The sequence below is a fragment of the Pseudooceanicola pacificus genome (genome assembly GCF_009789075.1).
Classification (GTDB): domain Bacteria; phylum Pseudomonadota; class Alphaproteobacteria; order Rhodobacterales; family Rhodobacteraceae; genus Pseudooceanicola; species Pseudooceanicola pacificus.
The window spans coordinates 1-57671 of record NZ_WNXQ01000012.1 but is presented as its reverse complement, the minus strand read 5'-3'; the positions used below and the strand labels follow the sequence as shown (position 1 = coordinate 57671).

Here is a 57671-nt window from a genome sequence, read left to right as displayed (position 1 = left end):
TAGCCGCCGGGAAGGAAGGTGAACCCGGCCTCGGGCACCGCCTCGTCGGCGAGCGGCGAGAAGAACCGCAGCTCGGCCCCGTGCGAGCGCCAGTCCGCCAGCATATGGGGATAGGCAAAGGCAAAGGCCTGATCCCGCGCCACGGCGATGACCTGCGCGGGGGGCTTCATGCGCAGCGCGCCGGGGGCCTCGGCCAGGGGGGCGGCGATGCGCTCCAGCGCGTCGCGCTCCAGCGCCGCGTCCAGCCAGTCGGCGGCCTTGTCGAGGAAGGCGTCGAGATCCGCGCGCTCCCCGGCCTGCACCAGCCCCAGGTGGCGCGAGGGCATCGCCAGACCTGCATCGCGGGGCAGGGCGGCCAGCACCGGCAGGCCCGAAGGTTCCAGCGCCCGGCGCAGCATGGCGGCGTGGTGCGGCGAGCCGACATTGTTCAGGATCACCCCGGCGACCCGCACGGCGGGGTCATGCCCGGCGAACCCTGCGACCAGCGGCGCGACCGATTGCGCCATGCGGCCCGCGTCGATCACCAGCACGACAGGCAGGGCCAGCAGGCGGGCGAGGTCGGCCACCGCGCCGCGCCCCTCTGGCGGGGCGCCGTCGAACAGGCCCATGGCCCCCTCGATCACCAGCAGCCCGTCGCCCGCCGCCAGCGCCGCCAGGCGGTCCGGCGGCATGGCCCAGGCATCGAGGTTCAGGCAGGCGCGACCCGTGGCGGCCTCGTGAAACCGCGGGTCGATGTAATCCGGCCCGGATTTCGCCCCGCGCACCGTCACGCCCTCGCGCGCGAGCAGGCGCAGCAGGGCCAGGGTCACGGTGGTCTTGCCCGCGCCCGAGGACGGGGCGGCGACGATCAGGCCGCGTGGGGGGGCGGTCACGATGCCTCGGCCGGGCGCCCGCGGTTGAGCGGGTCCAGGTTGCGCGGCGCCTCGCCCCGGGCCAGCGCCTGCCAGTCCAGCACCTGCCGCATCAGCACCGAGCGCCCGACGCAGAGGATCGCGGGCGGTTCCAGCCCGCTGTCGGCGATATCGGCGGCCATGCGGCCCAGCGTGGTCTCCAGCACCTTCTCGTCCGGCGTGGTGGCGGAACAGACGACGGCGCAGGGTTCATCCGCCGGGCGGCCCGCCTCCAGCAGCGCGGTGGCGATGCGTTCGGCATGTTTCATGCCCATGTAGATCACCAGCACCTGGCTGCCCTTGGCGATCGAGGCCCAGTCGAGCGACTGCGGCGTCTCGCCGGACTGGTCATGCCCGGTGACAAAGGTGACCGACTGGTTCACGTCGCGATGGGTGACCGGGATACCGGCATAGGCCAGCCCGCCGATGCCCGCGCTGATGCCGGGAATGATGCGGACGTTGACGCCGTGCTGGATCAGGGTCTGCGCCTCCTCGCCGCCCCGGCCAAAGACGAAGGGATCGCCGCCCTTGAGCCGCAGCACCCGCTTGCCCTCGCGCGCCAGATCCACCAGCCGCAGCGAGATGTCGCGCTGCTTGGCCGAGGGCTTGCCGCCGCGCTTGCCGGCATAGACATGCTCGGCCTGCGGCGCCCAGTCGAGGATCGCCTCCTGCACCAGCGCGTCATAGATCACCACATCGGCCTGCCTGAGCGCGTTGAGCGCATGCAGCGTCAGCAGCCCCGGGTCGCCGGGACCGGCACCGCAGAGCCAGACCCAGCCGGGCTTCAGCTCAGGCCAGGCGCCGGAGGGGAGGGGAAACGAGTCGGTCATACCCTCTATATGGACCTGTCGGGCGGCGTGGAAAAGACCGGGCTTGTCCGTGGGTTCCGCCATGCCCGCGCCGTCCGGCACAGCTTGGGGAGCGGCGCGCGCCCGCCCTGCGGCCCCGACATCGGCCAAGGCGCACAGCGGCGCGGGCCAGATGCGAGCCGGGGCGCAGGGCCGCTTGCCGCCTGACGCGGGCCGCTTCTGCCCGGCCCCGGAACGCGGATGAAGGCGGCGCCCTGCGGCTCAATCCCGGTGTCGCAACTTGTGCTCAGCCGGTGCCCGGCAGGCGCCAGGTGGATGGCACGGACCCCGGACTGTCGGTCAGGGTTTCGCCGGAAGCGTCGGTGACGGCATCGCCGCCCCCATGCGGGCCCTGGCGGCGGCTCTGTGCGCCGGGCACGGCCCGATTCGGCCAATGGCATCGGCGCAGGGGCGGCGCGGCGGTTGCGCGTGCCGGGGGGCACCGCCTTGCCTGACCCGCAGGCTCGCCGGATCAGGAGCAGCCCTTGCGGACCTCGCGGTCCAGCAGTTCGGTTTCGACCAGCATGCAGCGGTCGCGGGCCTCGTAGTAATAGCCCCGGGCGTACCAGCCGACGGCGGTGGCCTCGTCGTCATCCGCCAGCAGCCAGGCACCGCGCAGGTATTTCACCGCGTATTTCAGGTTGGTCTCGGCATCCAGCAGGTCGGTGGGGGAGCCCTGAAAGCCCATCCCGCGCGCGGTGGCGGGCAGGATCTGCATCAGCCCGTAATAGGGGCCGTTGCGGGCGCCGGGGCGATAGTCGCTTTCGCGCTGGATCACGCGGTGCACCAGCGTGCGCGGGACCTCGTAGAGATCGGCATACTGGTTCACCAGCGTCCGCAGTTCCGGCGTCTCACCGGGGAAGAGCGCCATGCGCGTCACCTCCGGTTCCGGTTTCTCGGCCGCGCAGGCCGACAGAAATAGCGCGGCCCCGGTCGCCAGACACCACATCGCCCTTGTTTTCATGGTTCACCCTGAGTCTCTGTCCTGATCCGATAGGCCATGACAGCCGGGTTTCCGGCAAGTCCCGGGTCTTGCGATGCGCGGATATCCGCGCGGGATCCCCGGCGCAGGCCGGGGTCCTCGGGGGCAGGGCGCTGGCAGTGACCGGAATTTCCGCACCTGGGGCCCGGCGGGGCCGGGGTTGCGGTCACCCGATGGCTGGTGCGCGCCCGGACCGGGACGCGGCCGCACGACCCGGCCCCCGGGCCTCGGGGGCTGCGCCTCGTGACTGTCGAGGCTGCGGAAGGCACCCGCCGCGCCACACGCGGCTGTCTGGTTTGTCCGGATGCGCGTCCCTGCCTCGGGGGGATGTCACCTCGGCCCTTCCGCGCGCCTCAGGTCGCCACCTCGACGGTCACATGCTCCATCCCGGTGGTCTCGCGCACGCGGTCCTTCACGGCGCGGCGCACCTCGTCCGCCACCGCGCCGGGCGCGAGGTCGATTTCCAGCGTGGCCATGGGACGCTCCTGCGTGATCGACCAGGCATGGACGTGGTGGGCACGGGCCACGCCGGGCAGCGAGGTTTCCAGATCGGCCGCGACGGCGCGGGGATCGAAGCCGGCGGGCGCGCCTTCCAGCAGGATATGCCCGCTCTCGCGCACCACGGACCAGGCCGAGCGCAGGATGATACAGGCGACCAGCACCGACAGGATCGGGTCGATCGGGGTCCAGCCGGTCCAGATGATGATGAGCGAGGCGGCAATCGCCGCGACCGATCCCAGCAGGTCGCCCATCACGTGCAGCGCGGCGGCGCGGACGTTGAGGTTGTCGCCCTCGGCGCGGCTGAGCACCCAGAAGGCCAGGACGTTCACCACGAGTCCCCCCAAGGCGACCCAGAGCATCAGCCCGCCCAGCACCTCTTGCGGGTCGCGCAGGCGCCGGACGGCCTCGAAGAGGATCCATGCCGCGATGACGAACAGCGTCAGCCCGTTCACGAAGGCGGCCAGAACCGAGAAGCGGTCGAACCCGTAGGTGCGTTTCCAGTCCGCCGGCCGCCGCGCCAGCCGGAAGGCGCACCAGGCCAGCAGCAGCGAGGCGAAGTCGGTCAGCATGTGGCCCGCATCGGCCAGGAGCGCGAGCGATCCCGAGATGAGCCCGCCGATGACCTCTGCCCCCATGAAGCCGCCCGTCAGGGCCGCGGCAATCAGGATGGCGCGTTCCTTGGACCGGCGCGTCTCGGGCGCGTCATGGGCCGATAGGGTTGGGCCATGCGAATGGCCTGCGTGCCCGTGCCCGTGCCCGTGTCCGTGTCCATGCCCATGTTCATGCCCGTGCCCGTGCGCATGCCCTTGCGCATGCTTGTGTCCTGTTCCCATCACCGCGCCTCCGCCCGAAGACCCGTGTCCGTCAGGGGCGCACTGCGCCCGCCGCCGGCGATGGGGGTCACGCGCCCATGGCGGATGCCGGCGATACGGGCGGTCATCCCGTGGCGGAGCGCGGGGGCGTCGAGGTGCGCCAGCTCAGCGCGGCGGAGGGGTCGGTCGGTCATGGCGGTGCTCTTGATTCGTTTCGTCCCCGTGGGATATACGATCTACAGCGACTGTAGCTTCAAGGGGTCAACGCCATGCAGGGCCATTCCATCGGCACGCTGTCCCGTCACACGGGCGTGAAGGTGACGACGATCCGCTACTACGAGGGGCGTGGTCTGCTGCCCGATCCCGGCCGCACGGGCGGGGGGCAACGCCGCTACGGCGATGCCGAGCTGAACCGGCTGTCCTTCATCGCCCATGCCCGGCAGCTCGGCTTTGACCTCGACGCGATCGCCGAACTGATCGCGTTGCAGGAGACGCCCCACGCCGCTCATGGTGATGCGCACCGCATCGCGAAGGATCGCATTGTCGAGGTCCGCGACCGGATCGAGCGGTTGCGGCGGCTGGAGGCGGAATTGGTGCGCGTCGTGAATGCCTGCGACGGCCGGTCCGACGGGCAACCCTGCCGGGTGCTGCACGCCCTGGCCGACCACCACGCCTGCGAGGGCGAGCACTGAGACGGCGCAGACGGCGCAGATGGCGGGACGGAAGGGGGCGCTGCCCCCGCCCGCGCTGCGCGCGGACTCCCCCGGGATATTTCGGGCCAGAGGAAGCGGGGGAACCGGCACCCGGCTTCATCTCGTCCAAAATACTCCCGCCGGAGGCGGACCTGCGGGAGGGCGACGCAGGCGCCCGGCCCGGCACTGCGTGGAGCGGGGAGGTGCCGGGCCCTTTTTGCCGGATGGCGCGGGCGGTCAGGCCTTGCCGGAGGCCTGGTCGGCGACCAGCTCGAATTCCTCGGGCAGGGGCGCGCGGTGCGGGTTGTCGAGCGTGGGCACCACCTCGCACCAGCCGGCATAGGGCTGGGACTGGGAGCGGTCGTAGAGCGCGCGCAGCGCGTCGAGCGGCGTGTCGGACATGTCCACCCGCAGGGTCAGCGGCGCGCGGTCGCGCCCCAGCACCAGCAGGGCCGCGGATTGCAACCCCCGGGAATCACTTCCCGCCGCCGCACCCGCGAAGAGCGCCGCGAGCAGGCGCTCGGCCAGCTCGCCCGGGTGGTCGAGAAAGGCAGACAGGGTCGACTCCAGCACCGCTTCGCCCGCCAGCAGGTTCCCGGCCACCACCACGCCGGGGGCGGATCGCGACCCCGCGGCGGGCACCGAATGCGCCCCGGTGAAGGCCGCCGTCCCGCCCTGCAGGTCAAGCGCCGAGAGCTGCCGGTAATCCCGCCCCTCGTCCGGGGAAACCATTGACGCCACGGCGCTTTCCGCCGTTTCACCCCCGCGCATCCGATCCAGTGCGCCGTCGCCCCAGAGGGTCGAGGGCGCCGTGCCCTGGCTGGCCGACAGACCCGCATCGGCCGCCCCGCGCAGCACCCATCCGCCGACGCAGAGCGATCCCGTGGCCGCCGCGCCGCCCAGGATGCCCGTTTTCGCATCGCGGGCCAGAATCGAAAAAGTCATGACAGCCTCCGGTTAACACGCCTCTTGAATTTATCATGAGAATTTGCCCTCATTCAATTTATCATGATCAATAATCCAAGGCCCGCTTAAGAGGAGAGGCTGAATGACACAGGGAATTCTCAACTGGACCCGGCGCGGGGTCCTGGCTGCCGGGGCCGCGATGTCGCTGTCGCTCGGCGCCGTTGCGCCCGCCGCGGCACAGACGCCCCCGGGCGTTCTGATCGTCGGCCAGATCGCCGAGCCCAAGGCCCTCGATCCGGCGGCTGTCACCGCCGTGAACGACTTCCGCATCCTGATGAACGTCTACGACGGGCTGGTGCGCTACAAGTCCGGCACGCTGGAGGTCGAACCGGCCCTGGCGACGGGCTGGGAGATCAGCGAGGACGGCACCGTCTATACCTTCAAGCTGCGCGAGGGCGTGAAATTCCACGACGGCAGCGATTTCGACGCCGAGGCGGTGAAGTTCAACTTCGACCGGATGCTCAACGAGGATCACCCCTACCACGACACCGGCCCCTTCCCGCTGGCCTTCTTCTTCTCGGCCGTGCGGGAGGTCGAGGTGGTCGATCCGCTGACCGTCACATTCACCCTGAACGCGCCCTATGCGCCGTTCCTGTCGAACCTGGCCTATCCGACCGGCCTGATCGTCTCGCCCGCCGCGGTGGAACAATACGGCGCCGATTTCGGCCGCAACCCCTCGGGCACCGGGCCGTTCAAATTTGTCGAGTGGCGCTCGAACGAGGCGGTGGTGGTCGAGGGCAACCCCGACTACTGGGACGGCCCGACCGACCTGCAGGCCGTGGTCTTCCGCCCGATCACCGATGCCAACACCCGCACCGCCGAGATGCTGGCGGGCGGAATCGACCTGATGGTCGAGGTGCCGCCGGTCTCGCTGTCGGAATTCCAGGGCGACAGTTTCACCGTCTTCGAACAGGCCGGACCCCATGTCTGGTTCCTGATCCTGAACGCCAAGGAAGGCCCCTTTGCCGAAAAGGCCGTGCGCCAGGCCGCCAATTACGCGATCAACAAGACCGCGCTGGTGGACAATGTGCTGGAGGGCACCGCCGATGTCGCCGCAGGGCCCACGCCGCCCGCCTTTGCCTGGGCCTATAACGAGAGCCTGGAGCCCTATCCCTACGATCCCGACAAGGCCAAGGCCCTGCTGGCCGAGGCCGGCATGGAGAACCCCGAAGTCACCTTTTACGTGACCGAAGGCGGCTCCGGCATGCTGGACCCGATTGCCATGGGCACCGCGATCCAGGCGGATCTGGAGGCCGTGGGCTTCGACGTGACAATCGAGACCTACGAGTGGAACACCTTCCTGGGCAATGTGAACCCGGGGCTGGAGGGCAAGGCGGACATGGCCGAAATGGCCTGGATGACCAACGACCCCGACACGCTGCCCTATCTGGCGCTGCGCACCGACGCATGGCCCGACAAGGGCGGGTTCAACTCGGGCTACTATTCCAACCCCGAGGTCGACAGCCTGCTGGAGGAAGCGCGCGTCGCCACCGATCAGGACAAGCGGGCCGAGCTCTACAAGAAGATGCAGACCATCGTGCAGGAAGATGCGCCCTGGGTCTTTGTCGCCAACTGGAAGCAGAACGCGGTGACCAGCGACCGGGTCGAGAACTTCGAGCTGCAGCCCTCGTTCTTCCTGCTGCTCAAGGACGTGGTCAAGAACTGACCATCCGGCCGGGCGGGTCGCCGGACCTTGCCCGGCCTGGCTTTCCGCCCCTGCCTGCGACGGGGCAGGCTAGGGCGAGACGCCGCGCGGCGGGCCGGATCCGGGCCGCCGCCATCCCGCAAAGCCACTTTCGGAACCACCACGGGACCACGAAAGGAGCCCAGCCATGACCGGCTACATCCTCAAGCGTCTGGTATCGGCGATTCCCGTCCTGCTGGGCATCACCGTCATCGTCTTCCTGATCATGGCGATGATCCCGGGCGATCCCGCCACGGCGATCCTGGGCAGCTACGCCACGCCCGAGAATGTCGAGAAGCTGAACCGCGACCTGGGGCTCGACCAGCCTCTGGTCGCCCGGTACTTCATCTGGCTGGGCAATATGCTGACCGGCGATTTCGGCCGCAGCTTTGCCCTGAACCGGCCGGTGATCGACGAGGTGCTCGACCGGTTCAGCGCCACGCTGGTGCTGGCGGGCACGGCCTTCATCCTTTGCGCCGTCTTCGGGATCATCGCGGGCGTCGTCTCGGCCGCGCGTCAGTACGGCTTTGCCGACAAGGCGATCACCTTTGCCGTGCTGCTGGGGATTTCGGTCCCGTCCTTCTTCCTCGGGATGATGATGATCCTGATCTTCGCGGTGAAACTGCGCTGGCTGCCGGTGTCGGGGATGTTCGCGATCTACGGCGGGGGCGACCTGCCGGACCTGCTGAACCACCTGATCATGCCGGCCCTCGCGCTGGCGGTGGTGGCGACCGGCGTGGTGGCGCGGCTGTCGCGATCCGCCATGCTGGAGGTGCTGCGCCAGGATTTCATCCGCACCGCCCGCGCCAAGGGGGTGGGCGAGCGTGACGTCGTCTGGCGCCATGCGCTGAAGGCCGCGATGGTCAGCATCATCCCGGTGCTGGGCATCCAGGCGGGATTCGTCCTGTCCGGCGCGGTCTATATCGAGATGGTGTTCCAGTGGCCCGGCGTGGGGCGGATGCTGGTCGATGCCATCCTGAAACGCGACATCCTGCTGGTGCAGGGCGGCGTGGTCTTCGTGGCCGCCTGCTACGTCCTGTTCAACATCGCGGTCGACGTGGCGCAATCGCTGCTCGATCCCCGGATCAAGACGTGAGGCCCCCCGAGATGGAGATCACGACATGAAGAAGTTCTTTCAGCTCCTCCTGCGCAATCGCCTGGCCGCCGCGGGCGGCGTCGCGATCTGCTTCGTCGTCATTCTGGCGCTGATCACCCCGCTGCTGCCGCTGCAGGCGCCCAACGTGACCAACACCGCGAACCGGTTCCAGCCGGTCTTCGCCGAGGGCCATCTGCTGGGCACCGACCACCTGGGGCGGGACATGCTGTCGCGGTTGCTCTGGGGCACGCGGCTGTCGCTGGCGGTCGGGTTCTCGGCCGCGATCTTTGCCGCCTTCTTCGGCGCGGCCATCGGGATCGTCGCGGGCTATTTCGGCGGGCGCACCGACAACGTGATCATGCGCGGCGTCGACATGCTGATGGCCTTTCCCTACATCCTGCTGGCGCTGGCCATTGTCGCGGCGCTCGGCCCCGGGCTGGTCAACGCGCTGATCGCGGTGGCGGCGGTGAACGTGCCGTTCTTTGCCCGCAACATCCGGGGCGTGACGGTGGGCATCGCGCACAAGGAATTTGTCGATGCCGCGCGGCTGGCGGGCCTGTCCGACACCCGCATCATCCTGACCGAGATCCTGCCCAACGTGGTGCCGGTGATCGTGATTGCCATGTCGACCACCATCGGCTGGATGATCCTGGAAACGGCGGGGCTGTCGTTCCTGGGCCTTGGTTCGCAGCCGCCGCAGGCCGATCTCGGCTCGATGCTGGGCGAGGCGCGCTCGGCGCTGATCACCAACCCGCATACCTCGGTCGTGCCGGGGGTGATGATCCTGATCATCGTGATGGGCATCAACCTGCTGGGCGACGGCGTGCGCGACGCGCTGGACCCGCGCCTGCGCTCGGGTGCGCTGACCCGGCCGATGGCGGCGACCGTGGTCCAGCGCAAGGGCGCGGTGCCCGCCCCCCATGCCGGGGGGGTGCTGACCATGACCGACCTGGAAACCCAGTTCCACGTCGGGCCGCGCATCTACAAGGCGGTGAACAAGGTCTCGCTGAATGTCGCGCCGGGCGAATGCCTGGGGGTGATCGGGGAAAGCGGCTCGGGCAAGTCGGTGACGGCGCTGTCGGTGATGGGGCTGGTGGCCTCGCCCCCGGGCGTGATCGTCGGCGGCTCGATCCGCTACAAGGACGAAGAGCTGATCGGGGCCCGGTACACCACCCTGCGCAGGTTCCGGGGCGACCGGGTGGCCTATATCTTCCAGGATCCGCTGGCCACGCTGCACCCGCTCTACAAGGTCGGCGACCAGCTGGTGGAGGCGATCCGCGTGCACCATCCGGTCAGCAGGGCCGAGGCCTGGAAACGCGCGGTCGAGCTGCTGAAGCAGGTGCGCATTCCCAATGCCGAAAACCGCGCCAGCACCTATCCGCACGAGATGTCGGGCGGCATGCGCCAGCGCGTGGGCATCGCCATGGCGCTGGCCAACGACCCCGATGTGATCATCGCGGACGAGCCGACAACGGCGCTGGACGTGACGGTGCAGGCGCAGATCCTCTCGCTGCTCGACGACCTCAGGCGCGAGCGCGGTCTGGCCATCGTCTTCATCACCCATGACTTCGGGGTGGTGGGGCAGCTCTGCGACCGGGTGGCGGTGATGTATGCCGGCCGGATCGTCGAGGAGGGGCCGACCGATGCGGTGCTGGCCGCGCCGGCGCATCCCTACACCAGGCGCCTGATCGCCTGCGTGCCCGAACTGGGCGAGGGGCGGCGGCGGCTGGAGGCGATCCCGGGCCTGCCCCCGGCGGTCGACCGGCTGGAGCCGGGCTGCGCCTTTGCCGCGCGCTGTACCAAGAAGGAGGCCGCCTGCGTCACCCGCGAGATCGAGCTGGCCCGCGCCGGCCCCCGCGCGGTGCGCTGCCTCTACCCCGAAACCGATCTGAGCCGGGAGGCCGCGGAATGACCGAGGTTCTGAAACTTCAAAACCTGTCCAAGGCGTTTCCGGTCGGCAAGCGGCTGTTCGGCGCGCCCAAGGGGACGGTGCATGCGGTGCAGCCGCTGGACCTGTCGGTGCAGCAGGGCGAGACCCTGGGCATCGTGGGGGAATCGGGCTGCGGCAAGTCCACCCTGGCGCGGATGCTGGTCGGGCTGATCCCGCCGACCACCGGCAGTATCGAGATCGACGGCAAGCCGCTGGACAATGCCGATCCGGCCGTCTTCGGCAGGCGGATCCAGTATGTGTTCCAGGACCCGATCTCCTCGCTGAACCCGCGCAAGACCATCCGCCAGGTGATGGAGGCGCCGCTGAAGCGCCTGCACGGGATGGACAAGGCGCAGCGCGACCGGCGGATTTCCGAAATCTTCGACAGCGTGAACCTGCGCGAGGAATTCATGGAGCGCTACCCGCATGAATTCTCGGGCGGGCAGGCGCAACGGATCGGCATCGCCCGGGCGCTGGCGGCCGAGGCGAAGATCCTGATCCTGGACGAGCCGGTCTCGGCGCTGGATGTCTCGGTGCAGGCGCAGGTGCTGAACCTGCTCGCGGATCTGAAGGCCAAGCTGGGGCTGACCTATCTCTTCATCTCGCATGACCTCGCGGTGGTGGAGGCGGTCTCGGACCGGGTGGCGGTGCTCTACTTCGGCTCGGTGGTGGAGGTCGGCAAGGCCGAGGACATCTTTCGCGCGCCGCGCCACCCCTATACCAGGCTGCTGGCAGAATCCGCGCCCGTGGTCGGCCGCCCCCTCGCGGCCCCGGAGGGCAGGGAGACCGAGCTTCCCGATCCGCTGAACCCGCCCCAGGGCTGCGCCTTCAGGGCGCGCTGCCCCTTTGCGCAGGGCGATTGCGCCGCCGCCCCGCCGCCGCTGGCCCCGCCAGAGGGTCACCGGGTCGCCTGCTACCATCCGTTGAACTGATCCAAAGGAGCGCCTGCGGCGCACGCGATGCTTGGGCGGGCTGCGCCCGCCTGGGGGGCGCTGCCCCCGTCGGCCCGTGCCGGGTCGACTCCCCCGGAGTATTTACGACGAGATGAAGCAGGGGCGCTCCACCCGGCTTCATCTCGTCAAAAATACTCCCGCCGGAGGCGTCGGGCGCGTCAGCGTCCGAAATCCACCCCCGCCGCCTGCACAACAATTGGGCAGGGCTGCCCCGGTGCCGCCGTCTCGGGCCGGGCCTGGCGCGGCTGACACGGATCGCTCCCTTGACCCGGAGGCGGGGGCGTGCCGATAGTCGTGTAACATTTTCTTCGGCATCCGAGCCCCGCTGTCCATTGCGTTACGCTGTCCGCGTCGCGCGGGGGACAGGCGGGGTTCTGTCGTTTCTGGAGGTGGCATGAAGCGCCGTATCGACCTTGGCCTGCTCTATTCGCGCTCCGGCAGCTATTCGCTGATTTCCGAGGCCTGCCGCACCGGCGCGATGACCGCCATTGCCGAGATCAACGCCGATCCGGCGATGGATGTCGCCTTTGTCGCGGTGGAGCGCGATCCGCAGGGCAATATCGACCTTTACGCGCCGCTCTGCGAGGAGATCCTGCGTGACAGCTCTGCCCGCCATGTGGTGGGCTGCGTGACCTCGTGGAGCCGCAAGGAGGTGATTCCGGCGCTGGAACGCTGCGGCGGGTCGCTGTGGTATTCGGTGCCCTACGAGGGGTTCGAGGCCTCGGACCGCGTGGTCTATACCCATGCCTGTCCGAACCAGCACCTGCTGCCGCTGCTGAGCTGGACCTTCGGCGCCTATGGGCGACGGGGCTATCTGACCGGGTCGAACTATATCTGGGGCTGGGAGATGAACCGCCTGGCCCGCGAGGTAATGGCGGCGGCGGGCGGCGAGGTTCTGGGCGAGCGCTACCTGCCGCTCGGCTCGACCGAGGTGGGCCGGATGATCGAGGAGATCGAGGTGACGCGCCCCGATTTCGTGCTGAACCAGCTGATCGGGCCGTCGCAATATGCCTTCCTTGCCGCCTTCCGCGAGCTGGGCCGGCGCGATCCGCATTTCCGGCCCGGGACCTGCCCGATCCTGTCCTGCAACCTGACGGAATGCGAATTGCCGGCCATCGGGGCCGAGGCCGCCGAGGGGCTGGTCGCCGCGGGCCCCTGGTTCCGCGGCGCGGGCGGCTGGCCGCATCCCGGCAGCTTCGGCTCGTCCCACGAGGCGGCGAGCCATGCCACCGTCTGGCGGCTGGCGCGGCTGTTGCACGGGCGCGCGGGCGCCGAGACGCTGCCGCTGGCGCAGCTGCTGGACACGCCGGTGAATGCCGAGCTGGGCATCGACACCCGCACGCATCACGTGAGCCTGCCGGTGCTGATCGCCCAGGTGCAGGACGGCGCCTTTCGCGTGGTGAAGCGCGAGGGGCCGCTGGCCGGCGATCCCTATCTGGCGCGCGGGCGCGAGATCCCGGCGGCGCCGCATCTGAGGGCGGTGACATGAAACGCCGGTTGCGGATACCCAACCTCGGCGGGGCGCGGGCGATGATCCTGCACCGGCCGCACCCGGTGGTGCAGGCCCTCAGCCGTCAGCTGGAGGCGATCGGGCTGGAGGTGGAATGCCACTGGCCCGACCTGCCCGGCGCGGCGATCGGGGCGGATTACATCTTTTTCGATGCGGATCTGGGCCATGACGAGCAGTTCCCCTGGCAGCCCGGCACCGCGCCGATGCCGCTGGTGGCGCTGGTGGGATCCGAGGCGCCGGGGCGGATCGAGTGGCTGATCAACATCGGGGCCGATGCGCAGATCCTCAAGCCGGTGGGCGACAGCGGCGCCTATTCCGCCCTGCTGATCGCGCGTTCGGCCTTCGAGGCGCGCAATGCGCTGGCCGCCGAGATCGCGGATCTGAAGGGGCGGCTCGACAAGCGGCAGGTGGTGGTGCAGGCGGTGGCCGTGCTGGCCGCGCGCGGCAAGTCCGAGGACGAGAGCTATGCCATGCTGCGCCAGCTGGCGATGGCCTGGCGCGTGAGTTTCGAGATCGCGGCCGAGCGCATCGTGGCCGGTGCCCGCCCCGGCGGGGCGGAGGATGCACATGGCTGATGCCACGGCGCAGGCCGGGCGACCGGTGCCCGAGGGCGTGCTGGCGCGGCTGCTGCGGCGCAAGCTGGCCTTGTTCGGCTTTGCCGTGATCCTGCTGGTCGTGGGCGGCGCGGTGCTGGCGCCCTGGATCGCGCCCTATGCGCCCGACGAGCAGCTGTTCGAGGGGCTGACGATCGAGGGGGCGCCGATGGCGCCGGGCGGGCAGTTCCTGATGGGGACGGATCTGCTGGGGCGCGATCTGTTCAGCCGCATCCTCTACGGCGCGCGCACCAGCCTGATCATCGGGGTGGTGGCCAATGGCGTCGCGCTGGTGATCGGCACGCTGGTCGGGGTGACCGCCGGCTTCGTCCGGGGCTGGACCGGGGCCGTGCTGATGCGGTTCACCGATCTGATGATGGCCTTTCCGGCCCTGCTGCTGGCGATCTGCCTGGCGGCGATCTTTCAGCCGTCGCTGTGGATCGTGGCGATGGTGATCGCGCTGGTGAACTGGGTGCAGACGGCGCGGGTGATCTATACCGAGACGACCTCGCTGGCCGAGCGCGAGTTCATCGCCGCCGAGCGGACACTGGGTGCCGGGCCGGTGCGCATCCTGTTCCGCCATATCCTGCCGCATCTGGTGCCGACGCTGATCGTCTGGGGGACGCTCGGGATTTCGGTCACCGTGCTGCTGGAGGCGACGCTGTCCTACCTCGGGGTCGGGGTGCAGCCGCCGACGCCGTCCTGGGGCAACATCATCTTCGAGAACCAGACCTATTTCCAGGCGGCGCCCTGGCTGGTCTTCATCCCCGGGGCCGCGATCCTGATGCTGGCGCTGGCCTTCAACCTGGTGGGCGACGCGCTGCGCGACGTGCTGGATCCGACGCAGCGGGGGCAGGGGTGATGGCGGGCATCCCGGTCATGGTCGTCAGCGGTGCGTGGCAGGGGGCCTTCTGCCCCGTGCAACTGGCCGGAGGGCGCAGCTGATGGCCGCCTATCTCTTCCGCCGGCTGGTCCAGTCCGCGCTGATCCTGCTGGGGGTCAGCTTCATCACCTTCGTGCTGCTCTACGTGCTGCCCGCCGATCCGGTGCGCCAGATCGCCGGACGCTCGGCGACGCAGCAGACGGTCGAGAACATCCGCCACCAGCTGGGCCTCGACCAGCCGATGCTGGTGCAATACGCGCGCTACCTGTCGGGGCTGGTGCAGGGCGACATGGGCCGCAGCTACCTGCAGAAGACCGAGGTCGCCAGCCTGATCGCCGCGCGTCTTCCGGCCTCGCTGCTGCTGATGGCGGGCGGGATCGCCTGCGAGCTGGTCATCGGCCTGTCCCTTGGCGTCATCGCTGCGCTCTGGCGGGGGCGGGCGCTGGACCAGGGGCTGATGGTCACCAGCTTTGTCGCCGTCTCGGCCCCGCAATTCGTGGTGGGGCTGCTGCTGCTTTATGTCTTTGCCGTGCAGCTCGGCTGGTTTCCCATCGGGGGCTACGGCACCTTCGCCCATCTCGTGCTGCCCTCGATCGCGCTCGGGATCATGGGGTCGGGGTGGTATTCGCGGATGATGCGCTCGGCGATGGTCGAGGTGCTGCGCCAGGATTACATCCGCACCGCCCGCGCCAAGGGGCTGACCCGGGCGCGGGTGATCCTGCGCCATGCCCTGCCCAATGCCATCCTGCCCATCATCGCGATGATCGGCATCGACATCGGGATCTTCATGGGCGGCATGGTTGTCGTCGAAAGCGTCTTTGGCTGGCCCGGCATCGGGCAGCTGGCGTGGCAGGCGATCCAGCGCGTCGACATTCCGATCATCATGGGCGTCACGCTCGTCTCGGCCACGGCCATCGTGCTGGGCAACCTGCTGGCCGACATCGTGACCCCCTTCATCGACCCGCGCATCAAGCTGCGCTGAACCATAACCAACAGGGAGCCTGAAATGATGAAGACCCTTCTGACCTCGACCGCCCTTGTCGCGGCACTGGCGCTGCCTGCGGCGGCGCAGGATTACACGCCCGATCCCAATGCCACCCCCGGCGGCATGATCACCGTCACCTACAAGGACGATGTCGCCACCCTGGACCCGGCCATCGGCTACGACTGGCAGAACTGGTCGATGATCAAGTCGCTGTTCGACGGGCTGATGGACTATGTCCCCGGCACGACCGAGCTGCGCCCCGGGCTGGCCGAAAGCTACGAGATCAGCGACGACGGCAAGACCTTCACCTTCACCCTGCGGCCCGGGGTCAAGTTCCACAACGGGCGCGAGATGACGGCTGAGGACGTGAAATATTCGCTCGACCGCGTGACCACGCCCGCCACCCAGTCGCCCGGCGCGGGCTTCTTTGCCTCGATTGCCGGGTTCGACGCGATATCCGACGGATCCGCCGACACGCTGTCGGGGGTCGAGGTGGTGGAGCCCGCAACCGTCAGGATCACCCTGTCGCGGCCCGACGCGACCTTCCTGCACGTGATGGCGCTGAACTTCGCCTCCATCGTGCCCAAGGAAGCGGTGGACGAATACGGCAGCGATTTCGGCAAACATCCCGTGGGCACCGGCGCGTTCAAGCTGGATGAATGGACCATCGGCCAGCGGCTGGTCTTTGCGAAGAACGAGGATTTCTGGCGCGAGGGCGTGCCCTATCTGGACGGCGTGACCTTCGAGGTCGGGCAGGAACCCATCGTGGCGCTGCTGCGCCTGCAACAGGGCGAGGTCGACGTGCCCGGCGACGGCATCCCGCCGGCGAAGTTCCAGGAGGTGATGGGCGATCCGGCGCAGGCCGCGCGCGTGGTCGAGGGCGGGCAGCTGCACACCGGCTACATCACCCTCAACGTGGGGATCGCGCCGCTGGACAAGCTGGAGGTGCGCGAGGCCATCAACATGGCCATCAACAAGGAGCGCATCACCCAGATCATCAACGGCCGCGCCGTGCCCGCGACGCAGCCGCTGCCGCCGTCGATGCCGGGCTATACCGAAGGTTATGACGGCTATGCCTACGACCCCGAGGGCGCCAAGGCCAAGCTGGCCGAGGCCGGGCTGGCCGACGGGTTCACCACCGAGCTCTACGTGATGAACACCGATCCCAATCCGCGTATCGCCCAGGCGATCCAGCAGGACCTCAAGGCCATCGGCGTCACCGCCGAGATCCGCAGCCTGGCCCAGGCCAACGTGATCGAGGCCGGCGGCGCGGGTCAGGCCCCGATGATCTGGTCGGGCGGCATGGCCTGGATCGCCGATTTCCCCGATCCGTCGAACTTCTACGGCCCGATCCTGGGCTGTGCCGGCGCGGGCGAAGGCGGCTGGAACTGGTCCAAGTTCTGCGACGAGGGGATCGACGCCATGGCGACCGAGGCCGACAGCATGACCGACCCCTCGGCGCCCGAACGGCTGAAGATGTGGTCGGACGTCTACATGAAGGTCATGGAAGAGGCGCCCTGGGTCCCGGTCTTCAACGAGCAGCGCTACACGATGAAATCGGCCCGCATGGGCGGGGATGACTCGCTGTACGTCGATCCGGTCTCGATCCCGATCAACTACGATTATGTCTACGTGACCGAGTGATCCCATGTGCAAGACCTGCGACTACACGATCCACGGGGCGCAGCACCATTTCGGCTGGGACAATTCCATTGCCCCAGCCGAAACGGTGGCCCCCGGGTCCACGATCCTATTCAAATGTCATGACTCTTCGGCGGGCCAGCTTGGCCCGTCGAGCACCGTGGCCGATGTCGCCGCGCTGGATTTCGGCAAGATCAACCCGGTTTCCGGCCCGATCCTGATCGACGGGGCGGAACCGGGCGACGCGCTGAAGATCACGCTGCAGGACTTCATGCCGCGGGTCGAGGGCGGGACTGCCTGGGGCTGGACGGCGAATATCCCGGGCTTCGGCCTGCTGGCGGACCAGTTCACCGAACCGGCGCTGAACATCTGGACCTATGACGCCGAAAGCCTGGAGCCGGCGATGTGGGGCAGCACCGGCAAGGTGGCGCTGAAGCCCTTTACCGGCACCATCGGCGTGGCCCCGGCCGAGCCGGGTCTGCATTCCGTCGTCCCGCCCCGCCGGGTCGGCGGCAACCTCGACATCCGCGACATCGCCAAGGGCACCGTGCTCTACCTGCCGGTCGAGGTGGCGGGCGCCTTGTTCAGCGTGGGCGACACCCATGCCGCGCAGGGCGACGGAGAGGTCTGCGGCACCGCCATCGAAAGCCCGATGGACGTGGTGCTGACCCTCGACCTGGTGAAGGGCGCGAACCTCAAGATGCCGCGTTTCACCACGCCGGGGCCGGTGACGCGGCACCTGGACGCCAAGGGCTACGAGGTGACCACCGGCATCGGGCCCGACCTGATGAGCGGCGCGCGCGACGCGGTGGCCGGCATGGTCGATCTGCTGACCGCGACGCATGGCATGTCGGCGGTCGAGGCCTATATGCTGGTGTCGACCTGCGGCGACCTGCGCATCAGCGAGATCGTGGACCAGCCGAACTGGGTGGTCAGCTTCTACTTCCCGCGCTCGGTCTTCGAATGACCCTTGCGGCCATCCCCGCGGCCCCCGCCGGGGTGGCCGATCCTGTGCTCTCGGTTCAGGGGCTGACCGTGTCCGTCCGCGCGGGCGGGCAGGACCAACCGCTGGTCGAGGGGCTGTCCTTCGATCTGGCCCCGGGCGAAACCCTGGCGATCGCGGGCGAAAGCGGGTCGGGCAAGTCGATCACCTCGCTGGCCGTGATGGGCCTGCTGCCGCCGCCCGCCGTGCGCGCCACCGCCGGGCGGGTGATGCTGCAGGGCACCGACCTGCTGGCGCTGCCCGAGCGCGCGATGCGCAGCCTGCGCGGCAGCAGGGTCGCGATGATCTTTCAGGAGCCGATGACCTCGCTCAACCCGGTGATGACCATCGGCACGCAACTGTCCGAGGCCCTGCGCGCGCATGAGCCGATCTCGCGCCGGGCCGCCCGTGCCCGGGCGCTGGAGGCGCTGCAGAAGGTGCGTATCTCGCAGCCTGAAAAACGGCTGGACCAGTATCCGCACGAGCTGTCGGGCGGGATGCGGCAGCGGGTGATGATCGCCATGGCCCTGGCGCTGAAACCCGCCGTGCTGATCGCCGACGAACCGACCACGGCGCTGGACGTCACCGTGCAGCGCGAGGTGCTGGACCTGCTGCGCGACCTGCAGACGGAAACCGGCACCGCCGTGATCCTGATCACCCACGACATGGGCGTGGTGGCCGAGATGGCCGACCGCGTCATCGTCATGCGCGCCGGCCGCATGGTCGAGCAGGGGCCCGTCGCCCGCATCTTTGCCGACCCGCAGGCGGCCTATACCCGCGACCTGCTGGCCGCCGTGCCGCGCCTGGGTGCCGGGGCGGCCCGGGACGGCGGGCGCATCGTTAGCCTCGCCCCGCCGGTGGCCCGGCTGGTCGACACCGTGGTCCGTTTCGACATCCGCGGCGGGCTGCTTGGCCGGCCCACGCACCGGGTGCACGCGGTCGAGGGCGTCAGCCTCGACATCCGCGCGGGCGAAACCTTTGCCCTGGTGGGCGAATCCGGCTGCGGCAAGTCCACCATCGCCAGGGCGCTGGTCGGGCTGGTCCCGCACGAGGGGCATGTGGAGGTCGCGGGCCAGGCGCTGAACGGGCTGACCGCCGCGGGGAAAAAGGCGCTCTGCCGCGAGGTGCAGATGGTCTTTCAGGACCCGATGGCGGCGCTCGACCCCCGGATGCGGGTGGGCGAGCTGGTGGCCGAGCCGCTGCTGATCCACGGCGAAGGCGATGCCGCCAGCCGCCGGGCACGCGCGGCCGAGCTGTTCGAGCGGGTCGGCCTGCTGCCCGAACATCTCGACCGCTACCCGCATGAATTCTCGGGCGGGCAGCGCCAGCGCATCTGCATCGCCCGTGCCCTGGCGCTCAAGCCGCGGCTGATCATCTGCGACGAAAGCGTGTCGGCGCTGGATGTCTCGGTCCAGGCCCGGGTGCTGGACCTGCTGGGCGAACTCAAGCGCGAGATGGGGGTCAGCTACCTCTTCATCAGCCACGACATGGCGGTGGTCGAAAACATCGCCGACCGCGTGGCGGTGATGTTCCTGGGCCAGATCGTCGAGGCCGGCACCCGCGCACAGGTCTTTGGCGACCCGCGCCACCCCTACACCCGCCGCCTGCTGGAGGCGGTGCCGATCCCCGATCCCACGGTCGAACGCCCCGCGCGCCCCCGGCTGGCGGGCGATCCGCCCAGCCCGGTGCATCCGGTGGGGCAGGGGCCGGACCGGGTGGTGCTGCGCGATCTGGGCAAGGGCCACCTGGTGGCCGAGGCATGAGCAAGGAAAGGACAGCGGATGTGGCGTGAGATGGAGCCCGACAGGCGGCACGAGATCGAGGTCGAGGGCGGCCGCGTCGTGGCCTATGAATTCGGCACCGGCGCGGATGTGCTGTTCTGCCTGAACGGCGGTCCGGGCCTGCCCTGCGATTACCTGCGCGAGGCCCATTCCTGCATGGTCGACCAGGGCTTTCGCGTCGTGGCCTTCGACCAGCTGGGCTGCGGCGCCTCGGACCGGCCCGAGGATCCCGCGCTCTGGACCGTGGGGCGCTATGTCGAGGAGACCGAGGCGGTGCGCCGCGCCCTGGGTTTGGGCCGGGTGCACCTGCTCGGCCATTCCTGGGGCGGCTGGCTGTCGATCGACTATGCGCTGACCTATCCCGAGGCGCTGAAGACTGTCACCCTGGCCGACACCAATGCCGACATGCCCCACCTGGTGTCGGAACTGCACCGCCTGCGCGCGGCGCTCGGCCCTGAAACCGTGGCCATGATGCACAGACACGAGGCCGAGGGCACATTCGAGCACCCGGAATACGCCGCCGCCGTCACCCTGCTGAACTATCGCCACGTCTGCCGCCTGCCGGTCTGGCCCGACCCGGTGACCCGCTCGCTGGAGGACTGGAACATGGGGCCCTACGGCACGATGCAGGGACCGAACGAATTCCTCTACACCGGCAACATGAAGGACTGGAACCGGGTGCCCGACCTGCACCGGATGCAGATGCCGGTGCTGATCCTCTGCGGCCAGCACGACGAACTGACCCCGGCCTGTTCGATGCGGATGAAACACCACCTGCCCAATGCCGAAATCAAGGTATTCCCCAATTCCTCGCATATGCCGTTCTACGAGGAGCCGGGGGCCTATTACCCCGTGCTGACCGAGTTCCTGAAACGGAACATCGGGGCATGAGGGCGATGGGCTCCGCCCGCAACGCGACCCCGGGCCCCGGGGCAGGGCGCCCGATTTTTCGTCGAAAAATCGGCGCCGCGGCACGGGCCGCCACCCCCACCTGCGGCCCGGCGCGCCCTGTCACGAGCGGGGCGCGCTGATGCATCGCTACCGCTTCGTCCTTTTCCGCCCGCTGCAGTTCCTGCCCGTGATCTTCGGCATCTCGGTCCTGACCTTCGTCCTTGTCCGCCTGATCCCCGGCGATCCGGCCAGGATGCTTCTGGGCACCCGCGCCACCGCCTCGGCGATCGAGAAGGTCCGCGCGCAATACGGGCTGGATGAGCCGATCTGGCTCCAGTATTTCTATTTCATCAAGAACCTCGCCCAGGGCGAGATGGGCCGCTCGATCGTCTACAAGACCGACGTGCTCAAGCTCATCGCCACGCGGATCGAGCCGACGCTGGTGCTGGTCCTCGGCTCGGTCCTTCTGGCGCTGCTGATCGCGGTGCCGATGGCCACGCTGGCCTCGCGCCGCCGCGGGACGATGGCCGACCAGGGGGTGCGCGTCGTCTCGACCCTGGGGCTGGGCATGCCGTCCTTCTGGATCGCGCTGATGCTGATGATCGTCTTCAGCGTCAATCTCGACTGGTTCCCGGTCTCGGGCTACGGGCGCAGCGTCTCCGACAAGGCGGTGCACATGGTGCTGCCCTGCCTGACCGTGGCGCTATCGCTGTCGGCCATCCTGACGCGCAGCCTGCGCGCCAGCCTGATCGCGCAGATCAATTCCGACCAGGCGACGGCGGCCCGCGCGCGCGGCCTGCCCGAAGGCGCGGTCTTCTGGCGCCACGTGATGCCCAATGCGCTGATCCCCACGCTGAACCTGCTGGCGGTGAACATCGGCTGGCTGATCGGCGGTACGGTGATCGTCGAGTCGGTCTTTGCCATTCCGGGCATGGGGCAGCTGCTGGTGCGGGGCATCTTCTCGCGCGATTACATGGTGGTGCAGGCGGTGGCGATGACCTTTGCCGTGGCCACGGTGCTGGTGAACTTCCTCGCCGACATCCTGACCGTGGCCGCCGATCCGAGGGTCAAGCTGTGAGCGCCCCGGCGGCGGCCCTGCGCCTGCGCATCTTTCCGCGGTTCGAGGGTCGCATCACGCTGTTCCTGGGCCTGGCGGTGCTGCTCTTCTTCGTGCTGCTGGCGGTCTTCGCGCCGCTCATCGCGCCCTACGATCCGATCTACCAGGACGGGACGGCGCGTTTGCAGGCGCCGGGCTGGGCGCATCCCTTCGGCACCGACAACTTCGGGCGCGACATCCTCAGCCGGGTGATCTGGGGCACCCGGGTCGATCTGCAGATCGCCGTGCTGGGGGTGATCTTTCCCTTCGTCATCGGCACCACGATCGGCACGGTTGCGGGCTATTTCGGCGGGGTGGTCGACGCGGTCTTCATGCGGATCGTCGACGTGGTCCTGGCCTTTCCCTACCTGGTGCTGATCATCGCCATCATCGCGATCCTCGGCCCGGGGCTGAAAAGCTTCTACATCGCTCTGGCGCTGGTCGGCTGGGTCTCTTACGCGCGGCTGATCCGGGCGCAGATCCTGGTGCTGAAGACCGCCGATTTCGTGCTGGCGGCGCGCAGCCTGGGCTATTCGCATCGCCGGATCATGTTCCGGCACCTGCTGCCGAATGCGCTTGTGGGGTCCATCGTGTTCTCGATGTCCGACACGGTGCTGGTTCTGCTGGGCGGGGCCTCGATCAGCTTTTTGGGGCTGGGGGTGCAGCCGCCGACGGCGGAATGGGGGATCATGGTGTCCGAGGGGCAGGGGTTCATCACCCGGGCCTGGTGGATGCCGACCTTTCCCGGCCTCGCGATCCTGGCGCTGTCCTTCGGGTTCTCGCTGGTGGCCGACGGGCTGGGCGAATGGCTGGAGGGGCGGAAATGAGTGTCGTCGCAGTGTCCGCATCCGCTCCTGGCAAAGGGCGGCGCCCGACCCTGGGAGGGCATGCGGCAGGCTTGCGGTCAGCGCTGCGCTCTAAAGCATCCCCGTCGGATATGCGGCGCGTGACATCGCCAAGCGCCCTCCCGGGGGGAGGGTCGGGCGCCGCCCGGCGTGCCGCCGGGCGTGACAGTCCCGCTGGTGTGCATAGCGCCCTCCCGGGGGGAGGGGTGAGCCCCGTCTCGGAAACCCTCCGGTGGAGCGTTTCAGGAGCGAGCGCGCGACAGCGCCGGGCGGACGCCCGCATTCAGCCCCGGGGCGTTTCGGGTTGCGCCGTCCCGCGCCCCAAGTCCATCCTAGCCACGGAGTCCCGCCCATGACCGCCCCGGTCCTGACCGTCGACGGGCTGACCGTCGAGACCACCGAGGGCCAGCGGATTGTCGACGGGCTGTCCTTCGACCTCGCGCCCGGAGAGATCCTCGGCCTCGTGGGCGAGAGCGGATCGGGCAAGACGGTGGCCTGCCGCGCATTGATGCGTCTTCTGCCGCCGCGCGCCATGTCGATCACCGCTGGCACCGTCACCCTTGGCGCGGACGAGCTGACGGGCCTAAGCGACGCACAGATGCGCAAGGTCCGGGGCCGCAGGATCGGGATGATCTTCCAGAACCCGACCGCGCATCTGGACCCGGTGATGCGCATCGGGGATCAGATCGCCGAAGGGGTGCGCCTGCACGAGGGCGTGTCCAGACGCGCCGCCCGGGCCAGGGCCGTCGAGGCGCTGCGGCAGGTGGGCATCCCCGACCCCGAGGCGCGGGTCGACAGCTACGCGCATGAATTTTCGGGCGGGATGCGGCAGCGGGCGATGATCGCCGTGGCGCTGGCCTGCGACCCCGAGGTGCTGATCGCGGACGAGCCGACCACCGCGCTGGACGTGACCGTGCAGGCCCAGATCCTGCGCCTGCTGATGGAGCTGCGCGACCGCAAGGGCCTGTCGATCATCCTGATCACCCACGACCTGGGCGTGGTGGCGCAGACCTGCGACAGCATCGCGGTGCTCTATGGCGGCCGGCTCTGCGAACGCGGCCCGAAGCGCGAGATCCTCGGCCGCCCCGCGCATCGCTATACCGAGGGGCTGATCCGCTGCCAGCCCACCACCGCCGCGGGGACCGGCCTGCTGGACACCATCCCCGGCCAGCCCCCCACGCTGGGCGACATGCCCGAGGGCTGCCGCTTTCACCCGCGCTGCCCGGCGGCCACTGCGCTCTGCCGCGCCACCCGGCCCGGGACGCAGCCGCATGGCCCCGGCCATGTCGCCGCCTGCCACCATCCCGCCACCCTGAAGGAGCCGGCATGAAACGCCCGCCGCTGATGATCGCCGACGATGTTTCGGTCGAATTTCCGGTGCAGGGCGGCGTGCCCGGGTTCTCCAGGCGGGTGCTGCGCGCGGTGAACGGCGTCACGCTGCAGGTGCGCCCGGGCGAGGCGGTTGGCCTCGTGGGCGAATCCGGCAGCGGCAAGTCCACCCTGGGCCGCGCGCTGCTGGGGCTGGAGCCGGTGACAAACGGCGCCGTCAGCTTTGACGGGACGCGGGTCAGCGGCGGCACACGGGCCGCGCTGGACCGGCTCAGGCGCGAGACGGCGATGGTGTTTCAGGATCCCTATGGCGCGCTGAACCCGCGCCTGACCGCCGCGCAGGCCGTGGCCGAGGTGCTGGAGGTGCACCGCAAGGTGCCCCGGTCCGAGGTCGCGGCCCGGGTGAGCGAACTGCTGGAACTGGTCGGCCTGCGCCCGGAACACGGCACCCGCCGCCCGGCCTCGCTGTCGGGCGGGCAGTGCCAGCGGGTCGGCATCGCCCGCGCCCTGGCGGTGGAACCCCGGCTGATCGTGGCCGACGAATGCGTCGCCGCGCTCGATGTCTCGATCCAGGGGCAGATCATCAACCTGTTCATGGAGCTGCGCGAACAGCTGGATCTGTCGCTGATCTTCATCGCCCATGACCTGGCCATCGTGCGGCGGCTCTGCGACCGGGTAGCGGTGATGTACCTGGGCCGGATCGTCGAGGAAGGCCCGACCGAGCAGGTCTTTACCGATCCGCGTCATCCCTACACCGCCGCCCTGATCCGCGCGATCCCCGAGATCGACCCCGACCGCCCGCTGCCCGCCACGCCGCTGGACGGCGACCCGCCCAGCCCGATGCGCCTGCCGCCGGGCTGCGCCTTTCATCCGCGCTGTCCCCATGCGCGATCCGAATGCCGTGGCGATCCGCCACCGGCAGAGCGCACCGAACCCGGGCGCAGGTGGTCCTGCATCCTGGGGCCCGGGACGGTGGCGCCCCTGACCACCAAGCAACCAGAAACCGACAGAGAGGAAACACCATGATCCCCCGCAACCTGATCCGCACCACGCTGGGCGCCCTCGCGCTGAGCGTCGCGCTCCCCGGCGCCGTGCTGGCCGACGGCGTGCTGACCATCGGCCGCGTGTCCGACAGCACCACCTTCGACCCGATCGCCACGGCGCAGAACCTGGATTTCTGGGTCTTCATGAACGTCTACGACCAGCTCGTGCGCGTCGACCGGACCGGCACCAAGCTGGAGCCGGGCCTGGCCGAAAGCTGGGAGGTCTCCGACGACGGGCTGACCTATACCTTCACCATGCGCGACGCCAAGTTCTCGGACGGCTCGCCCATCACCTCCGAGGACGCGGCCTATACCCTGAGCCGCATCCGCGACAGCGAACTGTCGCTCTGGTCCGACACCTATACCATCATCGACAGCATGGAGACGCCGGATCCCAAGACCCTGATCGTGACGCTTTCGGCCGCCTCGGCGCCCTTCCTGTCGACCCTGGCCATGCCCGGCACCGCCGTGATTTCCAAGGCCGGGATGGAGGAGATGGGCGAGGAAGCCTATGCCGAGAACCCCGTCGCCTCGGGCGCCTTCACGGTCAAGGAATGGCTGCGCGGCGACCGCGTGGTGCTGGAAAAGAACCCCGAGTACTGGGAAGCCGACCGCGTGCAGCTGGACGGCGTCGAATGGATCGCCGTGCCGGATGACAACACCCGCATGCTCAAGATGCAGGCCGGGGAACTGGATGCCGCGATCTTCGTGCCCTTCTCGCGGATCGAGGAACTGCAGGGCGATGCCAACCTCAAGGTCCTGCTGGATCCGTCGACCCGCGAGGACGCGCTGCTGCTGAACCACGAGAACCCGGCGCTGGCCAAGCCCGAGGTGCGCGTGGCGCTGGACATGGCCATCGACAAGCAGGCCATCGTGGATGCCGTGACCTTTGGCATCGGCGAGGTGGCCAACAGCTACATCCCCAAGGGCGCGCTCTACTACAACGCCGACAACCTGCGCCGCCCCTATGACCCGGAAAAAGCCAAGGAGATGATCGAGGCGGCCGGCGAAAGCGGCCTGACGCTCGACTACATGGTCAATGCCGGCGACGAGGTGGACGAGCAGATCGCCGTCCTGGTGCAGCAGCAGCTGGCCCAGGCGGGCGTCACGGTGACCCTGCAGAAGATCGACCCGAGCGTCACCTGGGACACCCTCGTTGCGGGCGATTACGACCTAACGGTGAACTACTGGACCAACGACATCCTCGACCCCGACCAGAAGACGACCTTCGTTCTGGGGCATGACGTGAACCTCAACTACTACACCCGGTACGAGAACGAGGAGGTCAAGCAGCTGGTCGCCGATGCGCGGGTCGAAACCGATCCCGCCAAGCGCGAGGCGATGTATGTCAAGCTGCAGGAGACGGCCAAGGCCGAGGTCAACTGGATCGACCTCTATTACAGCCCCTACCGCAACGTGACCCAGAGCTATGTGGAAAACTTCTACCAGAACCCGCTGGGCCGGTTCTTCCTGGAAGACACGGTCAAGAAGTGATCCCGGGGGGGCGGCTCCGGCCGTCCCGTCGCCCCGATCGGCCGCTTGCCGGGCTTGCTCCGGGGGCGGTCTGACTGGCCGTACCGTGGCCCTGTTCCCCTTCGCCACGGTACGGTCCCTTTCCTGCGGCCCGTCCGGGGCCCTTGTCCGCCTGGTCCCGGCGCCTTGACGCCGGATACCCTGCGGCGCGGTACGGTACTGCACAGCCGGGACCGCCGGGCATGGCCCGCAGCCCGATGCGGGCAGGACCATTGCCGCAGCTTCCCGGCAGGGGCCGGGCCTTGGCCCGCACGGCGCTTGCGACACCTGACGAGGAGGACAGCCCATGCACCTGATCGACCGCGAGGCGCTGGATGCGGTGACGCTGGGCGCGCGCTACCGCGACGGCTCCACGACCCCGGAACAGGCGGTCGAGACCGCACTGGCCCGTATGGCCGAGGTCGAGCCCGCCCTGAACGCCATCGCCTGCGACATGGCCGATGCCGCCCGGGCCGAGGCCGCGACGCGCGGCGCCGACCTGCGCGCCGGAACCGATCTTGGCCCGCTGCATGGCATTCCGGTGGCGATCAAGGACCTGATCGATGTGGCGGGCATCCCGGTCGGCTATGGCACCCGGGCGCATCCGCCCCGCATTGCCGAAACCGACGCCGCGCTGGTGGCCCGCCTCCGCGCCGCGGGGGCGGTGATCCTGGGCAAGACCAACCTGCTGGAATATGCCTATGGCGTGGCCCATCCGCTGGTCGGCCAGACCAACAACCCGCATGACCCGGCGCGCACGGCGGGCGGGTCCAGCGGCGGGTCTGCGGCGCTGGTGGCCGCGGGCGCGGTGCCCCTGGCCCTGGGCACGGATACCGGCGGCTCGATCCGCATCCCGGCCGCCTATTGCGGCATCGTGGGGCTGAAACCCACGTTCGGGCTGGTCCCGCTGGAGGGCGTCTTTCCCCTGGCGCAGAGCCTGGATCACGCCGGTCCGCTGGCCCGTACGGTCGCGGATGCCGCGCTGCTGCTGGCGGCGCTGACGGGGCAGGCGATGCCGATGGACCCTGTCGACCCCGCCGCGCTGCGCATCGGCGTGCTGCGGGCGCAGTTCCCCTCCGAGGCGGCCAATGCCCCGGTCGGCGCGCTGGTCGATGCCTGCCTGCACAGGCTGGCCGGGCAGGGCGCGCAGATCTGGGAGGTCACGATCCAGGGGCTGGAGGAGGCCACCGCCCGGCTGATGGCGATCCTGATGCCCGAAGCCTCGGTCATCCATCGCGACCTGCTGCCGGTGAACCCCCAGGGCTATGCCCCGGGCACAAGACGCCAGATCGAGGACGGCTTTGCCATTCCCGCGACCGACTACCTGCTGGCCAGGGCCTATCAGGGCGATCTGGGCGCGGCGGTGGAGGCGGCGTTTGACGGGGTGGATGTGCTGGTCTCGCCCTCCGTCCCCTTCGTGGCGCCCTTCGAGGACCCGGAAATCGCCGATGGCGGCGACAGCGAGTTGCTGGCCAGCGCCTTTTCCAACGTCACCGGGCATCCCTCGGTCAGCATCCCCTGCGGTATGGTCGACGGCCTGCCGGTCGGGCTGCAGCTGACCGGGCGCCGGGGCGGGGACGGCGCGCTGCTTGCAACCGCCCGGGCGGTCGAGGCTCTGCTTCACGGCGCTTGACACCGCGCCGGCGCAGGGCACCCTTCGGTCAGGGAGCGAGGAGGACCGCCATGCCCGAGCCGATGACCATCTGGACCTATGACTGGGTCCCCGAAATGCCGCGCGGCCATGTCCGCGACATCCGCCTCCGCTGGGCGCTGGAGGAGGCGGGGCTGCCCTATACCGTCGCCACCGTACCCTTTGACCTGCGCGGGCCGGATCACATCGCCCGCCAGCCCTTTGCCCAGGTCCCGTTTCTGGAGGACGAGGGCATCCGCCTGTTCGAAAGCGGCGCCTGCCTGCTGCATATCGCCGAACGCAGCGCGGCGCTGATGCCCAGCGATCCGCAGGGCCGCGCGGATACGATCCAGTGGCTGATCGGGGCGCTGAACTCGATCGAGATGGTCTCGGTCCCCTGGTGGTACGTGAAGGTCACGAGCGAGGGCGAGAACCCCCTGACAGGCTGGCTGCACCAGCGCTTCGACCGGATGGAGGCGGTGCTGGGCGAACGCGCGTGGCTGGCCGCCGGGCGGTTCACCGTGGCCGACCTGCTGATGGCCGATGTGATGCGCCCGGTGGCGAAGCTGGGCGAACTGGACAACTATCCGGGGATGCGCGCCTATATGGAACGGGTGCTGGAGCGGCCCGCCTTTCGCAAGGCGCTCGACGATCAGCTGGCGCATTTCGCGGCGGGTGACGCGGCGCGCGACACGGCGTGACCGCCGCGGCGCAGGCGATGCTCAGGGCGGCGGCTTGTGGATGGCGGGCCGGTGGTGATCGGGCGGGCCGCCCGCCCGGCGGTGCCGCTCAGCCCACCCGTGCGTATTGAATGCCGCGCGCCAGCCAGCAGCCCAGCACCAGCCCGGATACGGCGCCGTCCGCCCCGCGCTCCAGGCGGATCGTCCATTCCCCCGGCGCCGGGGCATCCATCGAGCGGCGGGTGACCAGAACCCAGACATCCGGCCCCGCGGGGTGGATGCGCTCCATCCGGCCCCGGCCCAGCATGCCCTCGAACCGGCCATAGACGCCGCCGTCGCGGGCCTCGATCAGCAGGTCGGCCTCCAGCTCGGCGGAATGGTAGCGCCCGGCGATCTCTCCCCCGTCGGCGGCGGTGACGACAGGCAGGGGCGGCATCTCGACCGCGATATTGTCCTGCGCGACCTTCAGCGACAGGGTGTCGCCCTTGCGCGTCGCCTCCATCCCCGGGCCGGTCAGCGCGCCGTCCTCGCCCGGCGTCAGCCTGGCGGCCCCGGTGGTGAACTTGACCAGCGCGCCGTCCAGGGCCGGGTCGATGCGGGTCAGCAGGCCCGTCTCGGGGCAGAGCCACTGGCCCTTCCACCCGGCCTCTGCCTGACGCCCGGCGGGGGTCGGAACGCCAAGCGCGGCCTTCACCAGCCCCCGGGCGGCGGCATGGGCATCGCCCTCGTGGTTGAAATGCACCATGACCGACAGCCGTTCATCGCCCACATGCAGCCGGTTGGCGCGGATGCCGCGCAGCGCGCCGCCGTGGCCGGTGACATGGCGCCCGCCAATCGTCTCATGCACCAGGCCGAAGCCGTACCAGGCGGGTGTGCCATCGCGGAAGGCCTGCCGTTCGGACAGGCGGCGGTAGAGGCTGGCGGGATCCTCCCGCGTTGCGTCGATCCAGGCCTCATAGGCCAGCATGTCGTCGAGCGAGGCCGAAATCCCCGCATCGCCAATCCAGTAGATGCCGTTGTCGGCTGGGAAATATCCCACGCCCGGCGCGCCCTCATAGGCGACCACGCCGTCCTCGGGGTGGCGGGTGTCGGCGGTCAGCACGGTGGTTTCCATGCCGGCCGGGTCCCAGATGACCTCGCGGTACAGATCGTCCAGCGGGCGGCCGGTCTCCTGCTCGATCAGCTCCGAGACGATGCGGAAGTTGCAGTTGCAGTAGGAATAGCGCGTGCCGGGGGCGAAATGCCCGGTCTTCATGCGGGCGATCAGGGGCAGGGCGTCACCGCGGGCAAAGGTCTGTTCGGCCAGCGCCCCGTGGGTCACCGTCAGCGCCCAGTAGTCGCGCAGGCCCGACTGGTTGTTGCAGAGATCGCGCGCCCTGGGCATCTCGCCGGCAAAGGCGGGCAGGAAGGCGCCCAGCCTGCCGTCCAGCGCCTCGGGCGCGCCGAACCTGTCGAGCAGCACGCCGCAGGTGAACTGCTTGGAGATCGAGCAGATCGGCAGGCGCGTGGCGGTGGTCATCGCCGCGCCGGTGTTGAGGTTCCTGTAGCCCCAGGCCCGCGCCGCGATCACCTTGCCCTCGTGGACCACCCCCGCCACGCCGCCCGGGCCGGGATAGGCCTGCGGCAGGGCGTCAAGGGCGGTGTCGAGCGCGGTCATGTCGAGCGGTGTCATCGGGTGTCCTTTCCGGGGCGCGGGCTGCACGGGTCGAGAGAACCCCGGCGCGCGGCGAAGGGCAAGGGCCGGTGCGCCGCCCGGGCCGTGATGCAGCGCCTCTGCGCAAGGCGCGTGCGACCGGCGGGGGGTGGGCGGCCTGCCTTGCCGGGCAGCGGCCTGGCCCGGCAGAGCGGCCCGCGCCCTCAGGCGAAGGGATCGTCGGGATATCCCACGCCCGCGAGGTAGAGCCCCTGGGGCGGGCAGACCGGCCCGCAGGCGGCGCGGTCCCGGGCTTCCAGCGCCGTCTTGACGTCATCCGGGGCCCAGGCGCCGGTGCCGACCCTCTCCAGCGTGCCGACGATGGAGCGGACCTGATTATGCAGGAAGCTGCGGGCGCGCAGGCGAAAGCGGATTTCGGGGCCAGAGGGGCCGTCGAGCGCCTCGATGGCGATCTCGTCCATCGTCTTGACCGGGCTGGCCGCCTGGCAGATCGACGAGCGGAAGGTGGTGAAATCGTGATGGCCCACAAGATGCGCCGCCCCCGCGCGCATCGCCTCGGGGTCGAGCGGGTGGCCCACCTGCCAGACCAGCCCGGCGTCATGGGTGGCCGGTGCCCGGCGGCAGAGCAGGCGGAACAGGTAGCGCCGTTCAGTGGCCGAGAACCTGGCGTGCCAGTCGTCGGCCACCCGCGCGATGTTCAGGATCGCCACCGGCTGCGGCTTGAGGTGATAGTTCAGCGCGCCGGCCAGGCGGAACGGGTCCCAGTCCTTGTGCAGGTCGCAATGGGCCACCTGCGCCAGCCCGTGCACCCCCGCATCGGTGCGCCCGGCGGCGGCGATGGTATGGGGCCCGGGTTCGAGCCTGGCCAGCGCGGCCTCGATCGCGCCCTGCACCGAGGGCTGGTCGGCCTGCCGCTGCCACCCGGCAAAGGGCGCCCCGTGATATTCGACTTTCATGGCATAGCGCGGCATGGCCCCGATTACCCCGCGGCGGCGGGCGCGGCAATACGGTGAAGGGCGGCGGCGGGGCAGGGAAGCGCGGCGTGGCGGGCAGGCCCCGGCGCGCTGGCCGGGGCGCCGAATCGTTGGGCGGGTGCGGCGCGGTTTGGGCCGGACTGCGATATCCCGAACACGCCCCGGCCTTGCGCCGGGGCCTCGTGGTCACAGGCGCCAGGTCTGCGCAGGCCACTTGTGCCAAGCCTTGCGGGTCACGGGCGTCAGGCCTGTGCAGGCAAGGGGTGGCGGGCCCTTTGCACGCCCGGTGCGACAGATCGCCGGTTGTCTCCATGACGGCAGGCCGGCCTGCACGGCCTTGGCCCGGATCGTCAGTGCCTGCGGCTGCGGCGCGTCCCGCCCCACCTGCGGCCCCGCCCGTCCCCCGCCGCTCGCCCCCGCCCGATCCGCCTGCGTTGCGCACAACAGGCCGCCGCGGGACGTGACCTCGGCCCGCCCCACTGGCAGATCCCGCTTGCCGTGGCTATGTTGCGCCAAGTCGCAGGCAAACGGGGCAGGGTGCAGACAGTGGTGATCGGGGCTTTGGCCGAAGGCGTGACCCGCCGGGTAGAGGCGGTGGGCGACCAGATCTCGAGCACCTTCTTCGAACCTGTGGTGCGGATCGGCGTCACCGGGCTGGCGCGCTCGGGCAAGACCGTCTTCATCACCTCGCTGGTGGCGAACCTGATGGACCGCGCCCGGATGACCCAGCTGGTCGCCAATGCCGACGGCCGCATCGTCACCGCCTATCTGCAGCCGCAGCCCGACGACACCCTGCCGCGCTTCGATTACGAAACGCATCTCGCGGCCCTGACCGCGGCCGAACCGCACTGGCCCGAAAGCACCCGCACGGTCAGCGAGCTGCGCCTGTCGCTCAAGGTGCGTCCCTCGGGCCTGCTGGGCGGGCTGTCGGGCCCGCGCACCGTGCATCTGGACATTGTGGATTACCCGGGCGAGTGGCTGCTGGACCTGGGGATGATGGACAAGAGCTATGCCGAATGGTCCGCCGACGTGCTGGGCTGGGCCGCCGGGCGCCCGATGGCGCAGGAGGTCCTGGCGGCCATCGACGCCGCCCGGGATCGGGCCAAGTGGGAAGAGACCGACGCCAGGGACCTCGCCCGTCTCTACACCGCCTACCTGCGCACGGCCCGTGAGGCGGGTCATTCCAACATCACCCCCGGCCGCTTCCTGCTGCCCGGCGAGATGGAAGGCTCTCCCGTCCTGACCTTCGCCCCGCTCCGCCCCGAGGACAGCCCCCCGCGCCGTGGCCTCTGGCGCGAGATGGAGCGGCGGTTCGAGGCCTACAAGGACAAGGTGGTCAAGCCGTTCTTTCGCGACCATTTCAGCCGGATCGACCGGCAGGTCGTGCTGGTCGACGCGCTTGGCGCGATCCACAAGGGCCCGGCGGCGGTCGAGGAGATGCGCCGCGCGATGGCCGATATCCTCGGCGCTTTCCGGCCCGGGCGGAACGCCTTTCTCAGCCGGCTGCTGATGGGCAAGCGGGTGGAAAAGATCCTCTTTGCCGCGACCAAGGCCGACCACCTGCACCACAGCCAGCACCCCCGGCTGAGTGCGATCATGCAGGCGCTGCTGCGCGATGCGCTGGACCGGGCGAAATTTGCCGGGGCCGAGACCCAGGCGATGGCGATTGCCGCCCTGCGGGCCACGGTCGAGGCGCGGATGCCCCACGGCGGGCGCGAGCTGGACCTGGTGCGCGGGCGCCTGCTGGAGGACGGGCGCATGGCCGCGCTCTACCCGGGCGAGCTGCCCGAGGATCCGGGGCGCCTGCTGAACCCCGCCGCCGCGGGAGAGGAGAAATGGCTGGATGGCGATTACCGCATCATGGCCTTTGCCCCCGCACAGCTGCGCCTGAAGCCGGGCGAGGGGCCGCCGCATATCCGGCTCGACAAGGCGGCGCAGTTCCTGATCGGGGACCGGCTGTGAGCGGCCCTGCGATCCGCCAGCGCCCCGGGGGCGGCCGATGACCGCGCGGCGCCGGGCCAACCCTGCCGCAGGGCCCCGCAGCGGGCACGCAGGCGCAACGGCCCGCTGGCCGGACGGTCGCGCATGATCTCGCTGCGCCATATGGCTGACCGGCCCGAGGTGCGGCGCGCCCGGCTGTGGCACGTGCCGCGCCTGGCCCGCATCCTGTGGAGCTTTACCCGCACCACCCCCTGGCTGCCGCGCGTGCGCACCAAGGGCGACGACCTGAAGATGATGACCCGCATCACCCGGCAGGGCTGGGTCCGGCTGGCGCGCGATGCCAAGGGGCCGGCGGCCTTCATCGCGCGGGACGGGCAGGTGATCCACGCGCTTTACGTGCATCCGCGCGCCCGGCGGCAGGGGCTGGGGCGGCGGCTGCTGGACGATGCCAAGGCCCGGGCCGACCGGCTGGAGCTCTGGACGCTGCAGGCCAACCGCGAGGCGCGCGCCTTTTACGCCGCGCAGGGCTTTGCCGAGGCCGGGCGCAGCGACGGGCGGGGCAATGACGAATATCTGCCGGACATCCGCATGGTCTGGCTGCGCAGAGGAGACACGGCCGATGAGCGATGAGCGCGACCGCCGGTCCGATCCGGTCCTGATCCACCTGGATGGCGAGGACACCGGCCCCGGCCCGGGCGAGGCGCCGCCGGTGCCCGACACCGGGCTGGAGCCGCCCGAGGGCCGCGCGATGCAGACCGTGGCCGTGCTGGCCGCGCGCCGCGCCTCGCCGCTGGCGCGCTGGTTCTGGCGGTTGTCCGGGGCGCTGGTGGGGGCGCTGGTGTCCTATGCCGCCTGGGAATTCGTGATCGGCCTGATCGCCAGCACGCCGGTGCTGGGCTATGCCTTCGCCGCGCTCTTCGTGGCCTTTCTGCTGGTCGTGCTGGCTATCGCGGTCCGCGAGATCGCGGCCTTTTCCCGCCTCGCGCGGATGGACCGCATCTTTACCGCCGCCGAAGAGGCCATCGCCGCCGACAGCCTGACCGCCGCACGCGAGGTTTCGGCCCGGATCGCGGGCATCTACGCCGGGCGGGCCGAGCTGGAATGGGGCCTGAAACGCATCGAGGAGCGCGCGCCGGAACAGTTCGACGCCACTGCCGTGCTAGCCCTGACCGAGGCCGAGCTGCTGGCCCCGCTCGACGCCGCCGCCCTGCGCGAGGTCGAGGCGGCGGCGCGCCAGGTCGCCACGGTCACGGCGCTGGTCCCGCTGGCCTTTGCCGATGTGGCGGCGGCGATGACGTCGAACCTGCGCATGATCCGCCGCATCGCCGAGGTCTATGGCGGACGGTCCGGCACGCTGGGCTCGCTGCGCCTGACCCGGGCGGTGATGACCCATCTGGTGGCCACCGGCGCGGTGGCCGTGGGCGACGACATGATCGGCTCGATCCTGGGCGGGAACCTTCTGACCCGGCTGTCCCGCCGCTTTGGCGAGGGGGTGGTGAACGGCGCGCTCACCGCCCGCGTCGGCGTCGCGGCGATGGAAGTCTGCCGCCCGCTGCCGTTTTCCGAAGGGCGCAGGCCCAGCGTGACGGGGATCATCCGCCGCGCCCTGACGGGCCTGTTCGGCAACGACGGCTGAGGGCGCGCCACGGGGCGCCGACGCTCCCCGGGGCAACGCATTCCCCAGGATCAGCCGGCAAGCGGCCTGACGATACCAACGGATACGGCCCTTCGAGGGAGCAGGCGCCGGGATGGTGACCGCCCCACGCGCCGGTCCCGCCCCGGTGCCCCGTGCCGCCGGGCGCACTGCCGGCACAGTGCGACAGCCCGGCCACACCCCCTCTGGACCCTTGCCGGGACCACGCGTATAAGCCCCCCATGTTCCGGGACGTGGCGCAAATCATACGAATTAGCCGCCCGGCGCCCTGACGCGGTCGGGTCGCCGGGACAAGGCGCATGGGCTTCCCGCGCCGCTCTCCCCCAACATCCCCAAAGATGACGAAGGACCGGACATGTCCGCCGAGACGCCCGACTACAAGACCACGCTGAACCTGCCCAAGACCGATTTCCCGATGCGCGCCGGCCTGCCCAAGCGCGAACCCGACTGGCTCGCCCGGTGGGAACGCATCGGCGTCTACGACCGCCTGCGGGACAAGGAGGGCCGCTCCTCCTTCGTGCTGCACGACGGCCCGCCCTATGCCAACGGCCATCTGCACATCGGCCATGCGCTGAACAAGACGATCAAGGACATGATCGTCCGCTCGCACCAGATGATGGGCCATGACAGCCGGTATGTCCCCGGCTGGGACTGCCACGGCCTGCCCATCGAATGGAAGATCGAGGAACAGTACCGCGCCAAGGGGCTCGACAAGGACGCCGTGGATGTCGTGGATTTCCGCCAGGAATGCCGCAAGTTCGCCGAGGGCTGGGTCGACATCCAGCGCGAGGAGTTCAAACGCCTGGGCATCACCGGCAAGTGGGAAGATCCCTATCTGACGATGGATTTCCACGCCGAGCGCGTGATCGCCGAGGAATTCATGAAATTCCTGATGAACGGCACGCTCTACCAGGGGTCCAAGCCCGTGATGTGGTCGCCGGTCGAGGAAACCGCCCTGGCCGAGGCCGAGGTGGAATATCACGACAAGGAAAGCCCGACGGTCTGGGTGAAATTCCGCGTGGCCCGGATGGACCGCCCCGATGTCATGCTCTCGGACGAGGAGGCGACGGACGAGGCGCGCGCGGCCCTCGCCGCCGCCGATGCGGATCTCGCCCGCGATATCGAGGGCGCCCATGTGGTGATCTGGACCACCACCCCCTGGACCATGCCGTCCAACAAGGCGGTGGTCTACGGCGCGGGCATCTCCTACGGCCTTTACGAGGTCACCGGACGACCCGAGGAATGCTGGGCCGATATCGGCGACCGTTACATCCTGGCCGACAGCCTGGCCGCCGACGTGATGGCGCGCGCCCGGCTGGATGACACGATGTACCGCCGCCTGCGCGACGTCCGGCCCTCGCAGCTGGAAGGCATCCGCCTGAAACACCCGCTGGCCGGGGCCGAGGGCGCAAATGGCGAATGGGACGACCTGCGCGATTTCCGCGCCGCCGATTTCGTCACCGATACCGAGGGCACCGGCTTCGTCCATTGCGCGCCCAGCCACGGGATGGAGGAATACGAACTCTACCGCGGCCTGGGCATGCTGGAGCAGGTCATCACCTACAACGTGATGGACGACGGGTCCTTCCGCGAGGACCTGCCGTTTTTCGGCGGCAAGCGCATCCTGCGCGCCAAGGCCAAGAACGGCAGCTGGGAGGGCGACGCCAATGCCGCCGTCATCGCCAAGCTGATCGAGGTCGGCGGCCTGCTGGCCCGCGGCCGGATCAAGCACTCCTATCCGCATTCCTGGCGCTCCAAGGCGCCGGTGATCTACCGCAACACGCCGCAATGGTTCGCGGCCATCGACCGCGCCGTGGGCGACGGGCAGGACAGCTATGGCACCACGATCCGCCAGCGCGCCCTGACCTCGATCGACGAGCTGGTGAAATGGACCCCGCGCACCGGGCGCAACCGCCTGCATTCGATGATCGAGGCGCGGCCCGACTGGGTGCTTTCGCGCCAGCGGGCCTGGGGCGTGCCGCTGACCTGCTTCACCAGGGTCGGCGCGCTGCCCACCGATGCCGATTTCCTGCTGCGCGATCCCAGGGTCAACGCCCGCATCGCCGAGGCCTTCGAGTCCGAAGGCGCCGATGCCTGGTACAAACCCGGCGCCAAGGAGCGGTTCCTGGGCGATGACCACGACCCGGCGGCATACGAGCAGGTCTTCGACATCCTCGACGTCTGGTTCGACTCCGGCTCCACCCATGCCTTCGTGCTGCGCGACCGCGCCGACGGCACGCCGGACGGCATCGCGGATGTCTACATGGAAGGCACCGACCAGCACCGCGGCTGGTTCCACTCCTCGCTGCTGCAGGCCTGCGGCACGCTGGGCCGCGCGCCCTATCGCAACGTGGTCACCCACGGCTTCACGCTGGACGAAAAGGGCAACAAGATGTCCAAGTCGCTCGGCAACACCATCGTCCCGGACGAGGTGGTGAAGCAGTACGGCGCCGATATCCTGCGGCTCTGGGTGGCCCAGGCGGATTACTCCGCCGACCAGCGGATCGGGCCGGAAATCCTCAAGGGCACCGCCGACAGCTACCGCCGGCTGCGCAACACCCTGCGCTTCATGCTGGGCTCGCTGGGCGATTTCCGCGAGGCGGACCGCGTCGCCCCCGCCGATATGCCGGAACTGGAACGCTGGGTGCTGCATCGCCTGGCCGAGCTCGACCAGCGGGTGCAGGAGGGCTATCGCGCCTTCGACTTCCAGGGCGTGTTCCAGGCGATCTTCAACTTCGCCACGGTGGATCTCTCGGCCTTCTACTTCGACATCCGCAAGGACGCGCTCTATTGCGATGGCGAGACGAAGCGCGCCCATGCCGCGCGCACGGTGCTCGACCTGCTGTTCCACCGCCTGACGACCTGGCTCGCGCCGATCCTCGTCTTCACGATGGAGGAGGTCTGGCTCGAACGTTTCCCGGGCGAGGACGCCTCGGTCCACCTGCAGGACTTCCCCCAAACGCCTGCCAGCTGGCGGGACGAGGCGCTGGCCGCCAAATGGGCCGCCGTCCGCTCGGTGCGCCGCGTGGTCACCGCGGCGCTCGAGGTGCAGCGCACCGCCAAGGTCATCGGCGCCTCGCTCGAGGCCGCGCCGGTGGTGCATGTCGAGGATCCCGCAACCGCGGCCGCGCTGGCATCGGTCAGCTTCGAGGATATCTGCATCACCTCGGGCATCGCCGTCACCACCGACCCGGCCCCGGCCGAGGCCTACCGCCTGCCGGACGTGCCCGGCATCGGCGTGGTCTTCGAAATGGCCGATGGCGAGAAATGCCAGCGCTGCTGGAAGATCCTGCCCGATGTCGGAACGCACCGCCACCCCGGCACCTGCGCCCGCTGCGACGCCGCGCTGGCCACCGTCCCGGCCGAATGAGCCTCGGGGAAGGGGCGAACCACGCCCCTTCCTGCCAGACCCGGGCCCCCGCCGACACGCGCCCCGACCAGGCGCGCGCCGCTCCCCCGCTTCCTCTGGCCATAAATATCCCCGCCGGAGGCTTCGCGGCCGAAGGCCACCCCTTGCGGGTGGAATTCGGCCGCGAACCCCCGCGCGACGCCAGCGGCGGCGCAACCCCTCCGCGCCGCGCCATACCCGCAGCTTCCGGATTGCCAGCACCGCGCCCCGGGCGCATTCTCCCGCCATGCCCGTGCTGACCCTCGATACCCCTGTCGGAGCGCTCTCCATCCACGAGACGGATGGCGCGATCACCCGCGTCTCCTGGCGCAGCGCGTCCCCCACCGGCGCCTCCGCCCTGCTGGAAGAGGCCGCGGCACAGCTGCGCGCCTATTTCGCCGGGGATCTCACCACCTTCGACCTGCCTTTGCGGGTCGAGGGCAGCGACTTGCAACGCGCCGTCTGCCGCGAGATGAGTGCGATCCCCTTCGGCGAGACCCTGACCTATGGCGATATCGCGAAACGGCTTGGCGTTCCGGCCCAGGCCATCGGCCAGGCCTGCGGCGGCAACCCGATCCCGGTGATCATCCCCTGCCACAGGGTCCTTGGCGCCAGTTCTCTCGGCGGGTTCTCGGGCGAGGGCGGGGTGGAAACCAAGGTCGCCCTGCTGAAACACGAAGACGCCGCCGGCCTGCTGATCTGACACCCGGTCCCGACCCCGGTCACGCGAACCCGCTCGCCCGCACCCGCTCATCCGAACCCGGTCACCCGGACCCGCTCTCCCGTGCCCGGCGCAAGCCGGCCCCGCCGGCAGATTCAGCCAAAGACCGCGCGCCGTGCGGCGGCCAGGTCCAGCGGCACCTCCCGCAGCAGGCCCTCGGCCCGCAGCCGGTCCAGCAGGTCGGGCGTGGCGGTGCAGGTCTCGGCAAAGAACCGGCGCAGCCCGTCCTCGCCCGCCTCGGCCTCGATCGCCGCCAGCATGTCATGCAGGGTCAGCCCGCCGCTCTCGGCCGGCAGGGGCGGTTTCAGCTCCGAGCGGTAAGAGCCGCGCTTCAGCCGGAACCTGTAATGCGCCAGCCAGCTCTCCACATCCGGCGCATGCATATGCAGCAGGGGCAGGGCGGGGCATTCCGCATGGCCCGGGTTCTGCACCCCGTCGCGGAACACATTGTGGATGCGAATCTCGGATCCGGCCAGCGAGGTATGCACCAGCAGCTTGCCGGCCACATGGCTCAGGAACCCGCCATCCAGCCCGCGGGCATAGTCGGGGTAGATGCGCTCGGTCTGCGCGCGGCGGGTGGCCCGATCCAGCGACATCGCCTTGGCCTGCACGACACCGGGCACCGGCGCCACCGGGGCCAGCGCCTCGATCGGCCGCATCCGCAGCAGCTTGGTTCCCGGGGCCTGCGCCGCCAGCACCTCGGCCACGGGCTTGTCCGGCACGATGAATTCATCCACGTCGATATGCGCCAGCCAGTCCACCTGCGGCGGGCGCGACAGGATGCGCGAGGCGTTCATCCCCTGCCGCACCTGGTGCTTGGCAGGCCGCCGCCCGCCGTTGCGCGACCAGTAGCTCTCGCCGGTTGGCGTCACCCGGATCTTGGGATGCGATTTCAGCGCGGCCATCGCCGCCTCGTCGGGCGCGTCCAGATGCAGGTAGATGCGATGCGCCCCCAGCGACAGGTGCCATGCGGCAAAATCCATGATCGCGTCGAGCGGCGCCTTGACGGTTGTGACGATCCCCCAGGTGGGCGGCATCTCAGGCTCCTTCGGGCGGCGGACCGCCGAAATGTTTGGCAACAAGGGCGTCGAACGGCATCTCGCGCGTCACCAGCATGCCGCTCTTGTCGAGGTCCGCGACCAGCCGCGGGGTGGCGGTGCAGACCTCCTCGAAGAACCCGGCCAAAGCGCCGGGCCCCTCCTGCTGTTGCAGGAAGTCGATGACATCCGCCAGCCGGAAATCGGTATTTTCACGCTTGCGGTACGAGCCGTGGTGCATCCGGTACGGCAGATGCGCCATGAAGCTGTCGAAATCCGGGGCATGGGCATGGCCGACATAGCTGCCCTGCGGGATGACCCGGTTGGTCGCGGGCTTGCCCTTCCAGTTCAGGAAATGGATCCCCGGCGACACCCCGGCCAGCCCGGTGCGGGCGATCACCTTGCCCTCCAGATGGCTGACATAGCCGCCGCGCAGATGCTCGCCGAAGGTGGGGTACAGCCGCTGCAGCACCCGCTTGTGCTGCCCCGCCATCCGCGCCGTGGTCTTGAACCGCCGGGTGTCGCTTGGCGCGGGTTCGGCCAGCATCTCGACCGGGTGCAGATGCACCAGCGCGGCCTCGCCGGGGGCGGCGGCCAGGACATCCGACAGCGGCCCGGCGGGCAGCAGGAACTCGTCGACATCCACATGGGCCAGCCAGGCTGTCCCGGCATGGTCATAGGCATCCTGGACATTGGCGGCCTGGCGCAGCTGGTGCATCTTGGGCCGCCGCCCCAGCCGGGTCCAGTGCGCCTCGTCGCAGGGGATGACCTGCAGCCAGTCGCGCCCCGCCAGCCAGCCGGTCTGCGCCGTCTCGGGCGCGTCGAGGTAAAGCGTCACCCGCTCGGCCCCCAGCTCGCGGTGCCAGGCGGCAAAACGGGCGATCTGGTCCAGCGGCGCCTTGACCGTCGCGACCACGCCCCAGCTCGGCGGGGCCTTGGCCAGCGCCCCGGGCACCGGCACGGCGTGGCGGTCGAACTGCGGATCGCGTTCGAAATCCACCCCGGGCGCGGGTGCCGCGCGGCCCTCCTGGCGGGCCTCGCGCATCAGGCGCAGGCGGCGGAAGACGTTGCGCCCGTCGGCATTCAGCGCGCGCAGCAGGTGATGCGCCAGCGGGGCGATGACCTCATCCCCGGCGGCATCGTCCCAGAGCCGGCCCAGCATGTTCACGTCCAGCCCGCCGCCGGTCACCGCATAGGGGTCCATCTGCAGGGGCAGCGCGTTGGAGGTCTTGCGCCGCCAGGGGAACGGCTCGTCCGGCGCATGGCCCGAAAACAGCCGCTCGGTCTCGTACAGCTTCATGGTCGAGAACAGGACCGTGAGCGCATGGCCCACCCGGCGCTGCGCCTCGGTCGCGCCGTGATCGGCGAAGGTGGTGACCGAGGACACCAGCCAGCGCGCATCCAGCTGCGAGAGCATGAATGCATGCTCCTCGGCCCAGATGCGCCGGAACAGCGGGGCGCATTGCGGTGGCTGGTCGCGCCGCCGCAGGTTGGCGATCAGCAGGCCGTTGAGGTAGCACAGCCTTGGGCGTCCATAGAATTCCTCGTTCAATTCCCGGCATTTGTAGCCGAAAGTTGATTTGGATTTCTTCAGCGCCACGGGCAGGGCGCCAACGATCTCGCTGCGCAGGGATTTCAGGTCGCAATCCCCGGGCGGCAGGGCCTCGTCGTCCTGGAATGTGAACGGGTCGCGGCGCCCCTCCATCTGGCGGAGGACGGCGTCATATCCGCCCGCATAGGTCAGGCGACCGGGATCGTTTTCGCTGCCGCTCATGGCCGGGACAGTGCTTCGGGCGGGGGGCGCCTTGCAAGGGACGATGGCGTGATCGCCTCAGTTCGCGCCGGGGCTGGCGCTTTGGTGCAACTTTGGCCGGTAACCGGCCCGCAGAACGGCCACGGTCGGGGCCGGGGTGATCACCGTGACCTGGCCGCGCGGACGCTTCAATTCCGGGCCGTAACCGGCTGTGGTGAAAGGCAACAAGGCGCTTTCGCCCAGCAGGGCGGGCCGGCTGTTCCAGAGGATGAAAACCCCCTCGGGAAGGCTCTCTGCCGGGGCGTCGTGATGGCGCTGCCGCCTGTCGCCGGTCAGGCGCGCCTCGTGCAGGATGCGGTCCATCTCGACAGCTTTGGGATCGGGGCCCCGGGCGGCGGCCCAGGCGTCGCGGAAGCCGGTGTACGCCGCCCGGCGGCAATAGGCGCAGGGGCGGTGACCGGCGGCCAGGGCCACGGCCTCGTCCAGGAAAAACAGCTCGGTCCAGGTGCCGGGGCTCATCACGCTGCGGCGCACGTCGCGCCAGTGCAGCGTGCAGCAGATCCAGGCCCGCGATTTCCACCGCGCCCGGCCAAGGGTGCGGTCGGGCCGGTGCAGGATGCCCCGGTTGCCGGTCATGGTGCCGCGCGCCGGGTCCGCGACGATCTCTTGCGTCGGCAGGACCCGGTTCTGCAGCGTCACACCATCATTTCCTTGGTCGCGGTCAGCGTCACGTCCGGATAGTCGCGTTCCACCCGGTCGATGTCCCATTGCAGCCGGGTCAGATAGACCACGTCGCCGTCATGGTCATGGGCGATGTGCTGCTTGTTGGCATTGGCAAATTTTTCGACCGCCAGCCGGTCGCCGTTGACCCAGCGGGCGCTGGTGAATTGCGAGGCCTCGAACCGCACGGGCAGGCCGTATTCCAGCTCGATCCGCGAGCCGAGCACCTCGAACTGCAGGGCGCCCACGACGCCGACGATGAAGCCCGAGCCGATGGAGGGCTTGAACACCTTGGCCGCGCCTTCCTCGGCGAATTGCATCAGCGCCTTTTCCAAGTGCTTGGCCTTCATCGGGTCGCCCGCGCGCACCGATTGCAGCAGTTCCGGCGCAAAGGAGGGGATGCCCTTGGCGCGCAGCATCTCGCCTTCGGTCAGCGTGTCGCCGATGCGCAGCTGGCCGTGGTTGGGAATACCGATGATGTCGCCGGCCCAGGCTTCCTCGGCCAGTTCGCGGTCGGAGGCGAGGAAGAGCACGGGATTGGTGATCGCCATCGGCTTTTTCGAGCGGACATGCGTCAGTTTCATCCCGCGCTCGAAATGGCCCGAGGCCAGGCGGACAAAGGCGACGCGGTCCCGGTGCTTGGGATCCATATTGGCCTGCACCTTGAAGACAAAGCCGCAAACCTTTGTTTCTTCGGGGGAAACCTGTCGCGGGTCGGCGTTCTGCGGCTGCGGTTCCGGCCCGTAGGTGCCGATCCCGTCCATCAGTTCCTTGACCCCGAAGGAGTTGATGGCCGAGCCGAACCAGATCGGCGTCATCGTCCCTTCAAGCACGGCTTGCGGGTCGAGAGGCGGCAGCAGCTCGCGCGCCATCTCGACCTCTTCACGCAACCGCTCGAGCAGATGAGCCGGCACGTGTGTCTCAAGCAGAGGGTCTTGCAACCCTTTGATCTCGATGGATTCCGCAACCCTGTTGCGGTCCTTGCGATCCATCAGCTCCAGCCGGTCGCGCAGCATGTCGTAACAGCCCAGGAAGTCCGAGCCCATGCCGATCGGCCACGAGGCCGGCGTGACGTCAATAGCCAGGTTTTCCTGGATTTCGTCAATGATGTCGAAGGTTTCGCGGCTTTCGCGGTCCATCTTGTTGCAGAAAGTCAATATCGGCAGGTCGCGCAGGCGGCAGACCTCGAAGAGTTTCCGCGTCTGGCTCTCCACCCCCTTGGCCCCGTCGATCACCATCACGGCGGCATCCACCGCGGTCAGGGTGCGATAGGTGTCCTCGGAGAAATCCGAGTGGCCGGGCGTGTCGACAAGATTGAACCGGAAGTTCTTGAAATCGAACGACATTGCCGAGGCCGAGACCGAGATGCCCCGGTCCTTTTCCATCTGCATGAAATCCGACCGGGTGCGCCGCGCCTCGCCCTTGGCGCGGACCTGTCCGGCCATCTGGATCGCCCCGCCGAAGAGCAGGAACTTTTCGGTCAGGGTGGTCTTGCCCGCATCCGGGTGCGAGATGATCGCAAAGGTGCGGCGCCGCGCGATCTCGGGCGGCAGGTCGGGGCGGTTGGTGGCTTGGTCCAGCATGAGGCGCATATATCAGCCCGGCGGAAATCGGCAAGACGGGGCGCAAGCTGTTTCGCCGCGCCGGGAACGGAGTCGCGGCCCCGTGGTTGTCCCCGCAACGGCACAGGAGACCGGCATGGCACGGCGACAGCACGATCCGGGCATCAAGGATCCCGAGACCTACGAGGCCCTGCGCGACAAGGGCTATTCCAGGGAAAAGGCGGCGCGGATCGCCAATGCCCAGGCCAATCCCGACATGCACCCCAGCCGCAAGGGCGGCAGGCAGCCGCCCTACGAGGATTGGACAAAAGACGCGCTTTACGAGAGGGCGCGGGAGCTTGAGATCGAAGGCCGGTCGGGCATGACCAAGGCCGAGCTGATCGACGCCCTGCGCGGGTGATCAGAGCTCGGACGCGCCGCGCAGCAGGCGGATCGCATCGGGGCGGTCCAGCAGGGCCTTGCTGACCTCGATATCGACCAGGTTCTTGCGCTCGTGGCCGGGCAGGGCCGCGGCCAGCTTGGCATCCAGTTCCGGCGGCAGGGCGGCGCGGGTGCGGGTGTCGACCAGCAGGGTTTCCGCAGCGATTCCCTCGGCATAGATGATCTGGTGGCTGTCGAAGAGCAGCTGGTAATATTCCACGAACCCGCCGTCCTGCTGCACGATGGTGTCGCCGTTCACCAGATGGCGCGCACGCACCAGCAGCTCCTTGCGGCCGGCGCCCAGGGCGTCCTGGCGCTGGTAGATGAACAGCCGGTGGTCGGGCGAGACGACAAGGTCGTCCTCGTTGTTCAGGGTGCCGGCGCGGATCATGATCGGGGCGAATTCGCCAACCGCGCGCACCGTGGAATGGCCGATCCAGCGGATCTGCTGCACGCCGTCGTCGCGGGTCAGGATGCGGTCGCCGACCTCCAGCTCTTCGATCACGCGCTGCTGGCCCGAGGCGAGGGTGATGCGCGTGCCACGGGTGAAGGAGACGCAGGCGACCTCGGCGAACTTGCGGCGCGCGCCCTCGCGGTCGATGCCGACAAGGGCATAGTCCGTCTTGGGCCGCAGCGGCGCCAGCGGCAGGCCGTAGACCGCCGAGACATTGCCCAGGGGATCGACCTCGACCATCACCAGCAGTTCCGAGGTCTCGCCCTCGGGCGACATGAAGGTCAGGCAGCTGTCCAGGTGGATGATCGCGCCGGGCTGGCCCACGGCGGTGTCCGGACCCACGGTGACGGTGCCGTCATCGTCGGTTTCCAGCGCGATCCGGGTCAGCACGGCGGTGTCGGTCAGCCAGTATGTGTCATCCAGCATCAGCTCGTCGGCAAAGGACAGCTCGTCGTCCATGTTGGCGCCGTGCATGACGACGAGGTCCCGGGCGAGCAGCACGGGAACGGATGCAGAGGGTTTTGCAATGGCACTGATCATGCTCGACTTTCGAATCTTGCTGTTGTCGAACGGCACGGCGTCGTTACAGTCCAGCCTATGAAGGAATTACGGCGCGATACGGGCGAAGTTTCGAACTTTTCCCGGTTTTGTTGCGCGGTTAGCTGGCAATGTTCAACTTGACCCGGGAGGAACGGTAAATGGATCTGGGGATCAAAGGCAAGCGGGCACTCGTCTGCGCATCGTCCAAGGGGCTGGGGCGCGGCTGTGCGATGGCTCTGGCGGCGGAAGGTGTCGATCTTGTGATCAATGCCAGGGGCGCCGAGGCGCTTGAGGCGACGGCGGCGGAGATTCGCGCGGCCCATGGGGTGGAGGTCGTGGCCGTGGCCGCCGACATCACCAGCGAGGACGGCCGCGCCAGGGTGCTGGAGGCCTGCGGGCAGATCGACATCCTGGTCAACAACGCCGGCGGGCCGCCCCCGGGTTTCTGGCCGGACTGGGAGCGTGACGATTTCATCAAGGCGCTCGATTCGAACATGCTAACCCCGATCGCGCTGATCAAGGCGCTGGTTCCGGCGATGATGGATCGCGGCTGGGGCCGGGTGGTCAACATCACCTCGGCGTCGGTCCGCTCGCCCATCGGTCAGCTGGGCCTGTCGAACTCGGCCCGGGCAGGGCTGACGGGCTATGTCGCGGGCACCTCGCGGCAGGTCGCCTCGAAAGGGGTGGTGATGAACAACCTGCTGCCCGGCTCGCACGATACCGACCGCATCAAGTCGCTGACCGAGGCCACGATGAAGCGCGAGGGGATCACGATGGAAGAGGCCGTCGCCAAGCGCAACGCCTCCAACCCCACCGGCCGCATCGGCACGGCCGAGGAATTCGGCGCCACCTGCGCCTTCATGTGCTCGCAATATGCGGGTTTCATGATCGGGCAGAACGTGCTGCTGGACGGCGGGGCGTTCAACACGACGATGTAAGGGGGACCGATGGCGGCCGAGCCGAGCTTTTCGCTGAAGGATCAGCTGTTCAATCCTGAAAAGGTCGCCTGGCTGTCGGGCCGGTTCTCGGCCGCCTGGGACGGGTTCGACGGCGCGCGGTTCGAAACCCGCGTGGCCGAGAGGCTGGGCGCGCTGGAGCTGAAGGCCCGGATCGCCTGGATCGCCGAGGTGCTGGAGGAGGTTCTGCCCGGGGATTTCCCCACGGCGGCGGGGATCGTCGAGTCCGCCTTGCCCCCGCCGCTGGATCCGACGCTCAGGGATGACGATTTCGGCCAGTTCATCATCGCGCCCCTGGGCGATTATGTCGTTGCGCGCGGGATGGAGGATCACCGCGACCGCGCGCTCGACAGTATCGAGGCGATCACTCAGCGGTTTTCCATGGAATACGCCATCCGGCATTTCCTGAACCGCTGGCCGGACGAGACCTATGACCGGCTCGCCCTCTGGGCCGGGCATCCGCATTACCACGTCCGCCGGCTGGTGAGCGAGGGGACGCGGCCGAAACTGCCCTGGGGCAAGGGCATCACGACCGACCCGGCCCGCGCCCTGCCGCTGCTGGACCGGCTGCATGGGGACAGCACGCGATTCGTCACCCGCTCGGTGGCCAACCACCTGAACGATCTGACGAAATCCGACCCCGCCGTGCCGCTGGACCGGCTGGCCGCCTGGGCCTCGGCCGGGATGCAGCAGGACCGGGAACTGGCCTGGATGACCTCTCATGCCCTGCGCGGTCTGGTGAAGGCGGGCGATCCCCGTGCGCTGGAGATGCTGGGCTATGCGCCCGATGCCGATGTCGACTGCGCCCTACGGGTCGAGACGCCCGAGGTGCGGGTGGGCGAGGCGCTGCGCTTTGCCGTGACCCTCAGCGCAGCCGGGCCGCTGCCGGTGCTGGTCGATTTCATCATCCGCTTCCGCCGGGCGAACGGCACGCTGGCGCCCAAGGTTTTCAAGCTGAAACAGGCGGTCCTGACGCCGGGCAAACCGCTGGTTCTGGCCAAGAGCCACCGGCTGAAAGGGGATGCCACGACATTCACCCTTTACCCCGGGGCGCATGAGCTGGCGGTGCAGGTCAACGGGCGCATCCGGGCCGAGGCGGCCTTTGCCCTGGTCTGACGTGCGGCGGCTTGGCCCTTGATGCCGGATGCGCCGGTTGCTATCCGGGCTGGAAATCCGACAGCTTCGGTCGGAATTCCCGCGAGGCAGATTGTGACCGCAGACACCCCCCGGCTGGAGATCCGCGCCCTGACGCGCCGCTTCGACGGGCGTGCCGTGGTCGACGGCGTCTCGCTGCAGGTGATGCCGGGGCAGGTGACCTGCCTGCTGGGCCCTTCGGGCTGCGGCAAGACGACGACGCTGCGGATGATCGCGGGGGTCGAGCGGCAGGATGCCGGCCAGATCCTGATCGACGGGGCCGAGATCAGCGGGCCGGGCGGCGACACCCCGCCCGAGCATCGCCGCATCGGGCTGATGTTCCAGGATTTCGCGCTTTTCCCGCATCTCTCGGTGGCGGCCAATGTCGCCTTCGGCCTGACCGGCCCGCGCGAGGCGGTGCGCGCCCGGGTGGCCGAGATGCTGGCCCGGGTGGACCTCAGCCGCTACATCGACGCCTGGCCGCACGAACTGTCGGGCGGCGAGCAGCAGCGCGTGGCCCTGGCCCGCGCCCTGGCGCCGCGCCCGCGTATCATGCTGATGGACGAACCGTTTTCGGGCCTCGACAACCGCCTGCGCGACGAGATCCGCGACGAGACCCTGGCCGTGCTGAAGGAGGAGGGCACCGCCGTCCTGCTGGTCACCCACGAGCCGGAAGAGGCGATGCGCATGGCCGACGAGATCGCGCTGATGCGCGGCGGCCGGATCGTGCAGCAGGGCGCACCCTACAACATCTACAACGCCCCGGTGGACAGGGCGGCGGTGGCCTTTTTCAGCGATGTGAACGTGATCCGCGGGCGGGTGCAGGGGGCGCTGACCGAGACGCCCTTTGGCCAGTTCCTGGCCCCCGGCCAGCCCGACGGCGCCGAGGTCGAGATCGTGATCCGCCCGCAGCACCTGAAGATCGACTTCGACCGCGAGGGCCGCGGCCCGCTGCCCACGCCCCAGGACGGCACGCCGGCCCGCGGCGTCGTCCAGCGCGCGCGGTTCATGGGCAACGAGAGCCTGGTCGAGTTCCGCATGGACCACGACGGGTCGATCCTGAAGGCGACCGTGCCGAATGTGTTTCTGCCCCGGCCGGGCAAGCCGCTGTGGCTGACAATCCGGCGCGACAGGTGCTTCGTCTTCCCGATGCGCTGAAGGGGGCGCTGCCCCCGTCCGCGGCGGGGCCGCGGACTCCCCCGGAGTATTTCCGACGAGATGAAGCCGGGGGTCAGGCGAAGGTGACCTGCGGTGTGTCCGTGGGTTCGGTGACCTCGCCGATGACGGTGGCGGCGTCAAAGCCGTGGCGGCGGAAGGTGGCGAGGACTTCGGCCTCGGCCCGGGGGTCGCAGGCGACAAGCAGGCCGCCGCTGGTCTGCGGATCGGTAATCAGGGCCCGGTCGAGGTCGGGGAAGCCCTCGGGCAGGGCAATGCCGGCGCCGTAGCTGGCCCAGTTACGCCCCGAGGCGCCGGTGATGTTGCCCTGTTCGGCCAGGGCGCGGGTGCCCGGCAGCAGGGGGACGGCGGACCAGTCGACATGCAGCCCGACGCCCGCGCCGCGCGCCATTTCCAGCGCATGGCCGGCGAGGCCGAAGCCCGTGACATCGGTCATCGCGCGCACCCCGTCCAGCGCGGCGAGATCCGGCCCCGGGGTGTTGAGGCGGGTCATCGTGGCGATCATCGCGGCATAGGCGGCCTCGTCCAGCGCCTCTTTCTTCAGGGCGGCCGACATGATGCCGACGCCGAGGGGCTTGCCCAGGATCAGCCGGTCGCCGGGGCGCGCCTCGGCATTGCGCTTGACCCGGGCCGGGTCGACGAGACCAAGCGCCACCAGCCCGTAGATCGGTTCGACCGAGTCGATCGTATGCCCGCCCGCGATCGGGATGCCGGCGGCGCGGCAGGCCTCGGCCCCGCCTTCGAGGATGCGCCCGATGGTGGCCTGCGACAGGGTATTGATCGGCATGCCCACCACGGCGAGGGCAAAGATCGGCGTGGCGCCCATGGCGTAGACATCCGAAATCGCATTGGTCGCGGCGATGCGGCCGAAATCATGCGGGTCGTCCACGATGGGCATGAAGAAATCGGTGGTGGCGACCAGCGCCTGGCTGTCGTTCAGCCGGTAGACCGCCGCGTCGTCCGAGGTCTCGATCCCGACAAGCAGCGCCTCGGGCACTGGCAGCGCTTTGGTGCCGCGCAGGATCTCGGACAGGACGCCGGGGGCGATCTTGCAGCCGCAGCCGCCGCCGTGGGAGAGCGAGGTGAGGCGCGGTTCGGTGCGGGGGGCGGTGACGTTCATGGCTGTGCTCCGGTCTGGGCGGGCGGTTGACGTGGTTCTAGCGGGTCGGGGCGTCCTGCGCCACAGGTTCGGGCCGGGTGGCGGGCCGGTGTCGCGTGTCGGCCCGTGGTCTGCGCGGGCCCGTCGTCCGTACGGCCCGGGCCCCGTTCGTGCCCTGTGTCGGCCGGCCCGGCCGCTGTTCGCGCCCTGTGTCGGCCGGCGCGGCTGCCGTTCGGTCCGGGTTCCGGGCCCCCCGCTGTCCGGCCGGTCCGGGTCCAAGTCCGGCCCGAAATGCGGAGGGCCCGGGCCGTCCTTTCAACCGGTGCGCGCCGCCCGGGCCACGGCCTGCGCGATCCCCGGCAGGGCGTCGGCGGCGAGGTCGGGCGCCGGGACAGAGGCCACCGGGGCGGGCATCCGGGCGCGGTGGCGGGCATAGCGCGGGTCGTAGTGGTGTTCCATCAGCCCGTCGGCGAGGGCCGTCCAGTCACCGGCCGCGGCCATCTCGTGCCAGGCGGCGATGCGCTCGCCCGGCTGATAGGGGCGCAGTGCGTCGATGGTGGCCGACAGGCGGGCCGCATCGGCGGTGACATCGGCATAGGCGCGCGTCAGGTAGGCGGCGCGGGCTGCCCGGGTGGCGTCGATGGCGATCCGGGGCGCGGATTTCATCGCCGCCCAGAGCGAGGGGGGCAGGCGGCAGTCCCCGACCTTGGCGCTTTCGGCCTCGACCACCACCGGGCGGGCTGGGTCGAGCCGCGCGATGTCCATCGCCAGCGCGCATTCGAAGCCGCGCTGCGCCGGCTGCGGGCCCAGGGCGCCGAAGAGCGAGCCGCGGTGATTGGCCAGCCCCTCCAGGTCGATGGATTGCAGGCCGAGGCCGGGCAGCAGGTTCAGGATCTCGGTCTTGGCCGAACCGGTATTGCCGTCCAGCACGATGACCGGGCAAGGGAAGGGATCCTCGTAGAGCGCGCGGACCACCAGCCCGCGCCAGGCCTTGTAGCCCCCGGCCAGGGTTTCGACCCGCCAGCCGATCTGCGCGAGGATCGTCGCGAAGGAGCCGGAGCGCTGCCCGCCGCGCCAGCAATAGACCAGCGGCCGCCAGCCGCCTTGGCGATCCGCCAGCGGCCCCTCGATATGGGCGGCGGCGTTGCGGGCGACCAGCGCCGCGCCGATCTTGCGCGCGCTGAAGGGCGAGACCTGCTTGTAGATCGTGCCGACCCGGGCGCGTTCGTCATCATCCAGCACCGGCAGGCTGATCGCGCCGGGCAGGTGGTCCTCGGCATATTCCGAGGGCGCGCGGACGTCGATGATGTCGTCGAAGCCCTGCGCGGCGAGGTCGGAGAGGGAGGTGAGTGTGACGGGCATGGCGTCGGGATAGCGCAGCGCGCGGGTCTCGGGAAGGGCCGGCGTTGCCGTGTGGCCCGGGATCGGCCGGGCGCTGGCGCTGCCATGAGGGCGTGGAAGCCCTGCCCCCGCGGCACGGCCGATGTGGCGCAGGCACGAGGCCACCTCCGGGGCGCGCGCGGGAGGCGCGCCCCGGACCAGGATCAGCCCAGCATCTTGTCGACCTGGGACCCCGGCGCGGATTTCTTGAGCTTGGAGAAATCGCCCTCGCCCAGCATCTCTTCGGCCGCGTCGATCAGGGTGCGGTGCGTGGCGCGGGCCAGCGAGCCGCCGAGCGAGATCCGGGCCACGCCGATGCGGGCGTAATCCTCGCGCGTGTAGCTGGCAAACGTGCCCGAGATCAGCGCATTCACCGGGGCCTCGATCTCGGCGCAGATCCGGGCGAGGTCCTCGAAGGTGGGCGGCAGCGGCGCATAGAGGCAGTCGGCCCCCGCGGCCTCGAACGCCTTGAGCCGGCGCAGCGCCTCGTCGGTGTCGTAGCTGCCCTGCAGGATGCCGTCGGCGCGCGCCACCAGCACGAAGTCGCGCGGCAGGGCGCGGGCGGCGGCGACGGCGGCCTTGATGCGCTCGACCGCGAGGTCGAACTCATAGGCCGTGCTGTCGGGCAGGGCGGTGTCCTCGATCGAACATCCCGCCAGCCCGGCGTCGCAGGCCATGCGGATGGTCTCGGCCACCGTCTCGGGCGCCTCGCCAAAGCCGTTTTCGAAATCGCCCGACACCGGCAGGGGCGTGGCCTTCACCATGTCCTCGGCATGGGCCAGGGCTTCGTCCCGGCTCAGCCCGCCGTCGGGGCGGCCCAGGGTAAAGGCATAGGCCGAGGAGGAGGTCGCCAGCGCCTGCGCCCCAAGCGCCGCCAGCACCTTGGCCGATCCGATGTCCCAGGCATTGCACAGGATGAACGGGTTGCCCTTCTGGTGCAGGGCGCGGAAGGCGGGGCCGGGATCGTGCATCGGGTCTTCTCCGGTGTGGTGTGGCGGACGGGCCGGTTTCCGGCGCAGGGTGGTCCGCACGGGCGGCAGGGGCAAGCGATTTCGCACTTGCGGCGGAATGCGGGCACGCTAGCCTGCGGCTATGACAGATATGCTGCCCGGCCGCGTCGCGGTGATTTCAGACATTCACGGCAATTCCGACGCCCTGCGCGCCGTGCTGGCGGATATCGCCCTGCAGCGGGTCGAGGCGCTGGTGAACCTGGGCGATCACTTCAGCGGGCCGATGGATGCCGGCGGGACATGGGAGGTGCTGCGCGACCTCGACGCCGTGTCGATCCGGGGCAACCATGACCGCTACCTGACCACCAGGGCACCCGACGAGATGGGGCAATCCGACCGCGCCGCGCATCAGATGCTGCCGGGCGCGGCGCTGGACTGGCTGCGCGACCTGCCGCCGGTGCTGCTGATGGGCGACGTGTTCCTGTGCCATGCCACGGCGGGGGATGACGAGACCTATCTGTCGCACCTGCCGATCCGCGATGGCGGGGTGACCCTGCGCGACCCCTCGGGGATCGCAGGTCTGCTGACGGGGGTAGAGGCCGGGCTGATCCTGTTCGGCCACACGCATCTGCCAGTGGCGATGCGGCTGCCCGACGGGCGGATGCTGGTCAATCCCGGCTCCGTCGGCTGCCCGGGCTACAACGACAGCGCGCCGGTCCCGCACGTGGTGCATACCGGCACGCCCGATGCCTGCTATGCGGTGATCGAACGGGTCGGACCCGGCTGGCGGGTCGAACACCGCCACGTGCCCTATGACGCCAGCCGCATGGCCGGGGCCGCGCGGGCCGCGGGGCGCGAAGGCTGGGCCAGGGCGGTCGAGAGCGGCTGGTATTCGGAATGACGGAAGGCCCCGGGGGGCTTACCCGGCGTCCCGCGCCGCCAGTTCCTCGCGCAGTTTCTTGGGCAGTTTGGAGCGGATGAGGTCATAGGAGACCAGGATCCGGTCCCGCAGGAAACCCGGATCCCCGCCCCATTCGATCAGCACCCAGGAGCGGTGGAAATACCGCGCCTTCACCGCATCGCCGTTTTCGATCATCATCGCCGCAAAGTCGGGATCGGCCGTCTTGACCGCCACGCCCTGGTCCATCGCGCCGATGCAGGCGAACATCTTGCCGCCGACCTTCCAGGCGTCATGCCCGCCGCCCCAGGGGTCGGAGACCTCGGCCCCGGGCAGGTCCTTGCAGATCGCGTTCACCGTGGCACGTGTCATGGCCGCAGGATGCCATCCTGCGCCCGGCAAGAACAAGGGTCTTGGCAGGGCGGGCGAAAAGGTCTAGCACTCTGCCTCATGAAGAGCCGCACCATCATCTGCTGCATCATTATCGCCTGCTGACATCGTCACGCGGGCCGCTCTTTTCGTTTTCAATCCATAACGATCCTGCTAGGCCCGCGCCAACCCGCGCGTGAGGACGCATTCCATGACCCAGATCCGGCTGACCAATTCGAAAACGCGGACGAAAGAGGATTTCGCCCCGATCGACCCCGGCAATGTGCGGATGTATGTCTGCGGGCCCACCGTCTATGACCGCGCGCATCTGGGCAACGCCCGGCCGGTGGTGGTCTTCGACGTGCTCTACCGCCTGCTGCGCCATGCCTACGGGCCCGAGGCGGTGACCTATGTGCGCAACTTCACCGATGTGGACGACCGCATCAACGAGACCGCGCAGAAGCGCAAGGCGGCGGGGGCCGCAGGCACTCTGGAAGAGCTGATCGCCGAACGCTCCGGCGAGACCATCCGCTGGTATCACGAGGACATGGATGCGCTTGGTGCGCTGCGCCCCTCGTCCGAGCCGCGCGCGACGGGCTATATCGCGCAGATGATCGCGATGATCGAGGGGCTGATCGCCGCGGGTCATGCCTATGCCGCCGAGGGGCATGTGCTCTTTGCCGTCGAAAGCTACGCGGCCTATGGCGCGCTGTCGGGCCGCTCGGTCGAGGACATGATCGCCGGGGCGCGGGTCGAGGTCGCGCCCTACAAGCGCAACCCGATGGATTTCGTGCTGTGGAAGCCCTCGGACGACTCGCTGCCCGGCTGGGACAGCCCCTGGGGCCGGGGCCGGCCCGGCTGGCATATCGAATGCTCGGCCATGGCGCATGACCTGCTGGGCGACAGCTTCGACATCCACGGCGGCGGCAACGACCTGATGTTCCCGCACCACGAGAACGAGATCGCCCAGTCCCGCTGCGCCCACCCGCAGGCGGAGTTCGCCAGGGTCTGGCTGCACAACGAGATGCTGCAGGTCGAGGGCAAGAAGATGTCGAAATCGCTCGGCAATTTCTTCACCGTGCGGGATCTGCTGGAGCAGGGCGTGCCGGGCGAGGTGATCCGCTTCGTCTTCCTTGGCACGCATTACCGCAAGCCGATGGACTGGACCGCGAAGAAGGCCGAGGAGGCGGAGGCCGCCCTGCGGAGCTGGCGCCGGTTGCTGGCGGATGCCGAGCCGATGGGCGCGGACGAGAGGGTCGTGGCCGCCGTGGCGGACGATCTGAACACCGCGCAGGCCCTGACGCTGCTGCATGGCATGGCCAAGGAGATCGCGGCCAACCCGCAGAAGGACTGCTTTTACGAGAAGGGCGTGATGCTGGGATCGGCGCGCCTGCTGGGGCTGCTGACGCCCGAACTGGCGGGGTGGGAGGTCACCGGCGTGGCCGATCTGTCGCCGCTGGAGGCCGCTCTTGCCGCGGCGCGGGACGAGGCGATGGTGTCGAAGGACTTCGCCCGGGTCGATGCGATGAAATCGGCGCTGGTTGCGGCGGGGGTCGAAGTGCGGATGTCCAAGGCCGGGGTCGAGCTGATCCCCGGGCCGGGCTTTGATGCGGCGAAGCTGGAGGGGATCGGGTGATGGTGCCTTTGCGTTCGGACCTTTCCGACTGGGCGACGCTTCACGCGGTGAAGTCTGCCGGAACTGATGCGCATGCACTCGCCGAGAGACGGGCGCTGGCCGGGACGATGTCCCGGCCGGTGGGGCCAAGGGCGCGGTGTGCCGGGGGTGTTATCGTGAGCGCGGATCCGGTCGCGCGGGTGTCAGCGTCGCAGGGGGGCTGTCTGCCCCCCATCGGCCCGTTCCGGGCCGATTCCCCCCGAGAGTATTTCGGACGAGATGAAGCCGGTTGTGGCGGGTTTCCGGAAGGGGAGGTTCGGGGATGAAAGAGAGGCTCTGGCTTTACGACACGACCCTCAGGGACGGGCAGCAGACCCAGGGGGTGCAGTTCTCGACCCCCGAGAAGGTGCGGATCGCGCAGGCGCTGGACAAGCTGGGGGTGGATTATGTCGAGGGCGGCTGGCCCGGCGCCAACCCCACCGACAGCGCCTTCTTCGAGGCGGCGCCCCGGCTCAGGGCACGGCTGACGGCCTTTGGCATGACCAAGCGGGCCGGGCGTTCGGCCGACAATGACGACGTGCTGGCCGCGGTGATGAATGCGGGCACCGGGGCGGTCTGCCTGGTGGGCAAGACCCATGACTACCATGTCGAGACGGCGCTCGGTATCTCGCTGGCGGAGAATACCGAGAATATCCGTGCCTCGCTCGCCCATGTCGTGGCGCAGGGCCGCGAGGCGCTGTTCGATGCCGAGCATTTCTTTGACGGCTGGAAGGCCAACCGGGATTATGCGCTGGAGGCGATCCTGGCGGCGCAAGAGGCCGGGGCGCGCTGGATCGTGCTCTGCGACACCAATGGCGGAACGCTTCCCTCCGAGGTCGGGCGCATCGTGGCCGAGGTGATCGCCGCCGGGATCCCTGGCGAGCGGCTGGGGATCCATACCCATAACGACACGGCCAATGCGGTGGCGGGATCGCTGGCCGCCGTGGATGCGGGCGCGCGCCAGATTCAGGGCACGCTGAACGGGCTGGGCGAGCGCTGCGGCAATGCCAACCTCGTCACCCTGATCCCGACGCTGCTGCTGAAGGAGCCCTATGCCTCGCGGTTCGAGACCGGGGTGCAGCGCGAGGCGCTGAAGGGGCTTACCACCCTGTCGCGGCAGCTGGACGATATCCTGAACCGGGTGCCGACCAAGCAGGCGCCCTATGTCGGGGCCTCGGCCTTTGCCCACAAGGCGGGGCTGCATGCCAGCGCCATCCTGAAGGCGCCGCAGACCTATGAGCATATCGACCCCGCCCTGGTCGGCAACGAGCGGGTGATCCCGATGTCGAACCAGGCCGGGCAGTCTAACCTGCGCCGCCGCCTGGCCGAGGCCGGGCTGGAGGTGCCGCCGGGCGACGGGGCCCTGGCCCGCATCCTGGACGAGGTGAAGGCGCGCGAGGATCGTGGTTATACCTACGACAGCGCGCAGGCGAGTTTCGAGCTGCTGGCGCGCGAGGAGCTGGGCCTGATGCCGCGGTTCTTCGAGGTCGAGCGGTATCGCGTGACCATAGAGCGGCGGCAGGACGCGGCGGGCCGGCGGGTCAGCCTGTCCGAGGCGGTGGTGGTTGTGGTGGTCGATGGCGAGCGGCGCATGTCGGTGTCCGAAAGCGTGGACGAAACGGGCGGCGACCGCGGCCCGGTCAACGCGCTGGCCAAGGCGCTGGCAAAGGACCTCGGCTCGCTGCAGGATGCGATCGGGGACATGCATCTGGTCGACTTCAAGGTGCGCATCACCCAGGGCGGGACCGAGGCCGTGACCCGCGTCATCATCGACAGCGAGGACGGCATGGGGCGGCGCTGGTCGACCGTGGGCGTGTCGCCCAACATAGTCGACGCGAGTTTCGAGGCGCTGACCGATGCGATCCGCTGGAAACTGCTGCGCGAGACCGGCGCGCAGGCGGGGGTGGCGTGATCCGGGTGGGGCCCTGCCGTGGCTGAATTCGACGCCGATCTGACGGCCTGCGCCGCGCTGGTGGACAAGGCCGACGCCTGGCGATTCCGCTCTGCGATGGCGGCGCCGGTGGGCGCGCGCCGGGTGCTCTTCCCGATCTATGCCTTCAATGTCGAGGTCAGCCGCGCCCCCTGGGTGACGGCCGAGCCGATGATCGCGCAGATGCGCCTGCAGTGGTGGCGCGACGCGCTGGAGGAGATCGGCGCGCGCACGGTGGTGCGCCGGCACGAGGTGGTGACGCCCCTGTCGGCAGTGCTGGACCCCGAAGGCGCGCGGCTGCTCGACGCACTGATCGCCGCACGGGACTGGGACGTGGAGCGCGAGCCCTTTGCCGATGCGGCGGCATTTGATGCCTATATCGCCGCGACCTCGGGCAATCTGGTGCGGGCCGTGGCGCGCGCGCTTGGCGGGGATGGCGACGCGGCGGCGGGGGATGCGGGCTGGGCACTGGGGCTGGCGAACTGGTTCCTCGCGGTTCCGGCGCTGGAGGGCGCGGGGCGTCACCCGCTGCCCGACCGCGCGCCCGCGGCG

Annotated in this window: 49 protein-coding genes (1 of these 49 running past the window's edge); 33 read left to right on the top strand and 16 right to left on the bottom strand. The window is 69.6% G+C overall.

Going from position 1 to position 57671, the window contains the following annotated elements; genetic code table 11:
• From GLS40_RS16150 to GLS40_RS16135, 4 genes are all read right to left on the bottom strand, one after another.
• Positions 1-872, bottom strand: the 5' portion of a protein-coding gene (locus tag GLS40_RS16150; RefSeq protein ID WP_160383690.1) for a cobyrinate a,c-diamide synthase. The gene continues 409 nt to the left of window position 1, outside the view; the window shows 872 of its 1281 coding nt (coding positions 1-872); it begins with the start codon at positions 870-872; its stop codon lies beyond the left edge, outside the window.
• A complete protein-coding gene (cobA, locus tag GLS40_RS16145) occupies positions 869-1720 on the bottom strand; it encodes a uroporphyrinogen-III C-methyltransferase (RefSeq protein ID WP_160383689.1) in 852 nt (283 codons plus the stop codon). The genes GLS40_RS16150 and cobA overlap by 4 nt, the downstream gene beginning before the upstream one ends.
• 490 nt (positions 1721-2210) lie before the next feature.
• Positions 2211-2702, bottom strand: coding sequence for a lytic transglycosylase domain-containing protein (locus tag GLS40_RS16140; RefSeq protein ID WP_235905961.1), 492 nt, complete (start codon positions 2700-2702; stop codon positions 2211-2213).
• A 371-nt stretch (positions 2703-3073) separates the two neighbouring features.
• Positions 3074-4054, bottom strand: coding sequence for a cation diffusion facilitator family transporter (locus tag GLS40_RS16135; RefSeq protein WP_160383688.1), 981 nt, complete (start codon positions 4052-4054; stop codon positions 3074-3076).
• 248 nt (positions 4055-4302) lie between these two features.
• On the opposite strand from GLS40_RS16135, the gene GLS40_RS16130 reads away from it, so the two are divergent.
• Positions 4303-4725, top strand: coding sequence for a MerR family transcriptional regulator (locus GLS40_RS16130; protein ID WP_160383687.1), 423 nt, complete (start codon positions 4303-4305; stop codon positions 4723-4725).
• 237 nt (positions 4726-4962) lie between these two features.
• Here GLS40_RS16130 and GLS40_RS16125 read toward each other — a convergent pair whose 3' ends face one another.
• On the bottom strand, positions 4963-5670 hold the full coding sequence (locus GLS40_RS16125; protein WP_160383686.1) for a DUF1028 domain-containing protein: 708 nt from the start codon (positions 5668-5670) through the stop codon (positions 4963-4965).
• 103 nt (positions 5671-5773) lie between these two features.
• On the opposite strand from GLS40_RS16125, the gene GLS40_RS16120 reads away from it, so the two are divergent.
• The 19 genes from GLS40_RS16120 (at position 5774) to GLS40_RS16030 (ending at position 28776) form a co-directional block, all read left to right on the top strand.
• A complete protein-coding gene (locus GLS40_RS16120) occupies positions 5774-7357 on the top strand; it encodes an ABC transporter substrate-binding protein (protein ID WP_160383685.1) in 1584 nt (527 codons plus the stop codon).
• Between the two features lie 166 nt (positions 7358-7523).
• Positions 7524-8471 carry an ABC transporter permease gene (locus tag GLS40_RS16115; RefSeq protein WP_160383684.1) on the top strand — a complete coding sequence of 316 codons (948 nt, stop codon included), beginning with the start codon at positions 7524-7526 and terminating at the stop codon, positions 8469-8471.
• A gap of 25 nt (positions 8472-8496) precedes the next feature.
• Positions 8497-10383, top strand: coding sequence for a dipeptide/oligopeptide/nickel ABC transporter permease/ATP-binding protein (locus GLS40_RS16110; protein WP_160383683.1), 1887 nt, complete (start codon positions 8497-8499; stop codon positions 10381-10383).
• Positions 10380-11333, top strand: a complete 954-nt coding sequence (locus GLS40_RS16105) for an ABC transporter ATP-binding protein (protein WP_160383682.1) — start codon at positions 10380-10382, stop codon at positions 11331-11333. Before GLS40_RS16110 ends, GLS40_RS16105 begins: the two co-directional genes overlap by 4 nt.
• Positions 11334-11748: 415 nt before the next feature.
• Positions 11749-12843, top strand: a complete 1095-nt coding sequence (locus GLS40_RS16100; protein ID WP_160383681.1) for a transporter substrate-binding protein — start codon at positions 11749-11751, stop codon at positions 12841-12843.
• Positions 12840-13439 (top strand): ANTAR domain-containing response regulator, encoded by a 600-nt coding sequence (locus GLS40_RS16095; RefSeq protein WP_160383680.1) that lies wholly within the window; start codon positions 12840-12842, stop codon positions 13437-13439. Before GLS40_RS16100 ends, GLS40_RS16095 begins: the two co-directional genes overlap by 4 nt.
• Positions 13432-14319 (top strand): ABC transporter permease, encoded by an 888-nt coding sequence (locus GLS40_RS16090; protein WP_160383679.1) that lies wholly within the window; start codon positions 13432-13434, stop codon positions 14317-14319. Before GLS40_RS16095 ends, GLS40_RS16090 begins: the two co-directional genes overlap by 8 nt.
• Before the next feature lie 82 nt (positions 14320-14401).
• Positions 14402-15322 (top strand): ABC transporter permease, encoded by a 921-nt coding sequence (locus GLS40_RS16085; RefSeq protein ID WP_160383678.1) that lies wholly within the window; start codon positions 14402-14404, stop codon positions 15320-15322.
• Positions 15323-15349: 27 nt separating this feature from the next.
• Positions 15350-16969, top strand: a complete 1620-nt coding sequence (locus GLS40_RS16080) for an ABC transporter substrate-binding protein (RefSeq protein WP_160383735.1) — start codon at positions 15350-15352, stop codon at positions 16967-16969.
• Between the two features lie 4 nt (positions 16970-16973).
• Positions 16974-17933 (top strand): acetamidase/formamidase family protein, encoded by a 960-nt coding sequence (locus GLS40_RS16075; RefSeq protein ID WP_160383677.1) that lies wholly within the window; start codon positions 16974-16976, stop codon positions 17931-17933.
• Positions 17930-19711 carry an ABC transporter ATP-binding protein gene (locus GLS40_RS16070; RefSeq protein ID WP_160383676.1) on the top strand — a complete coding sequence of 594 codons (1782 nt, stop codon included), beginning with the start codon at positions 17930-17932 and terminating at the stop codon, positions 19709-19711. Before GLS40_RS16075 ends, GLS40_RS16070 begins: the two co-directional genes overlap by 4 nt.
• Positions 19712-19729: 18 nt before the next feature.
• Positions 19730-20620, top strand: coding sequence for a proline iminopeptidase-family hydrolase (locus tag GLS40_RS16065; RefSeq protein ID WP_160383675.1), 891 nt, complete (start codon positions 19730-19732; stop codon positions 20618-20620).
• A 139-nt stretch (positions 20621-20759) separates the two neighbouring features.
• A complete protein-coding gene (locus tag GLS40_RS16060; protein WP_160383674.1) occupies positions 20760-21698 on the top strand; it encodes an ABC transporter permease in 939 nt (312 codons plus the stop codon).
• On the top strand, positions 21695-22543 hold the full coding sequence (locus tag GLS40_RS16055) for an ABC transporter permease (RefSeq protein ID WP_160383673.1): 849 nt from the start codon (positions 21695-21697) through the stop codon (positions 22541-22543). The genes GLS40_RS16060 and GLS40_RS16055 overlap by 4 nt, the downstream gene beginning before the upstream one ends.
• A 370-nt stretch (positions 22544-22913) precedes the next feature.
• Entirely contained in the window at positions 22914-23891 is a 978-nt protein-coding gene (locus tag GLS40_RS16050; RefSeq protein ID WP_160383672.1) for an ABC transporter ATP-binding protein, read from the top strand.
• Complete coding sequence (locus tag GLS40_RS16045) at positions 23888-24916, top strand: ABC transporter ATP-binding protein (protein WP_160383671.1); 1029 nt, start codon at positions 23888-23890, stop codon at positions 24914-24916. The genes GLS40_RS16050 and GLS40_RS16045 overlap by 4 nt, the downstream gene beginning before the upstream one ends.
• Complete coding sequence (locus GLS40_RS16040) at positions 24913-26427, top strand: ABC transporter substrate-binding protein (RefSeq protein ID WP_160383670.1); 1515 nt, start codon at positions 24913-24915, stop codon at positions 26425-26427. The genes GLS40_RS16045 and GLS40_RS16040 overlap by 4 nt, the downstream gene beginning before the upstream one ends.
• A 325-nt stretch (positions 26428-26752) precedes the next feature.
• Positions 26753-28078, top strand: coding sequence for an amidase (locus tag GLS40_RS16035; protein WP_160383669.1), 1326 nt, complete (start codon positions 26753-26755; stop codon positions 28076-28078).
• 50 nt (positions 28079-28128) lie between these two features.
• On the top strand, positions 28129-28776 hold the full coding sequence (locus GLS40_RS16030) for a glutathione S-transferase family protein (protein ID WP_160383668.1): 648 nt from the start codon (positions 28129-28131) through the stop codon (positions 28774-28776).
• A gap of 88 nt (positions 28777-28864) precedes the next feature.
• Here GLS40_RS16030 and GLS40_RS16025 read toward each other — a convergent pair whose 3' ends face one another.
• Complete coding sequence (locus tag GLS40_RS16025) at positions 28865-30427, bottom strand: D-aminopeptidase (protein ID WP_160383667.1); 1563 nt, start codon at positions 30425-30427, stop codon at positions 28865-28867.
• 185 nt (positions 30428-30612) lie between these two features.
• Complete coding sequence (truA, locus tag GLS40_RS16020) at positions 30613-31380, bottom strand: tRNA pseudouridine(38-40) synthase TruA (RefSeq protein ID WP_160383666.1); 768 nt, start codon at positions 31378-31380, stop codon at positions 30613-30615.
• A 549-nt stretch (positions 31381-31929) separates the two neighbouring features.
• On the opposite strand from truA, the gene GLS40_RS16015 reads away from it, so the two are divergent.
• From GLS40_RS16015 to GLS40_RS15995, 5 genes are all read left to right on the top strand, one after another.
• Positions 31930-33345, top strand: a complete 1416-nt coding sequence (locus GLS40_RS16015) for a YcjX family GTP-binding protein (protein WP_160383734.1) — start codon at positions 31930-31932, stop codon at positions 33343-33345.
• 123 nt (positions 33346-33468) lie between these two features.
• Positions 33469-33954 carry a GNAT family N-acetyltransferase gene (locus GLS40_RS16010; RefSeq protein WP_235905960.1) on the top strand — a complete coding sequence of 162 codons (486 nt, stop codon included), beginning with the start codon at positions 33469-33471 and terminating at the stop codon, positions 33952-33954.
• On the top strand, positions 33944-34960 hold the full coding sequence (locus tag GLS40_RS16005; protein ID WP_160383665.1) for a YcjF family protein: 1017 nt from the start codon (positions 33944-33946) through the stop codon (positions 34958-34960). The genes GLS40_RS16010 and GLS40_RS16005 overlap by 11 nt, the downstream gene beginning before the upstream one ends.
• A gap of 373 nt (positions 34961-35333) precedes the next feature.
• The gene (ileS, locus tag GLS40_RS16000) at positions 35334-38348 is read left to right on the top strand and encodes an isoleucine--tRNA ligase (RefSeq protein ID WP_160383664.1); all 3015 of its coding nucleotides are present in this window, start codon (positions 35334-35336) and stop codon (positions 38346-38348) included.
• A gap of 265 nt (positions 38349-38613) precedes the next feature.
• Complete coding sequence (locus tag GLS40_RS15995; protein ID WP_160383663.1) at positions 38614-39069, top strand: methylated-DNA--[protein]-cysteine S-methyltransferase; 456 nt, start codon at positions 38614-38616, stop codon at positions 39067-39069.
• A 113-nt stretch (positions 39070-39182) separates the two neighbouring features.
• Here the strand turns inward: GLS40_RS15995 and GLS40_RS15990 are convergent, their stop codons facing one another.
• From GLS40_RS15990 to GLS40_RS15975, 4 genes are read right to left on the bottom strand one after another with little or no spacing between them, the layout of a single operon-like run.
• The gene (locus GLS40_RS15990; RefSeq protein WP_160383662.1) at positions 39183-40124 is read right to left on the bottom strand and encodes a glycosyltransferase family 2 protein; all 942 of its coding nucleotides are present in this window, start codon (positions 40122-40124) and stop codon (positions 39183-39185) included.
• A gap of 1 nt (position 40125) precedes the next feature.
• A complete protein-coding gene (locus tag GLS40_RS15985) occupies positions 40126-41898 on the bottom strand; it encodes a glycosyltransferase family 2 protein (RefSeq protein WP_160383661.1) in 1773 nt (590 codons plus the stop codon).
• A 57-nt stretch (positions 41899-41955) separates the two neighbouring features.
• Entirely contained in the window at positions 41956-42576 is a 621-nt protein-coding gene (locus tag GLS40_RS15980; protein WP_160383660.1) for a hypothetical protein, read from the bottom strand.
• The gene (locus tag GLS40_RS15975) at positions 42573-44180 is read right to left on the bottom strand and encodes a peptide chain release factor 3 (RefSeq protein WP_160383659.1); all 1608 of its coding nucleotides are present in this window, start codon (positions 44178-44180) and stop codon (positions 42573-42575) included. Before GLS40_RS15975 ends, GLS40_RS15980 begins: the two co-directional genes overlap by 4 nt.
• 115 nt (positions 44181-44295) lie before the next feature.
• On the opposite strand from GLS40_RS15975, the gene GLS40_RS15970 reads away from it, so the two are divergent.
• Entirely contained in the window at positions 44296-44559 is a 264-nt protein-coding gene (locus GLS40_RS15970; RefSeq protein WP_160383658.1) for a DUF7218 family protein, read from the top strand.
• Here the strand turns inward: GLS40_RS15970 and GLS40_RS15965 are convergent, their stop codons facing one another.
• Entirely contained in the window at positions 44560-45573 is a 1014-nt protein-coding gene (locus GLS40_RS15965; protein ID WP_160383657.1) for a Hint domain-containing protein, read from the bottom strand.
• A gap of 158 nt (positions 45574-45731) precedes the next feature.
• On the opposite strand from GLS40_RS15965, the gene GLS40_RS15960 reads away from it, so the two are divergent.
• From GLS40_RS15960 to GLS40_RS15950, 3 genes are all read left to right on the top strand, one after another.
• On the top strand, positions 45732-46511 hold the full coding sequence (locus tag GLS40_RS15960; protein WP_160383656.1) for an SDR family oxidoreductase: 780 nt from the start codon (positions 45732-45734) through the stop codon (positions 46509-46511).
• 9 nt (positions 46512-46520) lie between these two features.
• Positions 46521-47645 carry a hypothetical protein gene (locus tag GLS40_RS15955; RefSeq protein WP_160383655.1) on the top strand — a complete coding sequence of 375 codons (1125 nt, stop codon included), beginning with the start codon at positions 46521-46523 and terminating at the stop codon, positions 47643-47645.
• Between the two features lie 93 nt (positions 47646-47738).
• Positions 47739-48821, top strand: coding sequence for an ABC transporter ATP-binding protein (locus GLS40_RS15950; RefSeq protein ID WP_328598917.1), 1083 nt, complete (start codon positions 47739-47741; stop codon positions 48819-48821).
• Positions 48822-48894: 73 nt separating this feature from the next.
• On the opposite strand, the gene selD is transcribed toward GLS40_RS15950, so the two are convergent.
• The 3 genes from selD to GLS40_RS15935 form a co-directional block, all read right to left on the bottom strand.
• On the bottom strand, positions 48895-49959 hold the full coding sequence (gene selD, locus GLS40_RS15945; RefSeq protein WP_160383653.1) for a selenide, water dikinase SelD: 1065 nt from the start codon (positions 49957-49959) through the stop codon (positions 48895-48897).
• Positions 49960-50253: 294 nt separating this feature from the next.
• A complete protein-coding gene (mnmH, locus tag GLS40_RS15940) occupies positions 50254-51300 on the bottom strand; it encodes a tRNA 2-selenouridine(34) synthase MnmH (protein ID WP_160383652.1) in 1047 nt (348 codons plus the stop codon).
• Between the two features lie 182 nt (positions 51301-51482).
• Positions 51483-52289 carry an isocitrate lyase/PEP mutase family protein gene (locus GLS40_RS15935; protein ID WP_160383651.1) on the bottom strand — a complete coding sequence of 269 codons (807 nt, stop codon included), beginning with the start codon at positions 52287-52289 and terminating at the stop codon, positions 51483-51485.
• Between the two features lie 121 nt (positions 52290-52410).
• Here GLS40_RS15935 and GLS40_RS15930 point away from each other — a divergent pair, with 121 nt between their 5' ends.
• Positions 52411-53169 carry a metallophosphoesterase family protein gene (locus GLS40_RS15930; protein ID WP_202076240.1) on the top strand — a complete coding sequence of 253 codons (759 nt, stop codon included), beginning with the start codon at positions 52411-52413 and terminating at the stop codon, positions 53167-53169.
• A gap of 18 nt (positions 53170-53187) precedes the next feature.
• Here GLS40_RS15930 and GLS40_RS15925 read toward each other — a convergent pair whose 3' ends face one another.
• Positions 53188-53538: an MmcQ/YjbR family DNA-binding protein gene (locus tag GLS40_RS15925; RefSeq protein WP_160383650.1), complete on the bottom strand. Its 351-nt coding sequence runs from the start codon at positions 53536-53538 to the stop codon at positions 53188-53190.
• Between the two features lie 208 nt (positions 53539-53746).
• Here GLS40_RS15925 and cysS point away from each other — a divergent pair, with 208 nt between their 5' ends.
• The 3 genes from cysS to GLS40_RS15910 form a co-directional block, all read left to right on the top strand.
• Positions 53747-55171, top strand: coding sequence for a cysteine--tRNA ligase (gene cysS / locus GLS40_RS15920; protein WP_160383649.1), 1425 nt, complete (start codon positions 53747-53749; stop codon positions 55169-55171).
• A 301-nt stretch (positions 55172-55472) separates the two neighbouring features.
• On the top strand, positions 55473-57101 hold the full coding sequence (gene cimA / locus GLS40_RS15915) for a citramalate synthase (protein WP_160383648.1): 1629 nt from the start codon (positions 55473-55475) through the stop codon (positions 57099-57101).
• Between the two features lie 18 nt (positions 57102-57119).
• Positions 57120-57671 (top strand): squalene/phytoene synthase family protein (locus tag GLS40_RS15910; protein ID WP_328598916.1); only part of this gene is annotated, 552 nt, incomplete at its 3' end.

Coding starts and splice junctions, on each gene's coding strand:
- GLS40_RS15985 (WP_160383661.1), bottom strand. CDS start 41,898: ATGAGCGGCAGCGAAAACGATCCCGGTCGCCTGACCTATGCGGGCGGA.
- ileS (WP_160383664.1), top strand. CDS start 35,334: ATGTCCGCCGAGACGCCCGACTACAAGACCACGCTGAACCTGCCCAAG.
- GLS40_RS15960 (WP_160383656.1), top strand. CDS start 45,732: ATGGATCTGGGGATCAAAGGCAAGCGGGCACTCGTCTGCGCATCGTCC.
- GLS40_RS16140 (WP_235905961.1), bottom strand. CDS start 2,702: ATGAAAACAAGGGCGATGTGGTGTCTGGCGACCGGGGCCGCGCTATTT.
- GLS40_RS16085 (WP_160383678.1), top strand. CDS start 14,402: ATGGCCGCCTATCTCTTCCGCCGGCTGGTCCAGTCCGCGCTGATCCTG.
- GLS40_RS16030 (WP_160383668.1), top strand. CDS start 28,129: ATGCCCGAGCCGATGACCATCTGGACCTATGACTGGGTCCCCGAAATG.
- GLS40_RS15925 (WP_160383650.1), bottom strand. CDS start 53,538: ATGACACGTGCCACGGTGAACGCGATCTGCAAGGACCTGCCCGGGGCC.
- mnmH (WP_160383652.1), bottom strand. CDS start 51,300: ATGCCCGTCACACTCACCTCCCTCTCCGACCTCGCCGCGCAGGGCTTC.
- cysS (WP_160383649.1), top strand. CDS start 53,747: ATGACCCAGATCCGGCTGACCAATTCGAAAACGCGGACGAAAGAGGAT.
- selD (WP_160383653.1), bottom strand. CDS start 49,959: ATGAACGTCACCGCCCCCCGCACCGAACCGCGCCTCACCTCGCTCTCC.
- GLS40_RS16120 (WP_160383685.1), top strand. CDS start 5,774: ATGACACAGGGAATTCTCAACTGGACCCGGCGCGGGGTCCTGGCTGCC.
- GLS40_RS16110 (WP_160383683.1), top strand. CDS start 8,497: ATGAAGAAGTTCTTTCAGCTCCTCCTGCGCAATCGCCTGGCCGCCGCG.
- GLS40_RS15995 (WP_160383663.1), top strand. CDS start 38,614: ATGCCCGTGCTGACCCTCGATACCCCTGTCGGAGCGCTCTCCATCCAC.
- GLS40_RS15970 (WP_160383658.1), top strand. CDS start 44,296: ATGGCACGGCGACAGCACGATCCGGGCATCAAGGATCCCGAGACCTAC.
- GLS40_RS16035 (WP_160383669.1), top strand. CDS start 26,753: ATGCACCTGATCGACCGCGAGGCGCTGGATGCGGTGACGCTGGGCGCG.
- GLS40_RS16105 (WP_160383682.1), top strand. CDS start 10,380: ATGACCGAGGTTCTGAAACTTCAAAACCTGTCCAAGGCGTTTCCGGTC.
- GLS40_RS16115 (WP_160383684.1), top strand. CDS start 7,524: ATGACCGGCTACATCCTCAAGCGTCTGGTATCGGCGATTCCCGTCCTG.
- cobA (WP_160383689.1), bottom strand. CDS start 1,720: ATGACCGACTCGTTTCCCCTCCCCTCCGGCGCCTGGCCTGAGCTGAAG.
- GLS40_RS16135 (WP_160383688.1), bottom strand. CDS start 4,054: ATGGGAACAGGACACAAGCATGCGCAAGGGCATGCGCACGGGCACGGG.
- GLS40_RS16045 (WP_160383671.1), top strand. CDS start 23,888: ATGAAACGCCCGCCGCTGATGATCGCCGACGATGTTTCGGTCGAATTT.
- GLS40_RS16090 (WP_160383679.1), top strand. CDS start 13,432: ATGGCTGATGCCACGGCGCAGGCCGGGCGACCGGTGCCCGAGGGCGTG.
- GLS40_RS15975 (WP_160383659.1), bottom strand. CDS start 44,180: ATGCTGGACCAAGCCACCAACCGCCCCGACCTGCCGCCCGAGATCGCG.
- GLS40_RS16130 (WP_160383687.1), top strand. CDS start 4,303: ATGCAGGGCCATTCCATCGGCACGCTGTCCCGTCACACGGGCGTGAAG.
- GLS40_RS16060 (WP_160383674.1), top strand. CDS start 20,760: ATGCATCGCTACCGCTTCGTCCTTTTCCGCCCGCTGCAGTTCCTGCCC.
- GLS40_RS15955 (WP_160383655.1), top strand. CDS start 46,521: ATGGCGGCCGAGCCGAGCTTTTCGCTGAAGGATCAGCTGTTCAATCCT.
- GLS40_RS16010 (WP_235905960.1), top strand. CDS start 33,469: ATGATCTCGCTGCGCCATATGGCTGACCGGCCCGAGGTGCGGCGCGCC.
- cimA (WP_160383648.1), top strand. CDS start 55,473: ATGAAAGAGAGGCTCTGGCTTTACGACACGACCCTCAGGGACGGGCAG.
- GLS40_RS16065 (WP_160383675.1), top strand. CDS start 19,730: ATGTGGCGTGAGATGGAGCCCGACAGGCGGCACGAGATCGAGGTCGAG.
- GLS40_RS15965 (WP_160383657.1), bottom strand. CDS start 45,573: ATGATCAGTGCCATTGCAAAACCCTCTGCATCCGTTCCCGTGCTGCTC.
- GLS40_RS16125 (WP_160383686.1), bottom strand. CDS start 5,670: ATGACTTTTTCGATTCTGGCCCGCGATGCGAAAACGGGCATCCTGGGC.
- GLS40_RS16025 (WP_160383667.1), bottom strand. CDS start 30,427: ATGACACCGCTCGACATGACCGCGCTCGACACCGCCCTTGACGCCCTG.
- GLS40_RS16075 (WP_160383677.1), top strand. CDS start 16,974: ATGTGCAAGACCTGCGACTACACGATCCACGGGGCGCAGCACCATTTC.
- truA (WP_160383666.1), bottom strand. CDS start 31,380: ATGCCGCGCTATGCCATGAAAGTCGAATATCACGGGGCGCCCTTTGCC.
- GLS40_RS15930 (WP_202076240.1), top strand. CDS start 52,411: ATGACAGATATGCTGCCCGGCCGCGTCGCGGTGATTTCAGACATTCAC.
- GLS40_RS15990 (WP_160383662.1), bottom strand. CDS start 40,124: ATGCCGCCCACCTGGGGGATCGTCACAACCGTCAAGGCGCCGCTCGAC.
- GLS40_RS16100 (WP_160383681.1), top strand. CDS start 11,749: ATGAAGCGCCGTATCGACCTTGGCCTGCTCTATTCGCGCTCCGGCAGC.
- GLS40_RS16080 (WP_160383735.1), top strand. CDS start 15,350: ATGAAGACCCTTCTGACCTCGACCGCCCTTGTCGCGGCACTGGCGCTG.
- GLS40_RS16005 (WP_160383665.1), top strand. CDS start 33,944: ATGAGCGATGAGCGCGACCGCCGGTCCGATCCGGTCCTGATCCACCTG.
- GLS40_RS16050 (WP_160383672.1), top strand. CDS start 22,914: ATGACCGCCCCGGTCCTGACCGTCGACGGGCTGACCGTCGAGACCACC.
- GLS40_RS16040 (WP_160383670.1), top strand. CDS start 24,913: ATGATCCCCCGCAACCTGATCCGCACCACGCTGGGCGCCCTCGCGCTG.
- GLS40_RS16095 (WP_160383680.1), top strand. CDS start 12,840: ATGAAACGCCGGTTGCGGATACCCAACCTCGGCGGGGCGCGGGCGATG.
- GLS40_RS16070 (WP_160383676.1), top strand. CDS start 17,930: ATGACCCTTGCGGCCATCCCCGCGGCCCCCGCCGGGGTGGCCGATCCT.
- GLS40_RS15935 (WP_160383651.1), bottom strand. CDS start 52,289: ATGCACGATCCCGGCCCCGCCTTCCGCGCCCTGCACCAGAAGGGCAAC.